Below are 55,011 nucleotides of genomic sequence, written 5' to 3'. Positions count from 1 at the left end.
GCTCGCCGCGTGAGAGTTGCATCGCCGACATCGGAAGTCCCGCGAGCGCTCGCTTGTGCCGGTCGCGCGCGGCGTCCAGCGGCTCGCGCGCGACGGTCTCACCGCCGCGCACGAGCTGGACGTGCAGCAGACGGTCCCTCAGCTCCTCCGGCACCGCGCCCGTGCCGACGACCTCGGCCTCGGCGACGCCGTCCTCGCCGGGCCTGCGCGCGGCCCATTTCGCGCCGCCCGCCGAGGTCTTGCCGCCCATCGACTTCTTGGCGACGGGGCGCAGGGGCGCGTCCCGGTCGTCCGACGCGGCGCGCGCGACGAGCTTGTAGACCATCGCGCAGGTGGGGTGGCCGCTGCCGGTCACCAGCTGGGTGCCGACCCCGTACGCGTCGACGGGCGCCGCCGCGAGCGAGGCGATCGCGTACTCGTCGAGGTCGCTGGTGACGACGATCCTCGTGCCGGTCGCGCCGAGTTCGTCGAGCTGGCTGCGGACCCGGTGGGCGAGGAGCAGCAGGTCGCCGGAGTCGATGCGCACGGCGCCCAGTTCAGGTCCTGCGATCTCCACGGCGCTGCGCACCGCCTCGGCGACGTCGTAGGTGTCGACGAGCAGGGTCGTACCGCTTCCGAGTGAGCCGACCTGTGCGGTGAAGGCGTCGCGCTCGCTGTCGTGCAGCAGCGTGAAGGAGTGCGCGCTCGTCCCGACGGTGGGGATGTCGTAGCGGAAGCCGGCCGCGAGATCGGACGTGGAGGCGAATCCGCCGAGGTAGGCGGCGCGCGAGGCGGCCACGGCCGACAGCTCGTGCGTGCGCCGGGCGCCCATCTCCATCAGCGGCCGCCCGCCCGCGGCGACGGCCATGCGGGACGCGGCGGCGGCGACCGCCGAGTCGTGGTTGAGGATCGAGAGGACGACGGTCTCCAGCAGCACGCACTCCGCGAAGCTGCCCTCCACCCGCATCACGGGCGAGCCGGGGAAGTAGACCTCGCCCTCGGGGTAGCCGAGGATGTCGCCGCCGAAGCGGTAGCCGGACAGCCAGTCGAGGGTGCGCTCGTCGACTATGTGCTGCTCGCGCAGGTACTGGAGCACCTGGTCGTCGAAGCGGAAGTTCTCCACCGCGTCCAGCACCCGGCCGGTGCCGGCGACGACCCCGTACCGTCTGCCCTCGGGCAGCCGCCGCGCGAACACCTCGAAGGCGCACCGCCGTTCGGCCGTCCCGGCCCGCAGTGCGGCCTGGAGCATGGTGAGTTCGTACTGATCGGTGAAGAGTGCCGTCGACGGCACGGCCACCGGCAGTCCCCTGTCGGCCACGGTCACGTGAACTCCCTTGCTTCGGCGTGCCCCCGGGGGAGGGGCGGGGCGGCTTCCGAGCGTACAACAGATCTCGTCAGTGTGACGATATCGCTCGTGGTCGTTTGGCCACGCGACGCCCCTGAGTGGCAGCATGGGACCCGTGAGTGTTGCCCCTACGGAGATCGAACGCCCCGAGCAGGCCGAGGCGCCCGTCGAGGTGCCCGAACCCGACGTGCCCTGGGCGACGATCGTGCACAACGACCCGGTCAACCTCATGAGCTACGTGACCTACGTCTTCCAGAGCTACTTCGGCTATCCGAAGGACAAGGCGAAGAAGCTGATGATGGACGTCCACCACAAGGGCCGGGCGGTCGTCTCCACCGGCAGCCGCGAAGAGATGGAGCGCGACGTGCAGGCGATGCACGGCTACGGCCTCTGGGCCACCCTTCAGCAGGACCGCTGATGGCGGGCCACTTCGAAGCCACCGGCGACGGAGGCGCGGCCATCGCCCTGGACGAGGTCGAGATCTCGATCCTGCGCAGCCTCGCCGTACAGCTGCTGGAGTTGATCGGCCCCGGCGACGAGCCCGCCGACGGCGAGGACCCGTTGACGGCCATCCTCTCCGAAGGGCCGAGCGAGCCGCCCTCCGATCCGGCACTGGCCAGGCTCTTCCCCGACGCCTACGGCGGCGGCCCGGACTCCGAGCCCGACGCGGAGGGCGCCGAGGAGCGCCGCGCCTCCGCGGAGTTCCGGCGCTTCACGGAGAACGATCTGCGCGCCCGCAAGCGCGAGGACGGGCTCGCGGTCGTGCGCGCCCTGGACTCCCTCACGCCCGATCCTTCGAAGGGCGCGGGCGGCACCTCCGGCGCGGTGCTCACGCTCAAGCCGGAGGAGTCCAAGCAGTGGCTCGGCGCGCTCAACGACCTGCGGCTGGCGATCGGCACGCGCCTCGAAGTCACCGACGACGATGACAGCAGCGAGCTGTACGCGCTCCCTGACGAGGACCCCCGCAAGCCCATGGTGATGGCCTATCTGTGGCTGGGCGGCCTCCAGGAGACCCTCGTCGAGACGCTGCTTCCCTAGGGTCCCCGGGCCGGGCCCCGGGCGGGCCCCCGCTCGGGCTCGTGGAGGAGTCTCCGCAAGAGCCGCGCCCCGTCGGCCCGTTGCGCCGCGTGCGCCCGGCCCGCCCGCCGCCGCGGTCCCCTGAACGGATGGCATCTGCCCGCCGGTGCCCGTCCTGTGCCCGGCCCTCCGCGTCCGCGCGGACATGATGTGGCTCCGTCCGAAGAACGCCCGGACGTCCTGAACACCCGTCATGTCCCGGTGCGCGCCCTCTGCCTGCGCCGGCACGGAGACGCCGAGAACGACAAGAAAGCAGGGCACCCATGGCCTCCGAGCAGGTCGACGACCGCGGCGCACCGCGCGGCACCACACAGGCACCGGCCGGCGGCGCCGCTCCGCCCGAGGAGGGTTACCGGCGCGGCCTCGGCAGCCGCCAGATCCAGATGATCGCCATCGGCGGCGCGATCGGCACGGGCCTCTTCCTCGGTGCGGGCAAGGCCATCACCAAGGCCGGCCCGAGCCTCATCCTCGCCTACGCCGTGGCCGGCACCGTCATCTACTTCATCATGCGGGCGCTGGGCGAACTGCTCATGTACCGCCCGGTCTCGGGCTCCTTCTCCGAGTACGCGCGGGAGTTCCTCGGGCCCTTCTTCGGCTTCGCGACGGGGTGGACGTACTGGCTCTTCTGGGTCGTCACCGGCATCACCGAGGTCACCGCGGCGGCGACGTACGTGCAGTTCTGGTGGCCCGCCGTGCCGCAGTGGGTCTCCGCGCTCGTCTTCACGCTCGTCCTGTACGGCGCGAACCTGATCTCGGTGAAGATCTTCGGGGAGCTGGAGTTCTGGTTCTCGATGATCAAGGTCACCGCGATCATCGGCATGATCCTCATCGGCGTCGGCGTCCTCACCCTCGGCTTCTCCGACGCCGGCGACACCGCCTCCGTGTCGCTGCTGTGGGCGGACGGCGGCTTCTTCCCGGAGGGCGTCGGCGGGACGCTGATGACCCTCCAGATCGTGATGTTCTCCTTCCTCGCCGTGGAGCTCGTGGGCGTCACTGCGGGCGAGTCCGTGAATCCGCAGCAGGCGCTGCCGAGGGCCGTCAACACCGTCCCGTGGCGCATCGCGCTGTTCTACATCGGCGCGCTGACGGTGATCCTCTCCGTGGTGTCCTGGACGGCGTTCGAGCCCGGCACCAGCCCGTTCGTGGCGGCCTTCGGGAAGATCGGCCTGCCGGCGGGCGCGGCGATCGTCAACTTCGTGGTGCTCACGGCGGCGCTCTCGTCCTGCAACTCGGGCATGTACTCCACGGGCCGCATGCTGCGCGACCTCGCGCTGAACCGGCAGGGCCCGAAGCTGTTCACCAGGCTCACCGGCAACGGGCTGCCGCTGCTGGGCACGAGCGTCTCGGCCGCGCTCATGACGGCCGGCGTCTGGATCAACTACCAGTGGCCGTCGAAGGCGTTCGACTACGTCGTCTCCTTCGCCACCATCTCCGGCATGTGGGCGTGGATCATGATCCTCGCCGCTCACATCCGCTACCGGCGGGCCGCCGACCGCGGGCGGCTGCCGCAGTCGGCGTTCAAGGCGCCGTGCGCCCCGTACGCGAGCTGGCTCTCGCTGGGCTTCATCGGCGCGGTGATCGTGCTGATGGGCTTCGACCCCGACTCGCGCGTATCGCTGTACGGGGCTCCCGTGTGGGCGGTGGGCCTCGTCGTCGCGTACTTCGTGATCAAGGCACGCGACCCGGAGACGTTTCTGCGCGAGGGGAGCGCGGCGATCGCGGGGAAGGGCACGGACGCGCCGAGGAGCAAGAGCAAGAGGGAGAGGAAGGGGAAGGGGAAGGGTCTCGACGGGCGGTGACCGGTGCGCGGACGACGCCCCCGGCGGCCGCCCGCGCGGGCCCGCATATCCTTCCCGTCATGCTGACCATCACCCAGGAGCTGCACGACAAGATCGTCGCCCACGCCCGCAAGGACCACCCGGACGAGGCGTGCGGCGTCATCGCGGGCCCCGCGGGTCAGGGCCGCCCGGAGCGCTTCATCCCGATGCTCAACGCCGCGCGCTCCCCGACGTTCTACGAGTTCGAGTCGGCCGATCTGCTGCGCCTGTACCGGGAGATGGACGACCGGGACGAGGAGCCCGTCGTCATCTACCACTCGCACACCGCCACCGAGGCGTACCCCTCGCGCACCGACATCAGCTACGCCAACGAGCCGGGCGCCCACTACGTGCTGGTCTCCACCGCCGAGTGCGGCAACGACGAAGGCCCCTTCTCGTTCCGGTCCTTCCGCATCGTGGACGGCGAGGTCACCGAGGAGGACGTCGAGATCGTGGACGGGCACGAGTCCGAGTGAGGCTCGCGGGCCCGGTTGCCGCAGGCCAGGCCGCGCCGAACGCCATGTGGGACGTTCGCGTCCGCATCATGGGACGTACATCCGGTCGCCGCCTGGGGAATCGTTACGATGAGCCCATGGTTGTCCACGACGTGAGTGCTTCTCCGAAGTCGCGGGGCGCGCTGCTCGTCGGGCGCCTGCACGTCGATCTGTGCCGTCTCGCCAGCGCACTGGGGACTCCCCGGCGCCGCGCGCACGCCCGCGCCTGACCGTGCCGCCGGCCCGCTCCGGCACTGCCCGCCGGCACGGCGACGGCGGACCGGCACCGCCGATCTCCCGTACGCGTGAGCGCGCCGCCCCGGAACCGCCCGCACACCGTCCTGCCCGCCTCCCACCCACAGGAGCTTCCATGGCCATCGAGGTCCGCATCCCGACCATCCTCCGCACCTACACCGACGGCGAGAAGTCCGTCTCGGGCGAGGGCGGCACGCTCAAGGAGCTCTTCGACGACCTGGAGAGCCGCCACGCGGGCATTCAGGACCGGCTCGTCGACGGCGGCGAGCTGCGCCGCTTCGTGAACGTCTACCTCAACGACGAGGACGTCCGCTTCCTCGACGGCATCAGCACCAAGCTCAGCGACGGCGACAACGTGACGATCCTCCCCGCGGTCGCCGGCGGAGCGGGCGCGCTCGCACGCAACGGAACGCGCTGATGCGCTACGACTCCCCGATCGACGCGGTCGGCGACACCCCGCTCGTCCGGCTCCCGCGGCTGTCACCGTCGGAGGAGGTGCGCATCTGGGCGAAGCTGGAGGACCGCAACCCGACGGGCTCCATCAAGGACCGCCCGGCCCTCTACATGATCGAACAGGCCGAGAAGGAAGGCCGGTTGACGCCCGGCTGCACCGTCCTGGAGCCGACCTCCGGCAACACCGGCATCTCGCTCGCGATGGCGGCACGCCTCAAGGGCTACCGCATCGTGTGCGTCATGCCGGAGAACACCAGTGAGGAGCGGCGCCAGTTGCTCGCCATGTGGGGAGCCGAGATCATCTCCTCGCCGGCGGCGGGCGGTTCGAACACGGCCGTGCGCGTAGCCAAGGAGATCGCCGCGCAGAACCCGGACTGGGTGATGCTCTACCAGTACGGCAACCCCGGCAACTCCGCCGCGCACTACGCCTCCACGGGCCCCGAGATCCTCGCCGACCTGCCGTCCGTCACGCACTTCGTGGCGGGCCTCGGCACCACGGGCACCCTGATGGGCGCGGGCCGCTATCTGCGCGAACAGCGCCCCGGCGTCCAGATCATCGCCGCCGAACCGCGCTACGACGACCTGGTCTACGGCCTGCGCAACCTCGACGAGGGCTTCGTGCCCGAGCTCTACGACGAGTCCGTGCTCACCGGCCGCTTCTCCGTCGGCTCCGAGGACGCGGTGCGCCGCACCCGCGAACTCCTCGCCGAGGAGGGCATCTTCGCGGGCGTGTCCTCGGGCGCCGCGCTGCACGCCGCGGCCGGGGTCGCGCGCAAGGCCCAACAGGCGGGCGAGAGCGCCGACATCGTCTTCGTCGTCGCCGACGGCGGCTGGAAGTACCTCTCCACCGGCATCTACACGGCCGAGACCACCGACGCCGCGGTCGAGGCGCTCCAGGGCCAACTCTGGGCCTGAGCCGCCGAGTTCACGCCGTAACCGACCGCGGTGCACCGATCGGTACGGCGCGGCGCGTACGCGATGGGTCCCGCGTCACTGGTCGTCCGTCACCTGCCGTCCGTCACCGGTCGTCGTCGCCGGAGAGATGACGCACCTGCGCCCACGTGTCCTGATCGATCTCTCCGGCCCGCTGCCCGAACTCGCCGAGCGCCACGTCCCACGCCTCGTCCGTGCACAGCGCCGTCACCCGGCCCGGCGCGTCCGCGACCGTCCCCGGAGGCAGCGCCAGCCTCGTGCGCGACGACTCCGGAAGCCGGTATTCGCCCTCGCGGTACGGGCGTTCCGCGCTGACCCGCGCGACACGGGCCCGGTCGATGCGTACCGCGAGCACCAGAACCAGCAGCGGCTCACGCGTCCACCAGATCTCACCGGGCCGCGGCCCCCGGTCCGGAAGCGGCACGTCCCGCCGCGGGCGGCGGCGGCTTCCGGAGCGCGAGAACGGGCGGCCGAGCCGCGCACCCCCGTCGACCAGCGCCGCCACAAGTGACAGCGCCACGACGGCGCCCAGCGCCAGCCACCACCAAGTGTCCACGCCCGCTTCGCCTCCAGGACCCTCGCAGACCTTCGCACGGCAGCGCGCCGCAGCACCGCACAGATTGCCGACCGTACCCCGCGCTGGTGATTCCGCCCACACCAGCACGCTCTTGAGTCCAAACGCGGCACCCAGCGGCTTACGCTCGAAAAACCCCACAGCCGCCAACGGAGGTTCCCCCTTCATGAAGCTCACCGTCGTCGGCTGCTCCGGGTCGTTCCCGTCGGCGGAGTCGGCATGTTCGAGCTATCTCGTCGAGGCCGACGGATACCGGCTCCTCCTCGACATGGGCAACGGCGCACTCGGCGAGCTCCAGCGCCACATCGGGCTCTACGACCTCGACGCCGTCGCGCTCAGCCACCTCCACCCGGACCACTGCATCGACATGTGCGGCTACTTCGTGGCGCGCTACTACCGCCACGAGGGCGGACGTTGCGAACCGATCCCGGTCTACGGGCCGCGCGGCACCGAGCGGCGGCTGACCGTCGCGTACGGGGACACCCCGTCCGAGTCCGCCATGAGCGAGGTCTTCGACTTCCGCGATCTGACGGCGGGCGGCACCTTCGAACTGGGCCCCTTCACCGTCCGTACGGAAGAGGTCTCGCATCCCGTGGAGTCCTTCGCGTTCCGCGTGACGCACCGGGAAAGCGGCAAGACGCTCGTCTACTCGGGTGACACGGGACCGTGCGGGCCGCTGAAGGAGCTCGCGCGCGGCGCCGGTCTCTTCCTGTGTGAGGCGTCCTTCACGGACGGCAAGGAAGCCATCCCCGACCTGCATCTCACCGGCCGCGAGGCCGGGGCGTGCGCGCAGGAGGCGGGCGTGGCCCGGCTGGTCCTCACGCACGTTCCGCCGTGGACCGACGCGAAGGTCAATCTGCGGGACGCCAAGGAGGTCTTCGAGGGCCCCGTGGAGCTGGCCAGGCCGGGCGCGGTCTACGAGCTGTAGCGGCGCCTACCTGGCCTGACTCCCTGCGTACGTACGGGCACCGTCGCGCCCGCCGCCCGCGGGTGCGGGCAGCGGGCGCGACGGTTTCCGGCGGCCTCGGACAGGTTCTTCAGGTACGGGCGCGCGTCCTGTCCTGGTCCTCGTCCCCGTCGTCGCGGCCGCGCTGCGAGCCCTGTGTCTGCGGGCTCTGCCGGTCCTGGCGGTGCTGCGGGCCGGGGGCGCTCTGCGTGTTCCGCTCGGCCTTCTCGATGGAGACGGGCTGCTCCTCCTTGTCCATGTCCTTGTCCGTGACGGTGTCCGCGACCGCCACCGGCACACCCTCGCCGATCTGGCCCTTGTTGGTCGCGGGTTCCGGCTCCCGGTCCCGCTCGCGCTCGCGCTCCTGCTCGTCCGGCTCCGGCGCCTCGCGGCCGGGCGTGGGCAGGTCGAACTTGACGATCGCGAAGCGGAAGACGGCGTAGTAGACCACCGCGAAGACCAGGCCCAGGAGCATCAGGCCCCACGGGTTGGTGGCGATGCCCAGGTTGAGCATGAAGTCGATCGCACCGGCCGAGAAGCCGAAGCCGTCCTTCATGCCCATCGCCCACGCCACGGCCATCGAGATGCCGGTCAGCACCGCGTGGATCGCGTACAGCAGCGGCGCGATGAACATGAACGAGAACTCGATGGGCTCCGTCACGCCCGTGATGAAGGCGGTGAGGGCGAGGGAGATCATCAGGCCGCCGACGACCTTGCGCCGCTCGGGCCGCGCGCAGTGGTACATCGCGAGGCACGCCGCCGGCAGCGCGAACATCATGATCGGGAAGAACCCCGTCATGAACTGGCCCGCGCTGGGGTCGCCCGCGAGGAAGCGCGCGATGTCACCGTGCTGCCCCTTGAACGATCCGGCCTGGAACCACGGGAACGAGTTGAGCAGGTGGTGCATGCCGATCGGGATCAGCGCCCGGTTGGCGACGCCGTACACACCGGCCCCCGCGGCTCCCGACCCGACGAGCCACGCGCCGAAGTCGTGCAGCCCCGTGCCCAGTACGGGCCAGATGTAGCCGAAGATCACGCCGATGATCAGGCCCGCGAACGCGGAGAGGATCGGCACGAGACGGCGGCCGCCGAAGAAGCCCAGCCAGTCCGGGAGCTTCTTGCGGTAGTAGCGCTGGTAGAGCAGGGCGACGACGATGCCGATCACCACGCCGCCGAGCACGCCGGCGTCCACCGGAGGTGCCGCGGTGCCCACCTTGCCGTCGATGACCTTCTCGACAGGGGGCAGGTTGCCGTCCTTGAAGGCCCCGAGCACGTTCTTGAAGACGAGATAGCCGACGACGGCCGCCAGGGCCGTCGATCCGTCGGACTTGCGGGCGAAGCCCACGGCGATGCCCACGGCGAACAGCAGCGGCATGTTGTCGATGAGCGCCGAGCCGCCCTTGGCGAGGAACTGGGCGATGCGGTTCAGGGCGTCCGGGAAGTTCGGGCGGCCGAGCATGTCGGGCTGGCCGAGCCGGACCATCAGTGCCGCTGCGGGCAGGGTGGCGATCGGGAGCATGAGGCTGCGGCCGATGCGCTGGGCGACAGCCATCGCCCCGGAGCGCCGGCCCGTCTTCTGGGCCTCGGTAGCCGTGGTCATGGGCTTCCTCCAGTGGTCTGCGGGAGGTCGGACCGTTCGGAGCAGACCCCGTAATGGTTTAGACCTCTTGTAGCACGCGTGCAGCAGTACGGAAAGCGCAGTTCGTTCCCGTAAGGGCGGATATGTACCCGTGTTGAGGAGTTCTGCTTCCCCGGCTTCACCGGTGGGCCCGCTCCGGCGAAGCCGGGGGCACCGCCCGGCCGGGTCCGCGGAGGCGAGGGCGGCCGGTTGGCCCATACTGGTGTAGACCTCGGTCTTCCCGGGGTGTACTGGCGCGGCAGGTGGGCGGCGCCGGAGAGCGGGAGAAAGACATGAGCAGCAAGGCCGAAAAGATCGTCGCCGGGCTCGGCGGACTCGACAACATCTCCGAGATCGAAGGCTGCATCACGCGTCTCCGCACCGAGGTCGCGGACCCCGGCCTCGTCGACGAGGCCGCACTGCGGGCCGCGGGCGCGCACGGCGTGGTGAAGATGGGCTCGGCCATACAGATCGTCATCGGCACCGATGCCGACCCCGTCGCGGGGGAGATCGAAGACATGATGTGACGCCCGTCCGGCGCCCGTTGAGGCCGCCGGGCCCTCGGCGTGCGCGGAAGGCACGCGGCGCACGGGCACCGGGAAGCGTGAACGCCCTTGCCCCGAACGGGCGTTCACGGTCCGGGCCCGTCGGTGCCGTCGGACCCGTCGGCGTCCCGCGCGGCCGCGGGCGGACGGCACCACTTCGATCAACACCCTTTAGGCTCGCCCCATGACTCGTATCGACGGCCGTACGGCTGACCAGTTGCGTCCCATCACCATCGACCGCGGCTGGAGCAAGCACGCCGAGGGATCCGTTCTGATCTGCTTCGGCGACACCCGGGTGCTGTGCACCGCCAGCGTCACCGAAGGGGTGCCGCGCTGGCGCAAGGGAACAGGCGAGGGGTGGGTCACCGCGGAGTACGCGATGCTGCCGCGCTCCACGAACACCCGCGGCGACCGCGAGTCCGTACGCGGCAAGATCGGCGGCCGCACACATGAGATCTCCCGGCTGATCGGGCGCTCCCTGCGGGCCGTCGTCGACTACAAGGCGCTCGGGGAGAACACCGTCGTACTCGACTGCGACGTCCTCCAGGCCGACGGCGGCACCCGCACGGCCGCGATCACCGGCGCGTACGTCGCGCTGGCCGACGCCGTCGGCTGGGCGCAGGAGAACAAGCTCATCAAGACCAAGGCGCGGCCGCTGACCGGCACGGTCGCGGCGGTCAGCGTCGGCATCGTCGACGGGGAGCGGCTGCTGGACCTGTGCTACGAGGAAGACGTGCGCGCCGAGACGGACATGAACGTCGTCTGCACCGGAGACGGGCGCTTCGTCGAAGTGCAGGGCACCGCCGAGGGGGAGCCGTTCGCGCGCGACGAACTCGACGGGCTGCTCGACCTGTCGGTCAAGGGCTGCGGCCAGCTCGACGCCGCGCAGCGGAAGGCGCTCGGCGACTGAGCCGGGCCGCACGGCCCCCTACCCGTCGGGCCTCCAGGGGCCGAGCTGCGAACTCGCAGCGTACGGCGACCAGTTGGGGCGGGGGAACTTTGCGTGTGCTTTACGCGTCATACGGGGTACGGGCCGCGCGGGTCATACCGCGCGGCCCGTCCACTGACAAAGGAAGCAGAGGTCCCTGTGCGTCGTTCACCCGTGCTCGCCGTCCTCGGCACCGCCGCGCTCGCCGCCACCGTACTGACAGGCTGCAGCGCCGTGGACAAGGCGGTCAGCTGTGCCAACACCGCCGTCACCGTCGCCGAGGCCGCCGACGATCTCCAGCGGGCCGTCTCGGGTGCGTCCGAGGACCCGGCGCAGGCGCAGGAGTCGATAGACCGCATCGAGAAGAACCTGAAGAAGATAGACGACAGCACGGGCGCCGCGGACGTCGACAAGGCGGTCGACCACATGAACACCGCCGTCGAGGACGCGGGCAAGGCCGTCGACGCCGGGCGCGAGCCGGACGTCCGTCCTGTGGGCAAGGCGGCGGACGAGCTGTCGAAGGTCTGCACGGGCTGACGGCAGGCGGAGCAAGGGGCGGCGAGCCGGATCACCGGCTCGCCGCTCTTCTTGGTGGGCGAGGGGCGGGGGAGCGGGAGGGGGGTAGGGCGGAGCGATGACAGATAACAGATGACGGAAATTGTCAGCCGGCCCCGCTCACGCTCCCGCGCCCACTCCGGCGCCGCGCCCCCCTCCGCCCCCTCCACGCACTCAGCCCGTGACCAGGTTGACCACCGTGTAGATCACAAGTCCCGCCAGGGAGCCCACGACTGTGCCGTTGAGGCGGATGAACTGGAGGTCCCGTCCGATGTGGGCCTCGATCTTCTTCGACGTGTGCTCCGCGTCCCAGCTCGCGACCGTCTCCGTGATCAGCGACGTGATCTCGTCGCGGTACGCGGTGACCACGTGCACCGCGGCGTCCTCGATCCAGCCGTCGATCTTGCCGCGCAGCCGCCCGTCCGCGGCGGCACGCTGACCCAGCGACAGCAGCGACGCCCTTGCCCGTACGCGCAGTTCGCTGCGCTCGTCCTCCGCCGCGGCGACGATCATCGAACGCACCGAGTTCCAGGACGAGGAGATCAGGTCCTGCACCTCGCCGCGGCCGAGCACGTCGCTCTTGAGCCGCTCCACCCGCTCCCGCGTCTGCGGATCCGACCGCAGGTCCGCCGCGAAGTCCGTCAGGAAACGGTCGATGGCGCCGCGCGCGGGATGCTCCGGCATGTCCCGCATCTCCGTCACGAAACGCAGCAACTCCCGGTAGACGCGGTCGCCGACGCGGCGGTCGACGAAGCGGGGCGTCCAGCCCGGAGCGCCGCCGGTGACGGCCTCCATCACCGAGTCGCTGTGCTGCTCCAGCCACTCGGCAGCCCGCGCGCACACCAGATCCACCACGCGCCGGTGGCCCTGGTCGGCCACGACCCTCTCCAGCATCGAGCCCAGCCCGGGGGCGATCTCCTGGGCGTCGGCCCGGCGCGTGATCGCCTCGCCCACCACGGCCTGCACATCGGAGTCGCGCAGCACGGCGAGAGCACCACGCAGCGCGGTGGAGAGCTCGGAGGTGACCCGGTCCGCGTGCTCCGGCTCGGCGAGCCAGGAGCCGAGCCGTCCCGCGATGCCCACCGCCCTGAGCCGGGAGCGCACGACGTCGCTGGAGAGGAAGTTCTCCCCGACGAACTCCCCGAGCGTGTAGCCGAGTTGATTCTTCTTGGTCGGGATGATGGCCGTGTGCGGGATGCGCAGCCCGAGCGGATGCCGGAAGAGCGCCGTCACCGCGAACCAGTCCGCGAGCGCACCCACCATTCCGGCCTCCGCGGCTGCCGCGATGTAGCCGCTCCAGGCGCCCGCGCCCTCGTGCTGCGCCCACTTGGCCAGTACGAAGACCGTCGCCATCAGCAGCAGCGCGCCCGTCGCGATCCTCTTCATCCGGCGGACGCCGCGGCTGCGCTCCTCGTCGGCCGCGGTGAACGTGCCGAGGGGGCCGGGGCTGGGGGGACGGCGCCCGCCGGCCGGGCCGGAGCCCCCCGTCCGTGACCCTGCCCCGTTGCCTGCGCCTGTGCCCGTACGCGCTTCCGTGCGCGCCCCGGATGAGCCCGAAGGGCCCGAAGTGCCGCCGCCCGCACGGCCGTTGGGGCCCGGGTCCGCCGACCGCGCCGCCGCCTTCCCGCCTGTGATTGCTCTCACTCCGCCGGCGTTTCCGGCCGCGGCCTCGCCCGCTTTTCCCTGATCCATCCACTCCACCGTTCGGCCAGTCCCCCCTACAGTGTCCCAAGGTGCCTGACAGGTGGAACGAAGCCCGGACATTCGGCGTCTGTCACTGCGGACGACCAAGCTGTCGCCCCCGGCCCGGCCGCCCCCAGGGCAAGGCCTCGCCGCGATCGTGGGATCATTTCACCGCGACCACTCGGAGCCTCGGCGGCTCCGCCTGCCCGAGGAGATACACCGAGCGTGACCAGAAACATGGGCTATGCCTTGCTGGCTGGTCTGGCGGCGATCGTCGTGCTTGTCTCGACCGCCGTCTTCATCGGCGTCGGCAGTGACGACGCCAGCCTGGACGACATCACGCAGGGCACCGGTGACTCCGCGTCCCCGGCCTCCTCGGGCAACTGGGTCGGAACCTGGTCGGCGTCGGCCGTGGCAGCGGAGCCCAACACCCGCAAGGGCTACGCCAGGATGTCGATACGCAACGTCGTCCACACCTCCGTGGGCGGATCCGGCGCCCGCATCACGCTCTCCAACCTCTACGGCACCAGGCCCCTCACCATCTCGCACGCGACGCTTGCCCTCGCCGCCGCGCCCAGCAACCCGACGGCCGCGTCCGGGACCATGCGCCGGCTGACCTTCGGCAACTCCCGTACGGTGACCATCCCTCCGGGACGCAAGGCCACCAGCGACTCCGTGCGGCTCAACGTCCCGCACGCCGCGGACCTCCTCGTCACCACCTACTCCCCGAAGGCGTCGGGGCCGGTCACCTACCACCCCTACGCGCGTCAGACCAGTTACGTCGCGCGGGGCGACAAGGCCGAGGAGACCTCGGGCACGGCCTTCACCCAGCAGAGCCCGTACTGGCGTTACCTCACCGCTGTCGACGTGTGGACCAACCAGACGCGCGGCGCCGTCGCCGTGCTCGGCGATTCCATCACCGACGGCATCACCTCCAGCCCCGGCGCCAACCGCCGCTGGACCGACTTCCTCGCGGAGCGGCTGCGCACCGAACGCGAAGCGCCCCGCTACAGCGTGCTCAACGGCGGCATCAGCGGGAACCGCGTCCTCGTCGACGGCCCCCGCTACTCGCCCAACAACGGCCCCAGCGGCCTGACCCGCATGCAGCGGGACGTGCTCTCCCGCTCCGGCGTCAAGGCCGTCGTCATCGAGATGGGCCTCAACGACATCATCAAGCCGCCCAGGCAGCGCGACCCGCGCCGGATCGTCGACGGTCTGCGGCAGATGGTGAAGTACGCGCACGCGCGCGGCCTGCGCGTCATCGGCGGCACCCTCACGCCCTTCGGCGGACACCGCGGCTACCAGCGGCAATTGGACGACATACGCCAGCAGGTCAACGAGGAGATCCGCTCCGGCAAGGTCTTCGACTCCGTCGTCGACTTCGACGCGGCACTGCGCGACCCCGCCAACCCCAACCGGCTGCGTCCCGCCTACGACTCGGGCGACCATCTCCACCCCAGCGACAACGGGTTCCGCGCGATGGCGGAGGCGCTCGACCTGAAGCTGCTGAAGGGCTCGTCGCCGGCCAGGACGTAGTAGGCCCGCCGGGCTCCCCGCTGCACGGCCGTGTGCTTCCGCCGCCGTTCAACTCGCCCCGTACATACGGGCGATGACGTCCTCGATGTCCGGCTCCCGCACCGAGAGATCGACCAGCGGATAGCCGTCCGCGATCCGCGAGACGATCGGAGCGGCGCTCGCCGACGCGGGGAAGGCGAGCCACTGGCGCGGACCCTCGGTGCGTACGGTCCGCGCCCCCTCGATCCCCTCGATCGGCGGCAGTTCGCGTTCGAGGTCGACCACGAGCGTCCGCTCGCTCTCGCCCACCTCGTGCAGCCCCGCCAGCGCGCCGTCGTACATCAGCCGCCCGTGGTCGATGACCATGACCCGCTTGCACAGCTGCTCGATGTCGGTGAGGTCGTGCGTCGTCAGCAGTACGGTCGTGCCCTCGGCCGCGTTGAGATCGCCGAGGAAGCGGCGCACCGTCGCCTTGCTGACGACGTCGAGCCCGATGGTCGGCTCGTCCAGGTACAGCACGTCCGGGTCGTGCAGCAGCGCCGCCGTGATGTCGCCGCGCATGCGCTGCCCCAACGACAGTTGCCGCACGGGGACTTCGAGCAGCCCGCCCAGGCCGAGGAGCTCCACGCACCGCTCCAGGTTGGCGCGGTAGCGGGACTCGGGGATGCGGTACATGCGGCGTACGAGGGCGTAGGAGTCGCGCAGCGGCAGGTCCCACCAGAGCGTCGTGCGCTGGCCGAAGACGACGCCTATGCGGCGCGCGAGCCTGGTGCGCTCACGTGACGGGTCGATGCCCGCGACGCGCAGCCGCCCGCGGCTGGGCGTCAGGATGCCGGTGAGCATCTTGATCGTGGTCGACTTCCCGGCGCCGTTCGGCCCGATGTAGCCGACCATCTCGCCGCGCGCGACGCCGAAGGAGATGCCGTCGACGGCACGCACCTCGTGCCGTTCGCGGCGCAGCCTTCCCGCCTTGCGGCGCACCTGGAAGACCTTCTCCAGGTCTTCCAGCACGATGAAGTCGTCGGTCATCTCTCCCGGTTCCCCTCCCGCTCGTCGTCCCGCACGTCGTCCCGCCCCGTCGTGCTCGTCCCGTCGTGCTCGTCCCGTCCCTGTGCGGCGCGCAAGCGCGGCCCTTCAGCTGCCCGTGCTCCGGTACGCCCGCAGCCCCGCCCGCCACGCCAGCCCGGCCAGGGCGCAGCAGGCCGCCGCCACCGCCGGCGCCGCGAAGTCCACCCAGCCCGGCAGCCCCAGCGGATCGTCGCGGCCCAGCAGATGCAGCGCGGGAAGCCAGTTGACGAAGGCGAGCGGAACCACGAACGTCACCCCGCGCACCAGGTCCTTCGCGAAGACCGTGGGCGGGTACTCCAGCAGCGTCGCGCCGCCGTAGGTGAAGGAGTTCTGCACCTCCGCGGCGTCCTGCGCGAGGAACTGGAACGCGCCGCCCACCACGAACACCGCGCCGAAGATCGCCGCACCGCTCGCCACCGCCGTCGCCAGCAGCAGCGGCGCCCAGAGCCCGCCCTCCAGCCGCAGGCCGCTCAGCGCCCAGCCCAGCACCAGCACGCTCTGGAAGATCCGCCCCAGCCGCCGCAGCGCGAACCGGTCGGCGGCGACCTGCGCCAGAGCCGGAACGGGGCGCACCAGCATCGTGTCCATCGTCCCGTCCCGTACGCGCGTGCCCACGCGGTCGAAGGACCCCAGGAGCAGATCGGCGAGGCCCAGGGACGTCGCGGACATGCCGTACAGCAGGGCCACCTCGTGGAGCGAGAAACCGGCGAGGGAGTCGACGTGGGAGAACATGATCATGATGGCGACGAAGTCGAGCACCGACGAGACGAAGCTGCCCGCGGCCATCAACACGAACGACGTCCGGTAGACCATCGTCGAGCGCACCCACATCGCGGCGATGAAGCAGTACCCGCGCACGCCCCAGCCCAGCCGCGCGAGGGCGCCCTCGGCTCCTGCCTCTGTCCCCGCCTCGGTCCCTGCCTCTGCCTCTGCCTTTGTTCCTGCGCCTGTTACTGCGGCTGCGCCTGCGCGCGAGCGCCCGCCCGGCCCCGCGGGACAGGCCGCCGCGGCTGCGTCTGCCCGTACGACGTCCGCGCCGGGCTCCGGTTCGAGCGGCGCCTCAGCCACCCTGGACCACCACCTTCCGCGTGGCCAGCGACTGGAGCGCCCTTCCGGCGGCCAGCAGCACCGCCGCCCACATCGCCTGGAAGGCGAAGGCCCTGAGCACCCCGGCCCCCTCGTACTCGCCGAGCAGCACGTCCGCCGGGACCTGCATCGTCGCCGCCCACGGCAGCAGGCGCACCACCTCGCCGAAGGCGCCCGGGAAGACGCTCAGCGGCAGCAGCATCCCCGAGAAGAAGATGCTCAGCAGAGTGCTCAGCATGTTCAGCCCCGTGCCGTCCAGCAGCCAGAACGCGCTCAGCGCGAAGAGATAGCGCAGCCCGAAGCCCGTGACGATGCCGAGCGTGACGGAGACGAGGAACGCGAGCCACACCAACGGCGAGGCGGGCAGGGCCAGTTCGAAGACGAGCGCGCCGAAGACCACCGGCGCGATCCCGCGGCCCAGCAGATGGAAGCCCGCCCGGCCGAGGTCGGCCGCCAGCCACCACAGCTGGAGATCGGCGGGCCGGTAGAGATCGACGGCGACGTCTCCCGTACGGATGCGCTCCTGGAGCTCCTCCTGGAAGCCGCCGCCGATGAGCGCCGCCGCGGCGAGCATCGCCTGGCCCGTCCACACGAAGGTCAGGGCCTGTGACTCGTCGTAGCCGCCCAGGTGCGGACGCTCGCTCCACAGCGCCGTGAAGGTGTAGGCGAGGATGAACCCGAAGACGGTGTTGGTGAAGACTCCAGCCGCTGTCGCGATCCGGTAGGTGGCGTATCGGCGGAAGCTGCCCCTGAAGACAGCGAAATAGACGCCTCGCAGGCGCATCCTTTTGAAGCCTTTCTCCGTCTATCCCAGTAGTGCTTCCTTGTTGCTTTCTCACGATTGGGAAACGAGGGAGCCTAGCTCACCCGGGAAGCGGGCAGCCAACGAATATTCGCGTGCGCGGTCGCAGGTCCGCGGCACGTACAGTGACGGGGCCGCGCTCGCGTACGACCGACCCCGGTGAGCAGGACGTTCGAGCCAGGCGCTGACGACCATTGGGCGTTATGACCGAATCGCCCGAATTCGGAACAGGGGTCCGAGGAGAGATGAGCGACGAGCCGAAAGCAGCGGCGTACGGCGGGAGGCCGAGGACGGGCCTGCGCCGGCTGATCCCCACCTGGCGGTGGACGCTGGGCGGCGCCATGATCGTGCTCGTCCTGGGCTGCGGCGTACTCGTGGCCGGCTACCTCCTGGTGAACATCCCCCCGGCGAACGCCGCGGCCTCCGCCCAGACCAACGTCTTCCTCTACTCCGACGGCTCCCAGATCGCCCGCGACGGCGAGGTCAACAGGGAGAACATCGACCTCGCCCAGGTCCCCAAGAGCGTGCAGGAGGCCGTACTGGCCGCCGAGGACCGGGAGTTCTACCAGGAGTCCGCGATCGACCCCAAGGCCATGCTCCGCGCGGGCTGGAACATGGTCACCGGCGGCGGAAAGCAGTCCGGCTCCACGATCACGCAGCAGTACGTCAAGAACTACTACCTCAACCAGGACCAGACGCTCACCCGCAAGGCCAAGGAATTCTTCATCGCGCTGAAGCTGGACAACGAGGTGAGCAAGAGCGACATCCTCGAGGGATACCTCAACACCAGCTATTTCGGCCGCAACGCCTACGGCATCCAGGCCGCCTCCCAGGCCTACTACGGCAAGGACGTCGGCGAACTCAGCACCGCACAGGGCGCCTACCTCGCCGCCCTCGTCAACTCGCCCAACGCCTACGACACCGAGGCACACCCCGAGAACCGCGAACGTGCCGTCGCCCGCTGGCACTACGTGCTCGACGGCATGGTCAAGAAGAGCTGGATAAGCCAGGCCGAACGCGACGAGATGAAGTTCCCCCGGCCCGGCCGCGCCAAGCCGGCCACCGGCATGTCCGGGCAGCGCGGCTACCTCGTCGAAGCCGTCAAGAACTACCTGATCAGCAACGAGATCATCGACGAACGCCGCCTCGCCGCCGGCGGCTTCCGCATCACCACCACCCTCGACCCCAAGCGGCAGACGGCGATGCGCGAAGCCGTCGAGAAGCGGCTGATGTCCAAGCTCGACAAGGACCGAAAAGCCGACAAGTACGTGCGCGCGGGCGGCACTTCGGTCGACCCGAAGACGGGGAAGATCGTCGCCATGTACGGCGGCATCGACTACACCAAGCAGTACGTCAACAACGCCACCCGCCGCGACTACCAGGTCGGCTCCACCTTCAAGCCGTTCATCTTCACCTCCGCCCTGGCCAACGACGCCAAGACGCAGGACGGCCGGATCATCAACGCCCGCACCGTCTACGACGGCACCAACAAGCGCGAAGTGATCAGCGACGGCCAGGGCACCGACTACGCCCCGGAGAACGAGGACAAGAAGTCCTACGGCCAGATCCCCGTCTCCCAGGCCATGAACAAGTCCGTCAACTCCGTCTTCGCGCAGATGGGCGTCGACGTCGGCCCCAAGAAGGTCAAGCAGACCGCCGTCGACCTCGGCCTCCCCGAGAAGACCCCCAACATGCCCGACGACGGCTCCATCGCCCTCGGCGTCGCCACCGCCTCCACAACCGACATGGCCGAGGCGTACGCCACGCTCGCCAACCACGGGAAGCGCGGCCATTACAGCCTCGTTGAGAAGGCCACGCACGGCGGCGAGGTCATCGACCTGCCCGAGCGCGACGTCTCCGAAGAGGTCGAGCGCAGCGCCGCCGACTCCACAACGGCCGTACTGCGCAAGGTCGTTCAGGGCGGCACCGGTACCGCCGCACAGAGCGCCGGACGCCCCGCCGCCGGCAAGACCGGCACCGCCGAGGAGGACAAGGCCGCCTGGTTCGCGGGCTACACCCCCGAACTCGCCACCGTGGTCAGCGTGATGGGGCAGAACTCGCAGACCGGCGTGCAGAAGCCCCTCTACGGAGCCGCAGGGCAGAAGCGCATCAACGGCGGCGGCTTCCCCGCCGAGATCTGGGGCGACTACACGAAGGCCGCACTCAAGGGCGAGCCCGTACGCGACTTCGACCTCGAGACGGGAGGCGACGCCGACATCCCCGGCACCACGCCCCCGGACAGCGACATCCCGAGCACGCCGCCCACCGACGGCGGCCCCGGCACCACCGAACCGCCGACCACGGGCCCCACCACACCGCCGACCGACCCGGGCACGCCCACCCTTCCGCCCACGGATCCGCCCACGGATCCGGGCACACCACCGACGGGCGGCGAGATCGGCGGCGACACGAACGGACAGGACGGCGGTGCGAACAACGGCACGTCGGGCGACCCCGGAGGGGGCTGGCAGGGCGGCAACACCACGGGCCAACCGGCCTCCGCGGCCCGCCTGAACGAACCGGACGAGTGGGAGACCGTCGACTGACGGGACCGGCTGGGTGGTTGGATGACAGCGCCCAGAGACGCGGGCTCAGAGACACGAGCCCGGAGACCCGAGCTCGCAGACACCGACTCAGGGATAAGAGCCCGGAGGCTCAGAGATACGAGCTCGCAGGTGCGAGTTCAAAGGCGCGAGTTCAAAGGCGCGAGTTCACAGGTGCGGGCTCACAGGCGTGGGCTCACAGATACAGCCCCGTCGAGTCCTCCGAGCCCTGAAGCCGCTCCGAGGCCACCGCGTGCAGATCCCGCTCCCGCATCAGCACATACGCGACGCCCCGCACCTCGACCTCCGCCCGGTCCTCCGGGTCGAAGAGCACACGGTCACCCGGCTCGACCGTACGGACGTTCTGGCCCACCGCCACGACCTCCGCCCACGCCAGCCTGCGCCCCACCGCCGCCGTCGCGGGAATCACGATCCCGCCCGAGGAGCGCCGCTCGCCCTCCTCGATGTCCGTACGGACCAGCACACGGTCGTGCAGCATCCGGATGGGCAGCTTGTCGTGGCGCGCCATGCCCGAGCCCGCGCCGACTCCAGCGCCGGGGGCCGCATGACCGGTAGAGGTTTCGGAACTCACGGCTAGACCGTATATCAGGGCCTCAGCGGCGATGGCGCCGCGCCGAAAGCGCGAACAGCCCGCCCACGACGGCCACCGCGACGACGGCCACCGGAATCAGCCGCTCCAGACGGGGCGAGCCGTCCTCGTCGACGAACTGCGACCGTACGTCCGCCACCGCGCGGTTGGCGGCCACATACGCCCGGCCCGCCGTACGGTCGACCGCCGCGGCGGCCTTCGCCTTCGCGTCGCCCGCGATCGTCCTGGGGTGCACGCGCACGGCGATCTCATCGAGCGTCGCGGCGAGTTCGCGCCGCTTGCTGATGATGTCCGCCTCGATGTCCGCGGGAGTCCTGGCTTCCGGCACCGCGCTGCCTCCGTCGATCGATCCGTCGCTCATCACGCCGTCACACGTCTGACGCCGTCACACGCCGCTGTACGTCGCCGTACGTCGCCGTACGTCGCCGTACGGCGTCGTACGTCACCCACCGGGCCAACCGCTCCCCGGTCCGGGCCAGTCGGCCGCCCGGGAGGCGGCACGGCCACACGCACCCTCCGCGTTCCCCGGACCGGCCGCGCCGAACTCGCCCCGCACAGACCGGCGCCGCGGAACCGGGCGAGACGCACGCACGCCCGCAGCGAGCCTGCCGCACAGTCTGTCAGCTCCTCACGCGTGCCGCTCAGCGGCACCCCCGGCGAGAAGCGCTGCGGCTACCCTCGGAACGACGACAGCTACATCGAGGAGCACAGATGAGTGAGCGACTCCAGCCCGGCGACAGCGCCCCCGACTTCTCCCTGCCGGACGCGGACGGCAAGCAGGTCTCGCTCGCCGACCACAAGGGCCGCAAGGTCATCGTCTACTTCTACCCCGCCGCGATGACGCCCGGCTGCACCAAGCAGGCCTGCGACTTCACCGACAACCTCGACCTGCTCTCCGGCGCGGGCTACGACGTCGTCGGCGTCTCACCGGACAAGCCGGAGAAGCTCGCCAAGTTCCGGGAGAAGGAGAACCTGGGGGTCACCCTGGTCGGCGACCCGTCCAAGGAGGTCATGCAGGCGTACGGCGCTTTCGGCGAGAAGAAGCTGTACGGGAAGACCGTCACCGGCGTGATCCGCTCCACCGTGATCGTCGACGCGGACGGCAAGGTGGAGCGCGCGTTCTACAACGTCAAGGCGACGGGACACGTCGCCAAGCTGATCAAGGACCTCGAACTGGAGGAGAACGCCTAGCAGTCCGCCCCGTTTCGGCAGGGGCGCCCGCGCCCGCGGCCGTCCGACGCCCCTGCCCGAACGGCGTAACCCCCGCTGGTCCTCCTCGTTTATCTGTACGAGCCCGCGACGGATGTCCGGGCGGAGCCCGGCGGGGTACGGCGAGACGGGGGCAGTGGCGCGTGGGGGAGAGATACACGAGGGAGCAGCTGGCGGCGGCGGTCGCTGCGGCCTCCAACTGGGCGGACGTGATGCGCACGTTGGGCCTGCGCATCAGCGGAGGCCGCCGCCGTGCGTTGCAGCGCGCCGTCTCGGCTCACGGGCTGGATGCCCGACACTTCACGCGTCGCAGCCCGTGGACCAAATACTCGGACGAGCAGATCGCACAGGCAGTGGCCTCCTCGACGAGGCTCCGTGAAGTGGTCGGCAAGCGGGCGCCAGGCCCTCGACCGGGACGCTGTCGCACATACGGCGACGCATCGCGGCTGCTGGCCTGGACGTGAGCCACTTCCCGGGGCTGAACCGGTCCGAGCCCGAGCTGCCCTTCTCGCCCAGGGCGAGTTGAGGGCGGCGGCAGCATCCGTCCGGAGCGTCCGGGCCCTGGCGCAGGTCCTCGGGGTGCCGGACGACGGCCGTTCCCGGGCAGCGCTGCGCCGGATGCTCCGCGAGGCCGGAGTCGACGTCTCGCACTTCTCTCACACGCGCATCGCCATCCCCGAAGCGGATCTCCGTGAGGCTGTGGCTCGCAGCGTCTCGTACGCGGGTGTGGTGCGGGAGCTGGGCCTTCAGGTGAACGAGTCGAACCGTATGAAGGTCGACAGGCGTGCCGTCCGGTTCGGCCTGGACACGGGCCCCTCCGTCGGGGTACGGCGAGCCCGCCGCGGGCCGCCACCGCCGGGCGGATCGCCCCGGAGGTCCTCCGCATCAGGCCGGACGGCCTGCCCCGCGTCCGTCACGAGCGGCTGCGCAGGGCGCTGGAGGAGACCGGAGTGCCGTACGTCTGCGACCGCTGCGCCAACTCAGGCTTCTGGGAAGGGGAGGCGCTGACCTTGCAGATCGACCACATCAACGGCGACTGGCGTGACAACAGGCGGGAGAACCTTCGCTACCTCTGCCCCAACTGCCACGCGCTCACCGGCACGTGGTGCGGCCGCGACCGGCGACGGGGCTCACCGTCGCCAGGCAGGACATCACAGTAGGATGTGCACGGCGCGCGAGTGCTGGAATTGGCGAGACAGGCCGGGTTTAGGTCCCGGTGCCCTAGGGCGTGAGGGTTCGAGTCCCTCCTCGCGCACATCCGAGCCTCACCCCGGAAACCGGGGTGGGGTTCGTCCGTTCCGTACCGCTTACCCCAGCAGTTCGCGGATCTCCGCGGCCAGCGCGCGGAACGCGCGGCCGCGGTGGCTGATCGCGTTCTTCTCCTCGGGGGTGAGCTCCGCGCACGTACGGGTGTCGCCGTCCGGCTGGAGGATCGGGTCGTAGCCGAAGCCGCCCGTGCCGGACGGGGTGTGCCGGAGCGTGCCGCGCAGTTGACCCTCGGTGACGCGTTCGGTTCCGTCGGGGAGGGCGAGGGCCGCCGCGCAGGCGAAGTGGGCCGCGCGGTGGGCGGGGTCGATGTCGGTGAGCTGGGCGAGCAGCAGGTCGAGGTTGGCCTTGTCGTCGCCGTGCCGGCCGGCCCAGCGGGCGGAGAAGATGCCGGGGGCGCCGCCGAGGACGTCGACGCAGAGGCCGGAGTCGTCCGCTATCGCGGGTACGCCGGTGGCCTGCGCGAGTGTGCGTGCCTTGAGGAGGGCGTTCTCGGCGAAGGTCACGCCGGTCTCTTTGACGTCGGGGATGTCGGGGTAGGCGTCGGCGCCGACGAGTTCCATGTCGAGGTCTGCTTCGGCGAGGATGGCCCGGAGCTCGGTGACCTTGTGCGGGTTGCGTGTGGCGAGGACCAGGCGGCGGCCGGGCCGGGTCGGGGCGCTGCTGCTCATGGGCTCGATTATCCATCGGCGGGCCGCTGCCTCGACGGGCGGTGGCGGGCGGCGGCGCCCGCGGCGCTGCGCGGGAGGCGGCTGCTCTCGGCGAAGCCACGCGAAAGCGCAGACGGCACCGGTTGCAAGGATTCCGCGGAGGGCGTGGGCCTCCCCGGAGGGCCGGGGGCTATTCTCGTACGGACAGGCCGAGTTGCGGGCAGACGCCGGGAGGTGGCAGGGCGCGTGATCGATTCAGGTGTGGGTGCCGCCTGCCGCATGCAGATCTCCGCGTTGCTCTTCTCCCTTGTGGGCTTTCTCCTCGCGGGTGCGGGCCTGACCACCGCGCTGACCGCTGCGGCGACCTCCGCCGCGGTGTCGCTGATGTGCTGCGCGGTCGTGGGTGCGGCCGTCGCCGTCGCGCTGCCGCAGGTGCGGCGGGGCCGGGTCCGTACGGCGCTTCGGGACCGTGAGCTGCGTACGGCGTTTCTGCCGCAGCGTGATCCGGACGCCGCGGGGCGTCCGCGTCCGCGAGCGCCGGGCCGTCTCGCCGCGACGGCCGCGTAGCGCTCGTTCCGCTTCTGCCTCGTCCGGGTCCCGGATCGTCCGATGCCGGGGGAGAGAGCTCCGGGTTCTCTGAGCGATCCGAGCTTCGGAGCGATCCGAGCTTCCGAGTTCTCGGGGCTTCCCGGCTCTCTGGACCTGCCCGGCTCTCTGAGTCCTCTGAGTCATCTGGGCCCTCTGAGTCTTCTGAGCTTGCGAACTTGCGTCTGCGCGGCTCGTCACGCCGATTTCCTCCGCACCGGCGGACGCCGCCGGTGTTTCCGATCCGGCACGACGAGACCCGTGGAGGCCTCAACATGTCTTTTTTCGCGGCTTTTGTGGCGCAGCTATCCGATGCTCTCAGTCCGCTGTTCGGCGCTTCGGCGACGGCTGCGGCGATCGTCGCGTTCACGTTGTGCGTGCGGCTCGCGCTGCATCCGCTGGCGCGCGCGGCGGTACGGGGCGAGCGCGTACGGGCGCGGCTCGCTCCGCAGCTCGCGGAGCTGAAGCGCAAGCACGGGGACGATTCGCAGCGGCTGCGGCAGGAGTTGGAGAAGCTTCAGGCCCAGGAGGGCGCCTCGCCGGTGGCGGGGTGTCTGCCGACGCTGCTTCAACTGCCGGTGTTCTTCGCGATGTACCGCCTGTTCAGGAGCGACGGCGCTCTGCTCGGCCATACGTTTCTGGGTGCGCCGCTCGGCGGGCGCTGGTTCGGGGCGCTGGAGGCCGGCGGCGTCCTCGGGGGGCCGGGGCTGGTGTATGCGGGGCTGTTCGCGCTGGTGGGTGCGGTGGCGACGTGGACGTATGTGCGTACGCGCAGGCTCATGGCCGCCGCCTCCGCGCGCGGCGGTCCGGCGCCCGGGACGCCGGGCGGTGCGGCGATGGCGCGGATGATGCCGCTGCTGTCGTTCGGGACGCTGGTCACTGTGGCGGTGGTGCCGCTGGCGGTCGCGCTGTACGTGGTGACGAGCACGACGTGGACGGCGGTGGAGCGTGCCGCGCTCCGGGCGGGGCGTCCGGACGCGGCGGCTGAGCCCGGCGGCGCTTCGGCGGAGTCCGGCGCCGCCCCGGCGGGGTCGGGTGCGGCTTCGAAGTCCCGTGGGGCTTCGAAGTCCGGTGCCACTCCGAAGTCCGGTGCGGCTCCGGCGGAGTCCGCGTCCCCGGCGCGATCCGGTGTCCCGGACCGGTCACGCTCCCGGGGTCGATCGCAGACCCGGCAGCGGGGCCGGTCCGGGGACGGGCCCCAGACCCAGATCCAGGACCGGGCCCGGACCCGGCCTCAGCGGCGGTCCAATACGTGAACACCGGGTTGTGGATCTGAACTGCCTCTTGGAGGATCGGCCATTCCGATCGAGACATGTCGGTGGCCGGTCCTCGAAGCGACCCGGTCGCCGAGCCCGGCCTGGGGAGTGGAGTAGGACGTGAAGTTGCTGCGCGTCGGACCGGTCGGAGCGGAGCGCCCGGCTCTGCTGGACGAGGCCGGGGTCCTGCGGGACCTCTCGGGAGTCGTCCCGGACATCGACGGGGCCCTGCTCGCCGACGACGCGGCTCTGGCGCGTGTGCGCGACGCGGCGGCGGCACCGGCGGAGCTGCCCGCGCTGGACGCGGACGGGTTGCGTACGGGTGCGCCGCTGGCCGGCATCGGCAAGGTGGTCTGCATCGGGCTCAACTACCACGATCACGCGCGGGAGACCGGCGGCGCGATTCCGCAGGAGCCGATCCTTTTCATGAAGGCCCCGGACACGGTGGTCGGCCCGTACGACACGGTGCTGGTGCCGCGGGGCAGCGTGAAGACGGACTGGGAGGTCGAGTTGGCGGTCGTGATCGGCCGCACGGCCCGCTATCTGTCCTCGGACGAGGAGGCGCTCGCGGCGGTCGCCGGGTATGCGGTGGCCAACGACGTCTCCGAGCGGGCCTTCCAGTTGGAGCGCGGCGGCCAGTGGGACAAGGGGAAGAACTGCGAGACGTTCAACCCGCTGGGCCCGTGGCTGGTGACGGCGGACGAGGCCGGTGATCCGCAGGCGCTGGGACTGCGGCTGTGGGTGAACGGCGAACTGAGGCAGGACGGCACCACGGCGGAGCAGATCTTCCCAGTCGCCGAAGTGGTGCGGTACCTCAGCCAGTTCATGACGCTGCGCCCCGGCGACGTCATCAATACGGGTACGCCGGCGGGCGTCGCCATGGGCTTCCCGGAGCCGAAGCCGTATCTGCGCGCCGGTGACGTCGTGGAGCTGGAGATCGACGGACTGGGCAGGCAGCGGCAGGAGTTGCGCGACGCGTAGCCGGGCTGCCGCCCGGCCCTGTCACGGCGCGGCGCGCGCCGCCGCGTGCGTATTGCGCGCCTCGGGCGTGCACTTCGGCTTCCGGTGGGTGTACGCCGGGTGGGGGTGCAGGTGGGGGCTCGGGCGTTGCGGCGCGCTGCGCGCTGAACGTGGCTTGTGCGGCGTGGGGTTCGTTCGGGTCTCTGGTGGGTTGAGGTTCCGGGGGTGCGCGTTGGTGGGCGGGCCCGGTGCGCCGTCCGCGGCTTGCGCCGCGTGCGGCTTTCCGGGCAGGTCCGTTGGCGGGACGCGGCGTTCGGGGTCCTACACCCCGCCGCCTGGTTCGCGTACCGCTCCCCCTACGCCAAGTCCGTCGTCACCACGCGGGATTCGGCGGCCGAGAGGCGGGCCGCCTCCAGGATGCGGATCGTCGATACCGCCTCCTGTGCCGTGACCGGAGGGGGTGTGCCCTCGCGGAGGGCCTTGGCGATGCCCGCGTAGTAGGCGGGGTAGGCGCCGTCCAGGGTGGGGACCGGGCGGCGGGCGTCGAGGTCGCCGAGGGTTCCCCAGGCGATCTCCGGTTCCACGCCCCACCGTTGGCCGGGTGAGGGGCGGGCGCCCTCGCGCAGGGCGGCCTCCTGGGGGTCGAGCCCGGCCTTCACATAGGCCGCCTCGCTGCCCAGCACCCGGAAGCGCGGGCCGAGTTGGGCGGCGACGGCGCTCATCCACAGATGGGAGCGGACGCCGCCGGCGTGAGTGAGGGCGATGAAGGCGTCGTCGTCGGTCCGGGCGCCGGGCCGGCGCACGTCGGTCTCCGCGTAGACGGCGACGGCCGGTCCGAAGAGTGTGAGCGCCTGGTCGACGAGGTGGCTGCCCAAGTCGTAGAGCAGACCGCCTACTTCGGCCGGGTCCCCGGACTCGCGCCAGCCGCCCTTGAGTTCGGGACGCCAGCGTTCGTAGCGGGACTCGAAGCGCCGGATCTCGTCGCCGAGCGCACCGTCGGCGACCAGCGACTGGACGGTACGGAAGTCGTTGTCCCAGCGCCTGTTGTGGAACGCGGAGAGCATCAGCCCGCGTTCGGCGGCGAGCGAGGCGAGCTGCTGGGCCTCGGCGGCCGTCCCCGCGAGCGGCTTGTCCACGACGACGGGGAGCCCGGCTTCGAGGGCGCTGCGGGCGAGTGTGACGTGGGTGCGGTTCGGGGACGCGATGACGACGAGGTCGAGTGCGTCGGCGCGTGCGAGGAGTTCGTCGGTGGTGGCGAGCGTACGCATGTCGCTGCCGTGCTCCGCGTGCACTTGTGCCCGGCGCTCGGGGTTCGCGGTGACGACGGTGTCGAGCGTGAGGCCCTCGGTGGTGGAGATGAGGGGTGCGTGGAATACGGAACCGGCCAGGCCGTATCCGATGAGGCCGACGCGGAGGGGAGGAGGGGCGGCTTCTTCCGTACGGTCCATGTGCCCTACTTTCGCAACGCGGTTGCGAAAGCGCAAACCGCCCGGACAATAGCCCCATGAGCAGTCAACCCGCCCTCAGCAGCGATCCCGCCCTCGCCGGCGACAACGGGCTCGCCGTGCCGTACGGCAGGAACGCCGCCCGCGTCCTCGGCCTGCTGCGCCTCGCAGGGCAGGACGGTGCGAGCCGCAGCGAGCTGGCTCTGCGCACCGGGCTCACCCCGCAGGCGGTCAGCAAGATCACCGCGAGGCTGCGGTCGCACGGCCTGGTCACCGAGGCCGGACGCCGCGCCTCGACTGGCGGCAAGCCGAGCACGGTGCTGCGGCTGGCGCCCGGGGCGCGTCACGCCGTGGGGATACAGCTGGACCGGGACCAGCTGACGGCGGTGCTCGTCGACCTCTCCGGAAGTGTCGTGGCGGGCCGTACCGCTCCGCTGGACATGGGCTCCGATGCGGAAGCGTTGCTGGACGCCGTCGAGTCGGCCGTATACGGCCTGATCGGCGCGGGGCTCCCGGCCCTCGGCGCGGGTACGGGTGCCGCCGCCCCCGACGGGGCCACCGGCGGAGAGCTGTGGCAGCAGGCGTCGCAGGGCGAGGTGTGGACGGGCAGGCACCCGGAGCCGGGCGCGGGCGGCGGCGTACCGGTGGTTGAGCACCCGCCCCTCGATGCGGAGGCGCGGCGAGCCGTCGCGGAAGAGGGCGAGCTCTGGCGGGACGAGGGGCGCGAACCCGGCGGAGAGGGGCGCGAGCCCGGACCGGAACCGGAACCCGCGGCCGAACCGGGGCCCGTACAGGAAGAACAGGAAGAACAGGAAGAACAGGGAGAGGCCGAACCCGAACCCGGGTCCGTACGAGAAGAAGCCGCGGCCGAAGCGGGTGCCGAAGCCCGGCCTGCCCCGGCACCCGCTGCCGAAATGGAAGTCGAGGAGGAAGCCGGTGGGCCGTCCGGCGTGGGCGGACGGTGGGGAAGCGTGGTCGGCGTCGGCGTCGCGGCGCCGGGTCCGCTGGATCACGTCCGCGGCGTACTGGGCAACGTGACCGGTTTCCCGGGTTGGGCGGGCTTCCCTCTGCGGGACGCGCTGGCCAGGCGCCTGGGCATGCCCGTCGTCGTCGACAAGGACACCAACGCCGCGGCGCTGGGCCTCGCGCTGCGCGGCAAGGAGTCCCTCGCCTACGTCCACCTCGGCACGGGTCTCGGTGCCGGACTCGTGCTGGACGGGCGCATCCACCGGGGCAGGCGGAACGGCGCGGGTGAATTCGGCCATCAGGTCCTCCAGTTGGACGGGCCGCCGTGCCGCTGCGGCAGGAACGGCTGTCTGGAGGCGCTGTGCCTGGACGCGGTGCGCCGCGGCAGGGCGGATGAGGCGGCGCGCGTGCTCGGCGTCGGTGCTGCCAACCTCGTCAGCCTTCTCGACGTCGACCGCGTACTGCTCGGCGGGCGTACGGTGCTGGCCGATCCCGACACGTATGCCGACGGGGTCGCGGCACAGCTCCGCACGGTCGCCGCCCGGCACCGCAGCGCGCCCGCATCCGGCGCCCCCTCCGGTGGCCCGTCCGGCACGGGCGCCGCCGCCGCAGGCCGCGCCGGCACCCGCTCCGGGACCGGCGGTGTACGCGTCGAAGTCGTCCCGGAGGGCGCCCGTACCGTCGCGGACGGCGCCGCGCAGCTCGTCCTCGCGCCCCTCTTCGGGAGCGCCCCCGGAGCTCCGGCCTCCGCCGGTTAGGCTGAACGTGGCGGTCGCCGGCACCGGCGGGCCGCTCCGTTCCTCTCCCGTCCCCCCCGAGGCCGATCCGACCCCCGGCAGGAGCCGTCACGTGGCAGAGCGAAAGCCGATCGAGTCCTGGCTCACCGACATGGACGGTGTGCTGATGCATGAGGGCGTGCCCGTCCCCGGCGCGGACGCCTTCATCAAGCGCCTCAAGGAGTCCGGCCGCCCCTTCCTCGTACTCACGAACAACTCGATGTATACGCCGCGCGATCTGCACGCCCGTCTCGGACGCATCGGGCTGGACGTGCCCACCGAGAACATCTGGACGTCGGCGCTGGCCACCGCCCAGTTCCTGGACGACCAGCGCCCCGGCGGCACCGCGTACGTCATCGGCGAGGCCGGTCTGACGACGGCGCTGCACGACATCGGGTACGTCCTCTCGGACGCCGAGCCGGACTACGTGGTGCTGGGCGAGACCCGTACGTACAGCTTCGAGGCCCTGACCAAGGCGATCCGCCTCATCAACGCGGGGGCCCGCTTCATCGCCACCAACCCCGACGAGACCGGTCCTTCGGCAGAGGGCGCGCTGCCCGCCACGGGATCGGTCGCGGCTCTGATCACCAAGGCGACGCGCAGGGAGCCGTACTTCGTGGGCAAGCCCAACCCGCTGATGATGCGTGCCGGGCTGAACGCGATCGGTGCGCACTCGGAGACGTCCGCGATGATCGGCGACCGGATGGACACGGACGTACGGGCGGGGATGGAGGCGGGTCTGGAGACGTTCCTGGTGCTGACGGGGCTGACCAAGCCAAACGAGGTCGACCTCTATCCCTACCGGGCCTCCAGCGTCGTCGACTCCATCGCGGATCTCGTCGACCGCATCTGACGGCGCCGCGCCCCGAGGTGCCCGAGTACGTGCGTGGTACGGCACAGTAACGGCCGGTTGAGACTGCGGCGGCCGGTGTGGACGCTGTGACACGATGGCCGTCCGGTTCCGGGCGCCTGCCGGAGGGGGCAGGCCCACCGAGGGGGAAGTGAATGTACGGCAGGGGCAGTTACGTTCTCCGGGGCGGCCCAGGCGGTCGCGGCGAGAGCGGGGGACACCGTGGACCCGTCCGCTCCGGGGCCGCCGCAAGCTGTGCGCTGACGCTCGCGGCGGTGCTGCTCGGCGGATGCTCGTCGGACTCCGGTACGGACGACGACGGCGGCAGCGGCGGGGGAGGCGGCGGCATCGCACAGCGGCCCAAGTCGGTCACGCCGTACTGGGTCGACCCGGACAGCAACGCGGCCCGGCAGGCGGCGTCTTACGCCAAGGACGGCAAGGACCGGCAGGCGGCGCTGATGCGGAAGATCGCCCGCCAGCCCGTCGCCGAGTGGATCGGCACCGACGACCCTGCGGGCCAGGCGCGGAAGGTCACGACCGCCGCCGCGAAGGCCGACCGCGACGCGCTGCTCGTCCTCTACAACCTGCCCCACCGGGACTGCGGCCAGTACAGCAAGGGCGGCGCCGCCGACGCCGGCGCCTACCGCGACTGGGTGGCCGACGTCATGAAGGGCATCGGCAAACGCCCCGCGACGGTGATCGTGGAGCCCGACGCCATTCCGCACGTGCTGATGAAGGGCTGCACCCCGGCCAAGTACACCGACGAGCGCTACCAGTTGCTCAACGAGACGGTCGGCAGGCTTCAGAGCCTTCCGGACGTACGGGTCTATCTCGACGCCGGCAACCCCGACTGGGTGCGCGACCCGGGCGCGCTGGTCGAGCCGATGAAGCGTGCGGGTATCGAGACCGCCGACGGCTTCTCGCTGAACGTCTCCAACTACCAGACGACGGCGTCGAACACGGCGTACGGCAAGAAGTTTTCCCCGATGGTCGGCAACAAGCCGTTCGTCATCGACACCAGCCGGAACGGCAACGGCCCCGTCGAGGGCGCCGGCGCCGACGAGGAGGCGTGGTGCAACCCGAAGGGCCGGGCGCTGGGGGAGCCGCCGACGACGAAGACGAGCGACCAGATCGTCGACGGCTATCTGTGGATCAAGCGGCCAGGCGAGTCGGACGGCGAGTGCAAGGGCGGCCCGAAGGCGGGCCAGTGGTGGCCGCAGTACGCGCTGAGCCTGGCCGGTAACTGAGGCCTGCCGGCCGGGAGTCCGGCGCCACGGCGCGCGGGGCTCGCACCCGACGCCGCGGTCCGCGGGCTGCCGCCCGCACCCGACCGCGCGATCCTGCGCCCTGCCCTCCGCGTCCGTGCACCCTCCGCGGCCTGCGGCCGCGCCCCGCGTCCCGCCGACCGGTTGCGGTCGGCGGGGCGGGGTGGGGGTTTCCGGGGCGTCGCGGCTCGCGGCTCGCGGCCCGCGCACGCGGCCGCACGGCCGCCCGCGCGGGCCCGACTGCCCGGCTACGGCGAAAGCGGCGTCGTCGTGGGGGACTTGGCGGTCGCCGAGCGCGGGACCTTGATCCACACGGACTTCGACGGCTTGCCCTTGCCGTCGACCGCCGTGACCATCCACCAGCCGGGCGGCACCAGCGACGGGTCCTCGGGCAGCTTCACGGTCACGCCGTCCGCCGTCTTCTTGAACTTCAGCGCGACGGAGGACTGCTCGACGTTCGTGACGTGCGTGAACGAACTCGGCCTGATCAGCCGCATCTTCTCGATCGAGCCGGCGTCCTTGCTCCGGAAGGAGGCCGTGCCGCCCAGCCGTACGGTCTTCTCGCCCCCGCCGGTGTTCGCGAGCTCGGGCCGCTTGCCCTTGGTGTGCAGATACGGCGGCGTGTAGATGTCGATCTGCTGCTCGAACTTGCCGGGCTTGGTGTTGGCCTTGTCGGAGAAGAGCGAGTCGGAGCCGAACGTCATCACGCGGCCGTCGGGCAGCAGCATCGCGCCCGAGTGGTAGTTGCGTCCGACGAGCGGGTCGGCGACGGGCTTCTTCGTGTCGTCGGCCGGGTTGTAGATCTCGGCTTTGAGGATGTTGCTGTCGCTGCGTCCGCGGTAGTCGCCGGAGCCGTTGGTGGTGAGCACCTTGTCGTTCGGCAGGATGACGCTGCTGGGGTAGCGGGCCTTCGCGTACAGGTCGGGCCCGTCGTGGAAGCTGGGCGCGGGCTCCTTGAGGTCCACGATGCGCGTCTTCTCGCTGGCCTTCTTCGACTCGCCGACGCCGCCGCCCCCGAGCACCATGAACTTGCGGCTCTGGGTGGGCGGCAGCGGCACCGACATCGCCGTCTCCAGCTTGTCCGGGTCGCTCATGCCGGGGATCTTGCGGAAGCCGTTGGTCTCCAGGTCCCACAGGCCGGGCGTGCGGCCCTTGTCCGCGGGGCCGTAGCCGGCGTTGGCGCCGGAGTAGAAGATCTTGTTGTCGTCGGTGAGATGCAGCGCCGGGTAGGTGGGGAAGAAGCGCTTGCGGGGCAGGTACTCCCACTTCTTCGTGCGCGGGTCGTAGATCTCGTTCTTGCCGGGGACGACCTGGCCGATGTCGTCGAGCCCGGAGACCGAGAGGACCTTGCCGTCTTCGAGCGTGGTCAGCGTCGGGTACCAGCGGGCCTCGTGCATGAAGTCCGTCTTGATGTAGCGCTCGGCGACCGGGTCGAACTCGTAGCTGTCCTTGATGCCTTGGAAGTCCTTCTTGTCGAAGGAGAGCTTCTGGGCGATGCCGTAGATGTTCTTGCGCTCGGCGCCGCGCAGCCCGCTGACGCGGTAGTTGTCCTCGGTGCCGGTCTGGTACCGCTTGCCGCGCTTGGCCGCCTCCACGTACACGCGGGCGACGCTGGCGGTGACCTTCACCTGGCCCGTGACCGGGTCCGGCCTCTTCTTGGCGCGCGGCACCAGGACGCTGTCCTTGGCCTCGAACGTCTTGCCGTTGTGGCGGCCGGTGAAGTGGGTGCCGGCCTTGATGGTCTTGGCGCGGTCCGGGTTCTCGTTGTGGACGATCATCAGGCCGCCGGCCTTCTTCACGTCGCCGCCGAGCTTCTCGTATCTCCGGGTGCCGCCGGCCACGAGCAGCTTGCCGTCGGGCAGTTGGGTGTGCCCGGCGCAGAACAGGTCGTTGGGGGTGGGGATGTTCTTGAAGGTGTTCTTGACCGGGTCCCACAGGACGGTACGGAACGTCTTGGCCTTGAACTGCTTGGCGTCGTTGCCCGAACCGGCCACGAGCAGCACTTTCCCCGTGTGCAGCAGCGCCGCGTGAATGGTGTTGATCCGGTACTTCTCGGGGACGTCGACGGTCTTCCAGTGGCCGTTGGCCGCCTTGTACTCGGGCTGGTTGATCTTGTAGTCGTGGTACTTCTCCGAGGCGATGCCGTAGAGCGCGGGGCCGTTGAACCCCGCGATCACCAGCACCACGGTCGCGCCTATCGCTGTGCGGCGCGTACGCCGGCTCGGTCGGAACTTCATCTGTCACGTCCCCCAGGGGCACTCTTCAGTGGTACGGGTTGCTGCTGCGTCTCCGGCAACCGGCCGCCGCCGTACGGGGATTCACCGCCGTGCGCGGAGTCACCGCCGTACGCCGGTCCACCGCCGTACGCGGACCCGTCGCCGTACGCGGGCGCACCGGCGTACGCGCCCTCGCCCTCGCCCTCGGCATCGGCCCCGGCCTCCGGCCCGGACGGCAACGGTCCGCCCTGCCGGTGCCGATGCCGGCGCTGTTTCCGCCGCTTCTTCTCCGCCCGTACGGTGACGCGCCAGCCGACGATCGGTGCGGCCGTGATCAGCAGCGCCAGCGCGGCCCACGTGAGCATCGCCGGGTGGTCGTGGCCCAGGTAGAAGGAGCCGCCGAGCGAGCCGCCGAAGATGAGGATGAAGAAGAGGTGGACGCGGAAGGTGCCGAAGAGGGTGTCCGGGCTCGCGGAGTTGCCCTTGGGGGTGACCACGAACTTGCTCTTGCGGCGCAGCACGGTGTCGAAGAGGGAACGGGCGTAGATCGGCGCGGAGAGCGCGGACATCAGCATCCCGGCGAGGCCGCCGGAGCCCTCCGGTTCGTGGGGGGAGACGTTGTGCCTCCGGTTCCAGACGTACAGGCCGATCTGGAGCGCGGTGGCGTTGCCGTACAGCGCCATCCAGATGGTCGGGTCGATCTGCACACCCGAGGCGCCTAGGCCCAGGAACAGCGCACAACTCAGGGCCGCCAGGATCCAGTTGAGCGCCGCGATCGGGTAGAAGATCATCAGCATCGTGTAGTTGAAGAGCTTGCCGGGCGGCAGCGTGAACACGCCCCGCCAGTACTGCTTCAGGATCGTCTCGTACGTACCGCGCGACCAGCGCAGCTGCTGGGTGAAGAAGTCCGTCCAGGCGTTGGGCCCTTCGCCGACGGCCAGGACGTCCGGGGTGTAGACGGAGCGCCACTTGCGGCCGGTCTCGGGGTTGCGGTGCCGGTGCATCTCGAAGCCGGTGGCCATGTCCTCCGTGATGGAGTCGTACAGGCCGCCGATCCCCTTGATGGCCTTGATGCGTACGGCGTTGCTGGTGCCGACGAACATGGGCGCGCCGTAGCGGTTCCCCGCCCGCTGGATGAGGGCGTGGAAGAGGAACTGCTGGCTCTCGGCGGCCTTGGTGACGAAGTTGTCGTAGTTGCCGTAGACCTGCGGGCCGATCACGAAGCCGACGTCGGGGTCGCGGAAGTAACCGAGCATCCGCTCCAGGTAGTTGGGCAGCGGCACGTGGTCGGTGTCGACGGACGCGAAGTAGTCGTAGTGCCCGCCGTGCGCCGCGAGCCACGCGTTGTAGTTGCCGTGCTTGGTCTTCGCCCGGTGCGGGCCCTTCTTCTTGTTCCAGCGGGGCACGCCCTTGCGCGTGAAGTGGTGCACGCCCAGGCGGCGGCAGACCTCTTTGACCTCGGGGTCGTCGCCCTCGTCGAGGAGCCAGACGTGCAGCAGGCCGCGGTGGCGTATCTTCACGGCGGCTTCGAGCGTCTTCGTCACCATCTCCAGCGGTTCCTTGCCGGGAACGAAGGAGGTGAGGAAGGCGACGCGGGTGCCGGACTCCGGCACGACGGGGATCGGGTCACGCGCGACGAGCGTGGCGTGCGCGTTGGACAGGACGTTGAGCGTGCGGAAGAGCTCGATGAGGCCGATGGAGACGAGCATCACGATGTCGAGCTTGAGCACGAGGTCGGAGACGGCGCCGTCGTCGCGCTGCGTCCAGTGCCTCGGCTGCATGAGCCACACCAGCAGGCCGGCGGAGAGCAGCGGCGCCAGGCAGAGCAGGGTGGCGGCGCGTATTCGGTGCGGCTCGTCCGACAGCAGGCTGCGGTAGGCGACGCGGTAGGGCTTGTCCGGGTCCGGCTGTCTGAGCGGGCCGGCGAGGCGGCTGTAGTGCTCGTAGTCGTAGCGCGGCAGCTCCTTGGGCGTCCACCGCCGCCCGCGGCCGAGCGTGCTCCTGGCCTTCTGTCTGATGTGCGCGGGTATGCGCAGCTGAGTCGTCCGTGTCGGGTCGTCGTCGGCGGCCTGCACGTGTTCCGGCTGTCGATCGCCGGACCTGGTCGAGGTCATGGGTCATTCCCCCTGAACGCAGCAGGCTGCGTGTGGTCGTACTTCCCGCGTCCTTTCCCGCGGCCCCCGGCGCGGCAGGCGTCGGCTGCTTCGTACAGAGACTGCGTGTGGGCGACGCCCGGTTCCATGGAGAGGACACGGTTTGCCGTCCGGCGGAGCTTCGGGGCGGCCGGCCCTGGGCCGTGCCGTACCGCTCGCCGGCCGTCGATTCGCTGAGCTGCACGGCGGTCGGAGACGTCGGTAGGTTCTCCGACTCCAGGCCCGAACGCAAGGGCGAAAAGGGGCACTTCGTCCGCTTAGCGGAGTGATTTCCGGGTTCTCTGTGACGGAGGTGTCATCGAAATGGACACGTTGTGTGTGGTCTGTGAGTAAATTCGCGGCCCGTGCCGCGTCGCCGGTCAGCCCGCCGGATCGGCGAAGACGATCGTGAACTCCTCCGTGCCGGGGGTCACTTGGTCCTCCGCGCCGCCGTGCACCGCGAAGGCCATGAGCCGCTCGCCCTCGGTCGCCAGCTCCCTCTCCTCGTCCGCCGTCAGCTTGCGCCGGAACGGGGTGACGGTGAGGGTCACCGCCCGCTTCCGCGGCTGCTCCACCTTCCACATGCCGCGCACCCGGCCGTCCAGCAGTACGGTGCCGGGCACTTGGCCGTTGCGGCTCGCGATGAGCTTTCGGCTGGCGTCGCTGATCACGCGCGTACGGTCCGCGTGGGAGAGCGTGAGGTTGTCGTACTCGGCGACGAAGCGCGCCGGCAGCGGCAGTTCTGGATCCGGCAGCGGGGCGTCGGGCAGGTCGAACAGCTCACGCCCGCTCTCGCTGCGGAAGACCCGCAGCTGCGGCCGGAGCCGCTCCATGACCTCGCCCAGCCGGGTCAGCCCCGACCAGGCCTGCGCGTCCATGACGGACGCCGGCCCGAACGCGCCCAGGTAGCGCAGCAGTACGGACTCGACGCCCGGCTCCGTCGAGACGGGACGCCCCAGCCACGACTCGATGGTGGCGTACGTCGGCTGCCCCGAGCGTCCCCACAGCCCGCGCGGCGGGATCTGCACCACGTCGCACAGGGCACGCGCCGCCCGGGACAGGGCCTCGGGCTCATGGCCGGGCCAGCGTTCGCCGAGCAGCCGGCCGAGGTCGCGCGCCGTGCGGGGCTCCTGGCGCAGCAGTGCCAGCGCGGCGTCGGCCACGTCCCACGGGTCGAGGCCCTCCAGCCGTCTGCGGTAGTTGCTGCGCAGAATGGCCTCGTACAGCCCGCGGGTCAGGGGGCGCAGCTGAAGGCAGTCCGCGGCGCTCACCAGGTGCACGGTGCCGCGCATGACGCTGACGCGTACCGCCTGCCGCTCACGCAGCAGCGCGGACAGCTCCTCGGCGCGGAAGTCCGAGAGCCGCGACCACAGCCCGACGTAGGGCGGCTTGGGCGCCTGCGCCTGCATGCCCACGAGATGCTCGACCGCCTCCAGGGCCGTCATCCCCGCCCGCTCGGCGAGCAGTTGACGGGAGACGAGTGCGCGGCCGAGGGCCCTGTCGGTGAGGGTGGCGGGGTGCATGTGGGGAGTCTGTCGGACGGGATGCGGGTGCGCCACGCGACCGGCCGTACGGCGGACGGGGTCCGGCCCGGCCGCTGCGAGTGCGGCCGGGCCGTGGCCCCTCCCTCCGGGGCCGTCCGGGAATTCGGGTCCCGTGGTTCCCCGTGGGGTTCTCCGGGGCCGTGCAGCTTGTTGAAGTGCTGCGGTGCTGCGGGTGAAGCGGGTGCCGCAGACGGCCCTCGGGCTCAGAACTTCACGTCGGAGCAGGAGTAGAAGGCGTTCGCCGTGTCGGCGATCGTCCACACGCCGAGGATCAGGTGGCGGCCCGACTTGCCCTCGGGGAGCTTGCCCTTGCCCGTCCACTCGGCCGGGGGCTGCTCGCCGTTCATGTCCACCTTCAGGAAGGGCTTCGACTCCAGGTCGGCGCGGGTGAGCTTCTTGCTCGGGTCCCAGCCGTCCTTGGTGATGTAGAACTTGAAGTCCGTCGTCGAATGCCTCGCCGTCATCGACCACTTGAAGGTGTGGTCCGCGCCGGCCTTCAGCTCAGTGGCGGGCCAGTCGCCGCCGCGCGGGTCGTCGAGCTGCTTGAAGCTCTCGTTGCCGCCGGAACAGATGGAGCCGTCCTCGGGGCCCGCCTCGGGGAAGCCCTTGGGCCCCTCGACGCTCTGTGGCTCGTTCTCGATGGGCCCGCAGCCGGTGACCTTGCCGTCCGCGCAGTTGGCCTGGCGGCTGACGGGGTCGGTACTGAAGCCGTGTCCCTGTGCCGGGCCGCCTGCGAAGAACATGGCGGCACCGCCAAGTCCCAGTCCTACGACGGCCGTTGTGATCTTCTTGCGCATGTCTCTCCAGATGATCGTGGGGGGCGGAGTGCGCACGTGACGTTCAACGGTCTAGACCAGACGGCGAATGTAGCGCGACCATCCGGCCATGTCCAGACCAATTCTCGGCACGGGGGCGGGAGATGGGGCCGCAGGGCGGGTGAGCGGCCATGGAGCGCGCCGGTCGCCCGGCCGGGGATCGGTCACCACGGCACCGGACCCTGGTCGTTGTAGAAGCCGCCGCTGCGCGCGCTGCCGGGCGACGAAGCGAGCTCGACGATGATGCGGGCTCCCTCGGTCACGGTGCGGGTGCCGCGGTGCCGGGTCAGATCTGTCGCGGTGTAGCCGGGAGTTGCGGAGTGGATCCGGATATGGGCCAGCTCCGGGTCCCCGGCGAAGGCTTGGGCGTACTGAACCGTGAGCATGTTCACGGCTGCCTTGGAGCTGGTGTAGGCCACACGTCGGCCGGCGTCGCCGCCGAAGTCGGTGCCGTCGCTGGTCAGCGTCAGCGATGCGGTGGTGCTGGAGACGTTGACGATCCGCGGGGAGCCGGACCGGCGCAGCAAGGGCAGCATGGTGTGGATGGCGGTGACGACGCCGAAGACGTTGACCTCGAACACCTCGCGCATCCCAGCGGCGGTCAGCGTCGCGGCCGGTTCCTCCAGAACCGTACCGGCGTTGTTGACGAGCACGTCCAGCCGCCCGTAGTCGCTGTGCAGTCGCCCGGCCACCGCCTCGACGGTGCCCGGGTCCGTGACGTCGAGCGTCACCGGAGTCACCGTGGCGCCGCCGGCCCGCAGTTCGGCTGCTGCGGCTGCCCCGCGACCGGGATCCCGGCTGCCGAGCAGCACTCTCATTCCGCGCTGCGCGAGCTGACGGGCGGTCTCCTTGCCGAGTCCCTTGTTGGCGCCCGTGATCAGCGCTACCGGTGCGTCCGTCATCGACATCTCTCCTCGCGTGAGCGCGCGGCGTCCAGATCAGATTGATGATACAAGCTGTATCACGTGCTACGGGTTGTATCGTGTGCGCGTGAGCGAGGATCGGGAGAGAGCGTCCGGAACCGGATTGCGCGCGGCGGGGGTTGCGCGTACGAGAGCCGCGATCCTGGCCGCGGCGCGGGAACGTCTCATCGCGGACGGATATCACCGGCTGAGCCTGGAACGGGTCGCGGTCGACGCCAGCGTCACCCGGGTCACGATCTACCGCCAGTTCGAGTCCAAACTCGGGCTGCTCGACGCGGTCGCCGGGGATCTGGCCCGGCGCGCCGACCTCGTCGCCGGAATCCGGACCGCCGGGGACATGGCCGATCCCGCCGCCGCCTGCCGGGCGATGGTTGCCGAGCTGTGCCGCTTCTGGAGCACCGATCCCGATCTGTTCCGCAGGCTGATCAGCCTCGCCGCTGTCGACCCGGAAGCCCACCGCGTGCTCAGCAGCCGGGAGCAGTGGCGCTACGAACAGGTCGCGGTGTTCGTGCGCCGGCTGGCCGCCGGCGGTCGCCTGCGTGAGGGCGTGGACACCGACCGGGCCGTCGCCGCGATCGGAGCCGTCACCGGCTTCCCGGCCTGCGACGAGATGGCGACTCGGCTGCGGTGCGGCCTCGACCAGCTCGATCCGCTGCTCGTCACGCTTCTCGCCGGCGTCGCCGACCTCGGCTGAGCGATGCGCGACGGCTGATCCATGCGCGGCAGACACGAACAGGGCCCTGGGCGGCGGAGAACCGCTGCCCAGGGCCCCAATGTTGGTGTTCGTACAATGCCGAACCCGGTACGCCGTCAGGGACTCGAACCCCGGACCCGCTGATTAAGAGTCAGCTGCTCTAACCAACTGAGCTAACGGCGCCCGTCGGCCTTCGCAGACCGACGAAGGAAATACTACCCCCTCCGGGAGGGTGCTCATGACCCTGATCAGATGGCGAGCGAGAGCATCACCGGAGCCGCCTTGCGGCTGAGCGTCTCCGCCGCGTGACGGAGCCGGTGCGCGTGCTCGACGGGCAGCGACAGCGCGAGAGATCCCACCGACGACCCGGCCGTGACGGGCACCGCCGCGCACACCGTGCCCACCGCGTACTCCTGGAGATCCAGCACGGGGACGGTAGGCGGCTGCCGGTCGAGCGTGTTCAGCAGCAGCTTCTCGTCGGTGATGGTGCGGGAGGTCAGACGTGCCGTCCGGTGCCGCGCGAGGTGGTCCATGCGGCCGTTGTGGTCGAGCTGCCCCAGCAGGCACTTGCCGATCGCCGTCGCGTGCAGCGCGGAGCGGAAGTCGACCCACTCGTTCACGGCAGGCGTCGCCGGGCTGTCCGCGTAACCCGTGACCTCCAGCTCGCCGTCCTTGTAGCGGCTGAGATAGATCGCGGCGCCGACGGTGTCGCGCAGATCGGCGAGGGTGCGCTGGAGCCGTTCGTCCAGGGCCCGTTCGCGGTCGCCGCCGGAGCCGAGCAGCACCAGGGACTCCCCGACGACGTACGAGCCGTCCGGAAGCCGCTCCGCGTAGGCCTCGCGGCAGAGCATCGCCAGCAGATGCGCCAGATGGCCCGGAGGCAGGCCCGTCTCGCGGGAGATGTCCGCCTCCGTGACGCCGTCGCGATGCGCCGCGATCGCCTCGAGCACACGCAGCGCGTACCGCACTGAGTGGAACGGTGCGGTGTGCTCCGGCTTCAGCGCCACGACGGGCCTCCCTGGAGGTGTGACCGTTTGCGTAGTGACCGTCGCGTCCGGTCACGTCCGCTACTCACGATAGCCGCCAACGGGCCTGCCGGAGGGGGCCGTTGCGCCTATTTGGCATATGCGACCTCGCGCTGCGGACGCACCGCACGCGACGCCGTACCCGCGCCGGAGCCGCACTCCGCACACGCGTGAGGGGCCGCTCCCCGGCGAACCGGGTGCGGCCCCTCACGTCGGAAGACCGGAGAGAACCGGAAGCCGCCGCGCGTCACAGCACGGCGCTGAGGAACTCCCTCGTCCGCTCGTGCTCCGGGTCGCTGAAGATCTTCTCCGGCGAACCCGACTCGATGACCCGGCCCGCGTCGAACATCAGCACGTCGTCGGAGATGTCACGCGCGAAGTTCATCTCGTGCGTGACGCACAGCATGGTGATGTCCGTGGTGTGCGCGATGTCCCGCAGGACGTCCAGCACACCCGCCACCAGCTCCGGGTCGAGGGCCGAGGTGACCTCGTCCAGCAGCAGCACCTGCGGACGCATCGCCAGCGCGCGGGCGATGGCCACGCGCTGCTGCTGACCGCCGGAGAGCTGGCTCGGGTACTTGTCGATGTGGTCGGTCAGGCCGACCAGTTCGAGCAGCTCCCGTGCCCGCTGCTCCGCCTCGTCGCTGGACATGCCCAGGACGTGGACGGGCGCCTCGGTGATGTTCCGCAGCACCTTCATGTTGGGGAAGAGGTTGAACTGCTGGAAGACCATGCCGATCTTCTTGCGCACCTCGCGGGAGTGGCGCTCGCTCGCGGGCACCAGCTTCCCGTTCTTCTCCTCGTGGGTGAGGTACTCGCCCGCGACCTTGATCGTGCCTTCCTCCGGCTTCACCAGGGTCATCAGCAGCCGCAGGATCGTGGTCTTCCCGGATCCCGACGGGCCGATGAGGGTGACGTGCTTGCCGGACGAGACGTCGAAACACAGGTTGTCGAGTACGACGTTGCTTCCGAACCGCTTGGTGACGTCCTTGAACTGGATCAGCTCACTGCCGTCCACAGCCGGATTCTTGTTTTCCTTCGAAGTGCTGCTCTCAGTGGACAAGTCGACGCTCCAGAGCTCTCATCAGCAGGGATGCCGGGTATGCGATCAGGATGAACACGATGCCGATGACCGTGATCGGCTCGGTCGGCTGGAAGGTCTCGGCACTGAACTGACGAGCCTGGCCCAGCATTTCGAGAGCACCGATGGTCGCGATCATCGGTGAGTCCTTGAGCATCGCGATGACGTAGTTGCCCAGTGCGGGCACCACGCGCCTGATCGCCTGCGGAAGGATCACCGCGCTCCAGGTGCGGCCGCGCGGCAGGCTGAGCGCCGTGCACGCCTCCCACTGCCCGACGGGCACGCCGTCGATGCCGGCGCGGTAGACCTCCGCCGTGTACGTCGAGTAGTGCAGACCCAGGCCGATGACGCCGGTCACCAGCGCGGAGAAGGTGACGTTCCACTCGGGCAGCACGAAGTAGAGGAAGAACAGCTGCACGAGCAGCGGGGTGTTGCGGATGAACTCCGTGACGGCGGTCACGGGCCAGCTCACGATCTTCAGGCTCGACCGCTGGGCCAGTGCCCAGACCAGACCCAGCGCGAAGGCGATGAGCGACCCCAGCACCAGCGCTTCGAGCGTGAGCACGACGCCGTCCCAGAGGCGCGGCATGAAATCGCCGACTGCGGACCAGTCCCAAGTCATGAGGCACCTCCGGCGGTGGGCACGTCACGGGAGGCGCCCGCCTGGCGCGGCACGGTGGCCCGGCGCCCCGCGCCGGTGTCCTTGCCGGCCGGAGCCTGGCCGATGCCCGCTTTGGCGTGGCGTTCCAGTACGCGCATCCCGCGCGTCATGACGAAGGCGAGTACGAAGTACATCACCAGGATGATCGTGTAGACGGGGGCGCTCTGCCCGGTCGCGTTGCGTACCAGCGAGGCGCCGAACGCGATGTCCGCGACACCCATGATCGAGACGAGGGCGGTGCCCTTGAGCAACTCGATCAGCAGGTTGTTCGCCGGCGGGATCATCTCGGGCCACGCCTGCGGCAGCACGATCTTGGTGAGCCGCTGCCACGGGCTGAAGCTGAGCGCGATGCCCGCCTCCTGCTGGGCCGGTGCCACGGCTGCCAGCGCGCCGCGCACGATCTCCGATCCGTACGCGCCGTACGACAGGCCCAGGGCCAGCACGGCCGCCCACATCGGGACGAGCTGCCAGCCGAACGCGACCGGCAGGACGAAGAAGATCCAGAACATCAGCACAAGAGCCGAGGTGCCGCGGAAGATCTCCATATAGGCGCCGGAGAGGAAGCGCACGGTACGCAGCCGGTGGGTACGGGCGACCCCGACCACGAACGCCACGGCGGCGCCCAGCATGGCGCTGAAGACGGTCAGCTGGACCGTCAGCCAGACGCCCTTCAGCAGGAGCTCCCACAGACCCCAGGTAAGGTCCGTCATTTGCAGCGCTCCTTCGCGGTCTTGGACGTCATCTCCTGCTCGACGAACCCGAAGGGCTTCATGACGCGGAAGAGCTCGCCGCTCTTCTTCATCTTGTGGAGCTCTTCGTTGAAGGCGTCGCGGAGATTGCTCTCGTTCTTGCGGAACGCGAAGGCGCCCGTGCCGAGGTCGGGCTTGCCGTCCAGAGTCGGCACGAAGTCGTCGGTGTACTCCGTCTTTCCGCTCTTGGACTGCTTGACCACGTTCCGGACGGTGATCGCGGTGCCCGCGAAGACGTCCGCGCGGCCTCCCTGGACCTCCAGCAGACCCGCCAGCTGGTCGGGGAGCAGCTTGATGGAGCTCTTCTTGACCCCGGCGTCCACCGCGTAGTCGATCTCCGCGTAGCCGACGCCGGTGGCGAGCTTGGCGCCCTTCTCGGCGATGTCCTTGTAGCTGTGCAGGCCCTTGGGGTTGCCCTTGCGCACGATGAAGGCATCCCGCATCTCGTACTCGGGGTCGGCGAAGATCACCTGCTGGCACCGCTCGGGGTTGATGTACATGCCGGCAGCGACCACGTCGAACTGCTGGGAGTTGAGGCCCGGAATGAGCGAGTTGAACTCGGTGGGCAGCGGCTGCACGTTCTCGACGCCGAGGCGCTTGAAGATGATCCGCGCGATGGCGGGGGAGGAACCGGTCAGCTCACCGTTCTTGTCGATGTAGCTGTACGGCTGCTCCCCGGCGATGCCGAGCCTGACGTTGCCTTGTGCCTTCAATCTCTCCAGCAGATCGCCCCCGTTTCCGGTTTTGGCACCGGCCACACGGCTGCACGCCGTGGTGGTGCCCAGTGTTCCGAGCGCCGTCAGCGATGCCGCTCCCGCGAGCACCGAACGGCGTCCCAGACTTCTGCCGGTATTCCCGGCATTTCCGGTGTTGTTGCCTCGTGGTGGAGCCATGGGCGCGCAGCTACCCAGGCACTTGGAAGATATGCGGATTGTTTTCAGCACTTGACCTGCCCGTTGTGGGCTTGACCGCTGCGCCACCATTGACACGTACGAACACCACGCACGACGCGGAGGCACGATGGCGGATCGGTTCATTGAAGTGTCGTTGGACAAGCGGGGAGTGAGCTGCACGGCGAAGCTGCTCGACGACCGCGCGCCGATCACCTGCGAAGCCGTGTGGAACGCGCTGCCGCTGGGCGGCGACGTCTACCACGCGAAGTACGCACGCAACGAGATCTATGCGCTGATCCCTCCGTTCGCCCCGGAGGAGCCGCCGCTGGAGAATCCGACGATCACCCCCATCCCGGGCGACCTGTGCTATTTCACCTTCACCGACACGCAGTTGAGCACGGCGTCGTACGGCTATGAGGCGGCGGCCGAGCAGCGGGGCGGTCAGGCCGCCCACGCCACCCGGTCGACCGTCGTGGACCTCGCGCTCTTCTACGAGCGCAACAACCTCCTGATCAACGGCGACGCCGGGTGGGTGCCCGGCATCGTCTGGGGCTCGGTCGTCGAGGGTCTCGACGCCATGGCCGAGGCCTGCCAGGACCTGTGGAGGGCGGGCGCCCTCGGCGAGACCCTCAACTTCCGCAGGGTCCAGGGGAGCTGAGGGCTCCCCGGGCCCTGGACGCCCGGGTCCTCACTCCCCGGCCAGGGCGGGGGCCGGCACGTCCGCGGCCCCCGCCTCGTACAGGGCGTGCGAGGCACGCAGCACGAGATCGTCCCGGTGGCGTGCGGCCACGAGCTGTACGCCCACCGGCAGCCCCTCGCCGTCCACGCCGCAGGGCACCGACGCGGCGGGCTGCTGCGTCATGTTGAAGGGGTAGGTGAAGGGCGTCCACTGCGTCCACCGCCGGTAGCCGGAGCCCTCCGGCACCTCCAGGCCGGCCCCGAAGGCGGGCCCCGGGATTGTCGGGGTCACCAGCAGGTCGTACGTCTGGTGGAAGACGCCCATCTGCTTGCCCAGCGCCATGCGGACGTCGACGCCGGCCAGATAGTCGAGTGCGCTGCGGGCCGCGCCGTCCTCGGAGATCTCCCGCAGACCGGGGTCCATCGCCTCGCGCTGCTCGTCCGTGAAGAACTGCGTCACGCGGGCCGCTCCCGCGAACCACAGCGAGTGGAACGCCTCGATCGGGTCCTCGAACCCGGGGTCGGTCTCCTCGACGATTGCGCCCTGCTCCTCCAGCCGCTCGACCGCGCGCCGCACCCCGGCGGCGACCGCCGGATCGACCTCGACGCGTCCGCCGAAGTCCGGCGAGTACGCGACACGCAGCCCGCGCACCCCGTCCCGCACCGACTCGCGGAAGCTGCCGTGCGGCGGCGCCAGCTGGGACCAGTCGCGGGCGTCCGGCTGCGAGATGACGTCCATCAGCAGTGCCGCGTCCGCCGCGTCCCGGGTCATCGGGCCCACGTGCGCGAGCGTGCCGAAGGCGCTCGCGGGATAGATCGGCACCCGGCCGTACGTCGGCTTGAGGGCGAAGATCCCGCAGAACGCCGCCGGGATGCGCACCGATCCGCCGGCGTCGGTGCCGAGCGTCAGCGGTCCCGCGCCCAGCGCCACCGCGGCCGAACTGCCGCCGCTGGAGCCGCCCGCGGTGCGCGAGGTGTCGTACGGGTTGCGGGTGACGCCGTGCCGGGGGCTGTCCGTCACGCCCTTCCAGCCGAACTCCGGCGTCGTGGTCTTGCCGATGAACACCGCACCGGCCGCGCGCATGCGGGCCACGGAGGGCGCGTCCTCCTCCCACGGGCCCTCGGTGGAGGAGGACCACGAGCCGCGGAGCGTGGGCTTGCCGCGCAGCAGCAGGATGTCCTTCACCGTCACCGGCACACCGTCGAGCGGGCCCTGGGGCTCGCCGCGGCGCCAGCGCTCCGCCGACTCGCGAGCCTGCGCGAGCGCGTCGTCGCCGTCGATGCGTACGAAGGCGTTCACGTGGGGCTGCACTTTCTCGGCCTGTTCGAGCGCGGCGCGGGTGGCTTCGACGGGGGAGAAGTCTCCGTCGCCGAACCCGGCGATGAGCCGGCCGGCGGTGAGGCTGCTGAGATCCGACATGGGAGCCTTTCGGGTCGTGGCCGGGTGGCCGGTGTGGCGCCGACGGCGGGTGCCGGGAGCTCCCGCGGGCCGCGGCGAAGGCGGCAGCGGCAGCGGAGGCGGTGACCGTCGGACGTATCGGGGGACGTACCGAGGACGTACGTACCGGGGGCGGATCGGAGACGTGCCGGACGTGCCCGAGAAGGGACGGCTCGGCCGGGCCGCGGGCAGGACGCCGGCCGGCGGCCCGGGCGCCCGCCCGGCGGGCTCAACTCGAAGGCACGTACCCGAGGTCCTTGTCGACCACGTTCAGCAGGGGCTCCCCGGCCTCCCAGCGGTCGAAGTTGTCGAGGAACTGCTCGGCCAGATCGTCCCGCCAGCCGATCGTGTCACCGCTCATGTGCGGCGAGACCACCAGCCCCGGCACGTCCCACAGCGGGCTGTCCGCGGGGAGCGGCTCCCGGGCGAAGACGTCCAGGGCGGCGCCCGCGATCCGGTGGCTGCCGAGCGCCTCGACCAGGTCGCCCTCGATCACGTGCTGGCCGCGGCCGACGTTGATGAAGTGCGCGTCCGGCCGCATACGCGCGAAGGCCGCAGCGTCGAAGAGACCGCGCGTCTCGTCCGTCAGCGGCGCGACGCACACGACCCAGTCCGCCTCGCCGAGCAGTGAGGCCAGAGCCGCGTTGCCGTGGACACGTCCGAAGTCCGGATCGCCGGCCCGCTCGGTGCGGCCCACGAGGTCGACGATGACGCCCAGCGCCTGCAACGTCCGCCCGACAGTTCTTCCAATTGGTCCGGACCCGACGACAACGGCTCGGGAGCCGCCGACCCTTTTCGTCTCGCGGTGACTCCACTGACGTTGCCGCTGCAATTCCCAGCTGCCGCGGAAATCCTTGGCCATGGCTAGAACCAGACCCGCCACGTATTCGGCGATGGGTTGGTCGAAGACCCCTCTCGCGTTCGTGACGAGTGTCTCAGGCGAGGCCGCCAGTTCCGGCAGCAGACGGTCGACTCCGGCGCTCGGGGTGTGCACCCAGCGGGGGCGCCGGCCGCCCCCCGGCCACGCGTGCCGCACGGCGTCAGAGAGGAAGTCCCACACGAGCAGCACGTCGGCCGCCGGCAGCTTCTCGACCAGGGTTTTCTCGTCTGCGTGCTCGATGCGGGCGCGCCCCGCGAGCCGGTCGAGCCGGGGCAGCGGATCGTCGTCGAGGACAAGGAGGACGGGCTCGGTCATCGGCAGGAAACCACTTCGAAACGAGGGGACGGTCAACTGGGCGGGATGGCTCAACTTGGCAGCGCGGAGCCGGCTCGGATGCAAGGATTGACCACGGTAGGTAGCGCGAACTACCGTCGTCAATGAAGGCATCTGTCCCGGCGTTCCGGCTAATGACCGGCTTTCATTTTTCTTTCCTTTCTGGCCGTAGGCCACCCCTCCGTTCTTTGGGGCTCACCCATGGATGTCTCCTTCCTCGGCGGACCGCAGCCACAACGCGGTGTCGGAATCGTCGCCCCCTTCGACTTCGCACTCGATCGGGAGCTGTGGCGTTGGGTGCCGGACGATGTGTCACTGCACCTCACACGAACCCCTTTTGTGCCGGTCGAGGTGAGCCTCGACCAGGCTCGCCTCGTCAGTGAGCACGAGACCCTGCGCGAGGGCGTGCAGGCTCTGTGCGCCGTGGCCCCCGAAGTGGTGGCCTACGCGTGCACGTCCGGCAGCTTCGTCGGAGGCGCGGTCGGCGAGCGGTCCATGACCGCGGCCATGGAGGAGGCCGGCGAGGCCCCTTCCCTGACCACATCCGGTGCGCTGCTCGCGGCACTTCAGGAGATCGGGGCGCGGCGGGTGGCCGTCGTCACCCCGTACACGAAGTCGGTCACCGACTCGCTGGAGGACTTCCTCGGCGAGGCGGGAATCGCGGTCACCGGCCGCAGCTATCTCGGGCTGACCCGGGAGATCTGGCGGGTGCCCTACCGGGACGTCGTGGACATGGCACGCGACGCCGTCGCCGGGGACACCCCGGACGCCCTCTTCATCAGTTGCACCAACCTGCCGACGTACGACGTCATCCCGCAGCTGGAGGCGGAGTTGCGGATGCCGGTGCTCTCGGCGAACCAGGTCACGCTCTGGGACGCGCTGCGCCGTATCGGCAAGGCAGCCGTCGGCCCGTACCAGGCGCTGGTCGACCCGGTGGCCCGTCGCGGCCCCGCGGCGATGAACTCCTCGCCGATGCTGCCGGTCAGCAGGCCCGAGGAGCCGGCCGAGTCGGTCGAGCCCGTCGAGCCGGCGGAGCAGCCCGCCGCTCTTCCTGTCGAGCCTGAGGCGGCGCTCGCCAGCGCGGGAACCGAGATCGTCGAACCGCTGGACGGGTACGAGCAGGGCTTCCCCTCAGGGGGCACGGAGGAGTGGGGCGGCGGCAACCAGCCGCCTGTGTGACCCCTGCCCGTGTGAGATGCGGCACCCCGCCCGCGCGGGGTGCACCCCGACAACCAGGCGCCGGACGCAGTGTCCGGCGCCCGTCCGTGCCCGCCGCCTCCCTCCCGTACCTCCGCGTGTGACGGACGCGGAGACCCGTACGGGAGGGAGGTGAGCGACACTCGGCAGCACGTGCGCCGGACATCCAGGACGGCGCCGTCCGCACGCGGACCTGCCACCCGTGACGGACCTCGGCCCGCGGACCTGTCACCGGTCACCGGCCGGTCAGGGCGCGGGCCGGCGGCCGCCCCCGATCACCCCGATCATCCCGATCATCCACCGACGCTTCAGGAGGCGTAGATGGCGAACGCGGCAGCACAGTCGCAGGCGGTTGGATTCCTCTACCCGGGCTTCTCGGCCGAGGACGACTACCCGCGGCTTGAGCGAATCCTCTCGGACGCCGGTGCGGACGTCCGGCTGCCGCTCGTGCACACCGACATCGGCGAGGACGCCCACCGTGCCGACGCGCTGCTGGAGATGGGCTCCGCGAAGCGGCTCGCCGCGAAGGTCGAAGAGGTCAAGGAGCACGGCGTCCAGGCCGTCGTGTGGGCGTGCACCAGCGCCAGCTTCGTCTTCGGCTGGGACGGCGCGCACGAGCAGGTCCGCGAGCTGTCCGCCACGGCCGGGCTGCCCGCGTCCAGCACCTCCTTCGCGTTCGCCCACGCCGTACGGGCGCTGGGAGCCGAGCGCGTCGCCATCGCCGCCACCTATCCCGAGGACGTCGGCGAGCTCTTCACCGCCTTCCTCAAGGCAGCCGGCACCGAGGTCGTCTCGATGCGCGGCAGCGGCATCATCACCGCCGCCGAGGTCGGCACGTGGGGCAAGGACGAGGTCCTGGCCCTGGCCCGCGGCGGCGACGACCCCGAGGCGCAGGCCGTGCTGCTGCCCGACACCGCCCTGCACACGGCCGCCTGGATCGAGGAGATCGAGCAGGAGCTGGGCAAGCCGGTTCTCACCGCGAACCAGGTCACCGCGTGGGAGGGCCTGCGGCTGCTGGACGTCTCCGTGCGCTGTCCGGCGCTCGGCACGCTGTTCGCGTCCTGACCGTCCCCCGGTCCCGGCCCGGCCCGGCCCGGAGACGAAGCCCCAAGACGAGGCCTCAAGACGAGGCCGGGGAAGAGAAAGGCGCCGTCCGCCGTTGACGAGTCCTGGACGTACGTACGACCAGCGAGCGGAGGGCGGCACCCGTGCACGAGGGCAACGCCACAGGCAACGGGCCGAGCGAGGCGGGCACCGGCACCGAAGACGGATCCGGTGCCCGCGCGCACATCACCGGCGGGACCGGCGACGCCGGCGGGATCCGGGGCGAGGCGAGGGGCAGCGCCCCCGTCCCGCTCTCGGCCCTGGACCTCGCGAACGTCGGTGCCGGATACAGCTCCCGTGACGCCCTGCGGGCCACCGTCGAGGCCGCGCGCCTCGCGGAGCGGCGGGGCTTCACCCGGTACTGGGTCGCGGAGCACCACTCCATGCCCGGCGTCGCCAGCTCCTCGCCCGCCGTGATCCTCTCCCATCTCGCCGCCCGCACCGACCGCATCCGGCTCGGCTCGGGCGGCGTGATGCTGCCCAACCACGCGCCGCTCGTCATCGCGGAGCAGTTCGGCACCCTGGAGGCGCTCGCCCCCGGCCGTATCGACCTCGGACTGGGCCGCGCGCCCGGCACCGACGGAGCGACGGCCGCCGCGCTGCGCCGCAGGGTCCCGCACAGCCCCTCGGACGTGGGGGCGGGACCGTGGGAAGAGGCGGAGGAATTCCCGCAGCAGCTCGCGGAGTTGACCCGCTTCCTCGACGACGGATTCCCCGAGGGCCACCGCTACTCCCGCATCCACGCGGTGCCGGGCCCGGTGCAGGGCGAGGTCTCCCGCCCGCCCGTCTGGCTGCTCGGGTCGTCCGGGTTCAGCGCGGAACTCGCGGGCCGTCTGGGCCTGCCGTTCGCGTTCGCACACCACTTCTCGGCCCGCAACACCCTTCCCGCGCTGGACCTCTACCGCGAGAGCTTCCGGCCGTCGGCCGTACTGGACGAGCCGTACGCCCTCATCGGCGCCGCCGCCCTGGCCGCTGACGACGAGGAGGCCGCGCGCCGCCAGGTGCTCACCGGGGCGCTCGCGATGCTGCGGCTGCGCTCGGGGCGGCCCGGCCTCGTCCCCTCGCCGGAGGAGGCGGAGGCGTACGCCTTCAGCCCGGTCGAGCGCGACTTCGTGGACGGCTGGCTGGCCAACGTCACCCACGGCACCCCCGACGCCGTACGCGACGGCCTCGACGCCCTGGTCAAGCGGACCGGTGCCGACGAGCTGATGCTCACGGCGAACGTCCACACCCCCTCGGCACGCGTCCGCTCCTTCGAACTCATCGCGGACGCCTACGAGTTGCCGTGACGCCGGGCGGCGGCTCTCCCGCCTTCCGCCGCGTCCGCCGACGAGATCCGTCCGCCGACGAGACCCGTCCGGCGACGCCGGTGAGCCGGTGACCCGGCGGCTCAGTAACCGCCGCCGCCGGCACCGTCCTCAGTCGTGATCTTCTTTCCGGACGGGGCGACCACGTACCAGACACCCTCGTCGCCCTGGCCTCGACGTCGCCCGCCTTGGCGTCCGCGGCGAAGGTGTAGAGCGGCTGACCGTTCACGGTGATCTGCCGTCCGCCGCCGTCGGCCTTGATCGTGGAGACCTTTCCGCTGATCCCCTCGACCTCGGGGCTGGCGCTCCTGGTCTTCACGGCGGGCCACTCCGCGGTGCAGTCGCCGGTGCACGCGCTCTGACGGGCGTTCGGCTCGTCCTTGTCGTAGACGTAGCCGGTCATTCCCTTGCCGTCGACGACGATCTCGCCCTGCGGGCTGTCCGCCGTGGCGAGTTCGGCGGGGACGCGCCGCCGCTCGGTTCAACGGCCGGTGCCACCGGGCGGTGAAGTACCGGGAGGAGCGGAGGCAGGGGGGCTCCCGTGAGGCGGGAGTACGGTGCAGAAGACGCCCTCGGCCGTCCCGTTGAACGATTCGTCGCGCCATCCGTAGTGAGGGGTGTGGCCGAGAGAATCGAGTGCTCATGAACGCCCGCAACCCTCGCAACGCGCGCAGGAAGCTGCTCGTCGCCGTGATCGTGCTGGCCGTCGTCGGCCTGGCCGGCGTGCTGGCCGGGCCTCCGCTCTACGCGTCCTGGGCCGACTCCAAGGCAGAGGATCAGCCCGAACTCGCCGACGACGGCGGCGGCTCCGGGCCGTTCGAGGCGGGCGAGCTCGACGGCTCGTGGAAGGTGGGCGGCTCGTCCTTCGCGGGGTACCGCGTCGAGGAGGTGCTGCGCGGCGACGACGTGACCGTGACCGGACGCACGGACCGGGTGCGCGGCTCGCTGCGGCTGAAGGGCGGCGAACTGCGTTCGGCGCGCTTCACCGTCGACGTCGCCGGCATCAAGACGCCGGAGCCCACGAGGGACGTCTACTTCCGCAAGAACGCCCTGGAGACCGACCGGTTCCCGAAGGCGACGTTCGTACTGACCGAGCCGGTCGCCGTCGGCGCTCTCGCCGACGGCCGTGCGCACGACGTCCGGCTCAGGGGCGACCTCACCGTCCACGGCGTACGCCGCGCGGTCTCCTTCACCGCCCGCGCGCAGGCGGGCCCCGACCGGGCCAAGGTCGTCGGCGGCATCCCCGTCACCTTCGAGGACTTCGGCGTGCGCGCTCCCAGCCTCGGCTTCGTGAAGGTCGAGAAGCACGGCTCGGTGGAGTTCTCCCTGGCGGCCGCGCAGCGATGAGGAGACCGCGGGCGGAGTCGTCGCCCGGCGCGCCGTCCCCGTCGGCGCGCCGCTCGGAGCATCTGCGCCTGCTGCACGAGCTGCACGGCCGCGACCTGCTGCGCTACGTGCACCGCCACACCGGCGACGTCCAGCTCGCCGAGGACATAGTCCAGGAGACCCTCGCCAGGGTCTGGAAGAACCCGCGCGTGCTCGAAGGCACCGCCGAGGCCGTACGGCCCTGGCTGTTCACGGTGGCCCGCAACCTCGTCATCGACGACCGGCGCCGGGCCCGCCGGCTGCACGAGCGGTCCGTCGGCGAACTGCCGGAGAAGGCGTCGGAGGACGACACCGCGTCGGCGCTGGACCGGATGCTGATCTGCGAGGCCCTGGAATCGCTCAGCCCGGACCACCGCACCGTGGTGGTCGACGCGTACTACCTGGGCCGTACGGTCACGGACATCGCCGCGCGCCTCCAGATCCCGGAGGGAACCGTGAAGTCGCGGCTGCACTACGGCTTGCGCGCCCTGCGCCTGGCACTTCAGGAGAGGGGGGTGACGCGATGAGAGCCGACCGCTACCGCGACTGGGACTCGGCCTACGTCCTCGGCGCGCTCTCCGTCGAGGAACGTCTCCAATTCGAGCGGCACTTGGAGAACTGCGACGTGTGCGCGCGCTCCGTCAACGATCTCGCGGGCGTGCCCGGCATCCTCGGCAGGATCGACGCCGAGGACGCCCTGGCCGTACGCGACCGCCGCGAAGAGACGGAGGAGGCAGCCGGTTTCGACGACGCGCGCGTGCTGCGGGGACTCGCACGCCGCGAACGCACCCTGCGCCACCGCCGGTTCGCCGGGTTCGCCGCCGCGTGCGCGATGTGCCTCGGTCTGGGCGCGGGGGCCGCCGCCGCCGTGCTCGGCGACTCCGGTCCCGGCACGGGCGGCGGCGCGCGTCCCGAGACGGTCGCCATGGAGCCGGTCGGTGCCTCGGGGATGCGGGCCGACGTCAGTGTCGCCGCAAAGCCGTGGGGGACGCGCCTGGAATGGTCGTGCAGCTACCGGGACTCGTACCCCGGCGGACCGGAGCCGCGCGGCTCCTACGAGCTCGTCGTCACCGACAAGCAGGGCGCTCAGACAGTCGTCGCCACGTGGAAGGCCGCGGGCCCCTCGGCCCGGCACCTTGCCGCGTCGTCACGCCAACAGGCCGACGACATCCGCTCGGTGGACATCCGGAGAGCCGGATCGGACCGTCCGCTCGCCCGTACGTCGCTCTGAGCGGGCGCCGGCGGCCTGTTCACCGTGTTCAGCGCAGCAGCGCCGCGATGCAGTCGGCCGGCATGGGCTTGGCGTAGTGCCAGCCCTGCCCGGTGTCGCAGCCGATGCGGCGGAGCCGGTCCGCCTGCTCCGGGCCCTCCACGCACTCGGCCGTCACCGTCAGGCCCAGCTGGTGTGCGAGGCGCACCAGGGCCGAGACGATCGTCTCGTCCGCCGGGTTCGGGTGCGGCGCCGCGCTGAAGCCCCGTACGAAGCTGCCGTCCAGCTTCAGCGCACGCACCGGGAGACGGCTCAGATACGCGAGGTTCGAGTAGCCGGTGCCGAAGTCGTCGATCGCGATGCGCACGCCCATCTCGCTGAGGGCGTGCAGCGCCTGGAGCGGGCGTCCGGCGGATCCCATCACCGCCGACTCCGTCAGCTCCAACTGCAAGAGCCCCGACGGCAGTCCGGTCTCCTTCAGGACGCGGCGCACGTCCGCCACCAGGTCCGAGTCCCACACCTGCCGCACGGCGACGTTCACGCTCACGTACACCGGCGGCCCGGGGTGTGCCAGCATCCAGCTCCGCGCCTGGCGGCACGACTCCTCCAGGACCCAGCGGCCCAGCGGCACGATCGCGCCGTTCTCCTCGGCGAGCCCGATGAAACGGTTCGGTCCGAGCTTGCCGAACTGCGGGTGCTGCCAGCGCACCAG

General features: G+C 70.9%; 55 protein-coding genes, 2 tRNA genes and 3 pseudogenes (2 of these 60 running past the window's edge). 32 read left to right on the top strand and 28 right to left on the bottom strand.

Annotated elements, in window-relative coordinates:
- On the bottom strand, positions 1-1,303 hold the 5' portion of the coding sequence (locus QQM67_RS20895; RefSeq protein WP_314175499.1) for a nicotinate phosphoribosyltransferase. Its footprint begins 26 nt before the window's first position; the window shows 1,303 of its 1,329 coding nt (coding positions 1-1,303); it begins with the start codon at positions 1,301-1,303; its stop codon lies off the left edge, out of view.
- 127 nt (positions 1,304-1,430) lie between these two features.
- On the opposite strand from QQM67_RS20895, the gene clpS reads away from it, so the two are divergent.
- From clpS to QQM67_RS20860, 7 genes are all read left to right on the top strand, one after another.
- Positions 1,431-1,742 (top strand): ATP-dependent Clp protease adapter ClpS, encoded by a 312-nt coding sequence (gene clpS / locus QQM67_RS20890; protein WP_314175498.1) that lies wholly within the window; start codon positions 1,431-1,433, stop codon positions 1,740-1,742.
- Positions 1,742-2,362 (top strand): DUF2017 domain-containing protein, encoded by a 621-nt coding sequence (locus QQM67_RS20885; protein WP_314175497.1) that lies wholly within the window; start codon positions 1,742-1,744, stop codon positions 2,360-2,362. Before clpS ends, QQM67_RS20885 begins: the two co-directional genes overlap by 1 nt.
- A 302-nt stretch (positions 2,363-2,664) precedes the next feature.
- Entirely contained in the window at positions 2,665-4,200 is a 1,536-nt protein-coding gene (locus QQM67_RS20880; RefSeq protein WP_314175496.1) for an amino acid permease, read from the top strand.
- Positions 4,201-4,259: 59 nt separating this feature from the next.
- Positions 4,260-4,694: a M67 family metallopeptidase gene (locus tag QQM67_RS20875; protein WP_314175495.1), complete on the top strand. Its 435-nt coding sequence runs from the start codon at positions 4,260-4,262 to the stop codon at positions 4,692-4,694.
- A gap of 116 nt (positions 4,695-4,810) precedes the next feature.
- Entirely contained in the window at positions 4,811-4,942 is a 132-nt protein-coding gene (locus QQM67_RS20870) for a putative leader peptide (RefSeq protein WP_314175494.1), read from the top strand.
- A gap of 140 nt (positions 4,943-5,082) precedes the next feature.
- Entirely contained in the window at positions 5,083-5,385 is a 303-nt protein-coding gene (locus QQM67_RS20865) for a MoaD/ThiS family protein (protein WP_314175493.1), read from the top strand.
- Positions 5,385-6,335 carry a PLP-dependent cysteine synthase family protein gene (locus tag QQM67_RS20860; RefSeq protein WP_314175491.1) on the top strand — a complete coding sequence of 317 codons (951 nt, stop codon included), beginning with the start codon at positions 5,385-5,387 and terminating at the stop codon, positions 6,333-6,335. The genes QQM67_RS20865 and QQM67_RS20860 overlap by 1 nt, the downstream gene beginning before the upstream one ends.
- Positions 6,336-6,438: 103 nt before the next feature.
- On the opposite strand, the gene QQM67_RS20855 is transcribed toward QQM67_RS20860, so the two are convergent.
- Positions 6,439-6,909 (bottom strand): type II toxin-antitoxin system PemK/MazF family toxin, encoded by a 471-nt coding sequence (locus tag QQM67_RS20855; protein ID WP_314175490.1) that lies wholly within the window; start codon positions 6,907-6,909, stop codon positions 6,439-6,441.
- Positions 6,910-7,093: 184 nt separating this feature from the next.
- On the opposite strand from QQM67_RS20855, the gene QQM67_RS20850 reads away from it, so the two are divergent.
- Positions 7,094-7,855, top strand: a complete 762-nt coding sequence (locus QQM67_RS20850; protein WP_314175489.1) for an MBL fold metallo-hydrolase — start codon at positions 7,094-7,096, stop codon at positions 7,853-7,855.
- A gap of 394 nt (positions 7,856-8,249) precedes the next feature.
- Here the strand turns inward: QQM67_RS20850 and QQM67_RS20845 are convergent.
- A pseudogene (locus tag QQM67_RS20845) lies at positions 8,250-9,473 on the bottom strand (PTS transporter subunit EIIC); the annotation flags it as partial.
- Between the two features lie 311 nt (positions 9,474-9,784).
- Here QQM67_RS20845 and QQM67_RS20840 point away from each other — a divergent pair.
- The 3 genes from QQM67_RS20840 (at position 9,785) to QQM67_RS20830 (ending at position 11,501) form a co-directional block, all read left to right on the top strand.
- Positions 9,785-10,018: a PTS glucose/sucrose transporter subunit IIB gene (locus QQM67_RS20840; RefSeq protein ID WP_314175488.1), complete on the top strand. Its 234-nt coding sequence runs from the start codon at positions 9,785-9,787 to the stop codon at positions 10,016-10,018.
- A gap of 202 nt (positions 10,019-10,220) precedes the next feature.
- Entirely contained in the window at positions 10,221-10,946 is a 726-nt protein-coding gene (gene rph, locus QQM67_RS20835; protein WP_314175487.1) for a ribonuclease PH, read from the top strand.
- A gap of 177 nt (positions 10,947-11,123) precedes the next feature.
- Complete coding sequence (locus tag QQM67_RS20830; RefSeq protein WP_314175486.1) at positions 11,124-11,501, top strand: hypothetical protein; 378 nt, start codon at positions 11,124-11,126, stop codon at positions 11,499-11,501.
- Positions 11,502-11,693: 192 nt separating this feature from the next.
- Here the strand turns inward: QQM67_RS20830 and QQM67_RS20825 are convergent, their stop codons facing one another.
- The gene (locus tag QQM67_RS20825; RefSeq protein WP_314175485.1) at positions 11,694-13,211 is read right to left on the bottom strand and encodes a DUF445 domain-containing protein; all 1,518 of its coding nucleotides are present in this window, start codon (positions 13,209-13,211) and stop codon (positions 11,694-11,696) included.
- A gap of 228 nt (positions 13,212-13,439) precedes the next feature.
- On the opposite strand from QQM67_RS20825, the gene QQM67_RS20820 reads away from it, so the two are divergent.
- Positions 13,440-14,738: an SGNH/GDSL hydrolase family protein gene (locus QQM67_RS20820; protein WP_314175639.1), complete on the top strand. Its 1,299-nt coding sequence runs from the start codon at positions 13,440-13,442 to the stop codon at positions 14,736-14,738.
- Between the two features lie 48 nt (positions 14,739-14,786).
- Here QQM67_RS20820 and QQM67_RS20815 read toward each other — a convergent pair whose 3' ends face one another.
- The 3 genes from QQM67_RS20815 to QQM67_RS20805 all read right to left on the bottom strand — a co-directional run bounded on the left by QQM67_RS20815 (position 14,787) and on the right by QQM67_RS20805 (position 17,655).
- The gene (locus QQM67_RS20815) at positions 14,787-15,746 is read right to left on the bottom strand and encodes an ABC transporter ATP-binding protein (protein ID WP_314175484.1); all 960 of its coding nucleotides are present in this window, start codon (positions 15,744-15,746) and stop codon (positions 14,787-14,789) included.
- A gap of 105 nt (positions 15,747-15,851) precedes the next feature.
- Positions 15,852-16,616, bottom strand: coding sequence for an ABC transporter permease (locus QQM67_RS20810; protein WP_314175638.1), 765 nt, complete (start codon positions 16,614-16,616; stop codon positions 15,852-15,854).
- Positions 16,617-16,845: 229 nt separating this feature from the next.
- On the bottom strand, positions 16,846-17,655 hold the full coding sequence (locus tag QQM67_RS20805; protein ID WP_314175483.1) for an ABC transporter permease: 810 nt from the start codon (positions 17,653-17,655) through the stop codon (positions 16,846-16,848).
- A 263-nt stretch (positions 17,656-17,918) separates the two neighbouring features.
- Between QQM67_RS20805 and QQM67_RS20800 the strand changes: the two genes are divergently transcribed.
- Positions 17,919-20,219, top strand: coding sequence for a transglycosylase domain-containing protein (locus QQM67_RS20800; protein WP_314175482.1), 2,301 nt, complete (start codon positions 17,919-17,921; stop codon positions 20,217-20,219).
- Positions 20,220-20,412: 193 nt separating this feature from the next.
- Here the strand turns inward: QQM67_RS20800 and QQM67_RS20795 are convergent, their stop codons facing one another.
- Positions 20,413-20,745, bottom strand: coding sequence for a GroES family chaperonin (locus tag QQM67_RS20795; RefSeq protein WP_169133793.1), 333 nt, complete (start codon positions 20,743-20,745; stop codon positions 20,413-20,415).
- A gap of 85 nt (positions 20,746-20,830) precedes the next feature.
- Entirely contained in the window at positions 20,831-21,154 is a 324-nt protein-coding gene (locus QQM67_RS20790) for a DUF3618 domain-containing protein (protein WP_314175637.1), read from the bottom strand.
- A gap of 383 nt (positions 21,155-21,537) precedes the next feature.
- Here QQM67_RS20790 and bcp point away from each other — a divergent pair, with 383 nt between their 5' ends.
- A complete protein-coding gene (gene bcp / locus QQM67_RS20785) occupies positions 21,538-22,017 on the top strand; it encodes a thioredoxin-dependent thiol peroxidase (RefSeq protein ID WP_314175481.1) in 480 nt (159 codons plus the stop codon).
- Between the two features lie 161 nt (positions 22,018-22,178).
- A complete protein-coding gene (locus QQM67_RS20780) occupies positions 22,179-22,499 on the top strand; it encodes a hypothetical protein (RefSeq protein ID WP_314175480.1) in 321 nt (106 codons plus the stop codon).
- A gap of 449 nt (positions 22,500-22,948) precedes the next feature.
- Here QQM67_RS20780 and QQM67_RS20775 read toward each other — a convergent pair whose 3' ends face one another.
- Positions 22,949-23,083: a hypothetical protein gene (locus tag QQM67_RS20775; protein ID WP_314175650.1), complete on the bottom strand. Its 135-nt coding sequence runs from the start codon at positions 23,081-23,083 to the stop codon at positions 22,949-22,951.
- On the opposite strand from QQM67_RS20775, the gene QQM67_RS20770 reads away from it, so the two are divergent.
- Positions 23,046-23,195 carry an HNH endonuclease gene (locus tag QQM67_RS20770; protein ID WP_314175636.1) on the top strand — a complete coding sequence of 50 codons (150 nt, stop codon included), beginning with the start codon at positions 23,046-23,048 and terminating at the stop codon, positions 23,193-23,195. The genes QQM67_RS20775 and QQM67_RS20770 overlap by 38 nt on opposite strands.
- 12 nt (positions 23,196-23,207) lie before the next feature.
- Positions 23,208-23,290: transfer RNA gene (locus QQM67_RS20765), tRNA-Leu, on the top strand.
- A gap of 52 nt (positions 23,291-23,342) precedes the next feature.
- Here QQM67_RS20765 and rdgB read toward each other — a convergent pair.
- A complete protein-coding gene (gene rdgB / locus QQM67_RS20760) occupies positions 23,343-23,972 on the bottom strand; it encodes an RdgB/HAM1 family non-canonical purine NTP pyrophosphatase (protein ID WP_314175478.1) in 630 nt (209 codons plus the stop codon).
- A gap of 258 nt (positions 23,973-24,230) precedes the next feature.
- On the opposite strand from rdgB, the gene QQM67_RS20755 reads away from it, so the two are divergent.
- From QQM67_RS20755 to QQM67_RS20745, 3 genes are all read left to right on the top strand, one after another.
- Positions 24,231-24,518, top strand: a complete 288-nt coding sequence (locus QQM67_RS20755; RefSeq protein WP_314175635.1) for a DUF6412 domain-containing protein — start codon at positions 24,231-24,233, stop codon at positions 24,516-24,518.
- Between the two features lie 314 nt (positions 24,519-24,832).
- Positions 24,833-25,792, top strand: a complete 960-nt coding sequence (locus tag QQM67_RS20750) for a YidC/Oxa1 family membrane protein insertase (protein ID WP_314175477.1) — start codon at positions 24,833-24,835, stop codon at positions 25,790-25,792.
- A 120-nt stretch (positions 25,793-25,912) separates the two neighbouring features.
- On the top strand, positions 25,913-26,773 hold the full coding sequence (locus tag QQM67_RS20745; RefSeq protein ID WP_314175476.1) for a fumarylacetoacetate hydrolase family protein: 861 nt from the start codon (positions 25,913-25,915) through the stop codon (positions 26,771-26,773).
- A gap of 335 nt (positions 26,774-27,108) precedes the next feature.
- Here QQM67_RS20745 and QQM67_RS20740 read toward each other — a convergent pair whose 3' ends face one another.
- Complete coding sequence (locus QQM67_RS20740) at positions 27,109-28,200, bottom strand: Gfo/Idh/MocA family oxidoreductase (protein WP_314175474.1); 1,092 nt, start codon at positions 28,198-28,200, stop codon at positions 27,109-27,111.
- Positions 28,201-28,256: 56 nt separating this feature from the next.
- Here QQM67_RS20740 and QQM67_RS30705 point away from each other — a divergent pair.
- From QQM67_RS30705 to QQM67_RS20725, 4 genes and pseudogenes are all read left to right on the top strand, one after another.
- A pseudogene (locus tag QQM67_RS30705) lies at positions 28,257-28,412 on the top strand (hypothetical protein); the annotation flags it as partial.
- A 282-nt stretch (positions 28,413-28,694) separates the two neighbouring features.
- Positions 28,695-29,921 carry an ROK family protein gene (locus QQM67_RS20735; RefSeq protein ID WP_399067297.1) on the top strand — a complete coding sequence of 409 codons (1,227 nt, stop codon included), beginning with the start codon at positions 28,695-28,697 and terminating at the stop codon, positions 29,919-29,921.
- A gap of 91 nt (positions 29,922-30,012) precedes the next feature.
- Positions 30,013-30,792, top strand: coding sequence for an HAD-IIA family hydrolase (locus QQM67_RS20730; RefSeq protein ID WP_314175472.1), 780 nt, complete (start codon positions 30,013-30,015; stop codon positions 30,790-30,792).
- 152 nt (positions 30,793-30,944) lie between these two features.
- Positions 30,945-32,036 (top strand): glycoside hydrolase family 6 protein, encoded by a 1,092-nt coding sequence (locus QQM67_RS20725; RefSeq protein WP_314175470.1) that lies wholly within the window; start codon positions 30,945-30,947, stop codon positions 32,034-32,036.
- A 266-nt stretch (positions 32,037-32,302) separates the two neighbouring features.
- Here QQM67_RS20725 and QQM67_RS20720 read toward each other — a convergent pair whose 3' ends face one another.
- From QQM67_RS20720 to QQM67_RS20700, 5 genes are all read right to left on the bottom strand, one after another.
- Positions 32,303-34,291 carry a radical copper oxidase GlxA gene (locus QQM67_RS20720; protein ID WP_314175469.1) on the bottom strand — a complete coding sequence of 663 codons (1,989 nt, stop codon included), beginning with the start codon at positions 34,289-34,291 and terminating at the stop codon, positions 32,303-32,305.
- The gene (locus tag QQM67_RS20715) at positions 34,288-36,384 is read right to left on the bottom strand and encodes a glycosyltransferase family 2 protein (RefSeq protein ID WP_314175468.1); all 2,097 of its coding nucleotides are present in this window, start codon (positions 36,382-36,384) and stop codon (positions 34,288-34,290) included. The genes QQM67_RS20720 and QQM67_RS20715 overlap by 4 nt, the downstream gene beginning before the upstream one ends.
- Positions 36,385-36,782: 398 nt before the next feature.
- On the bottom strand, positions 36,783-37,925 hold the full coding sequence (locus QQM67_RS20710) for a winged helix DNA-binding domain-containing protein (protein WP_314175467.1): 1,143 nt from the start codon (positions 37,923-37,925) through the stop codon (positions 36,783-36,785).
- 224 nt (positions 37,926-38,149) lie between these two features.
- Complete coding sequence (locus QQM67_RS20705; protein WP_314175466.1) at positions 38,150-38,743, bottom strand: lytic polysaccharide monooxygenase auxiliary activity family 9 protein; 594 nt, start codon at positions 38,741-38,743, stop codon at positions 38,150-38,152.
- Between the two features lie 182 nt (positions 38,744-38,925).
- Positions 38,926-39,663 (bottom strand): SDR family NAD(P)-dependent oxidoreductase, encoded by a 738-nt coding sequence (locus QQM67_RS20700; RefSeq protein WP_314175465.1) that lies wholly within the window; start codon positions 39,661-39,663, stop codon positions 38,926-38,928.
- Between the two features lie 88 nt (positions 39,664-39,751).
- Between QQM67_RS20700 and QQM67_RS20695 the strand changes: the two genes are divergently transcribed.
- The gene (locus QQM67_RS20695; RefSeq protein ID WP_314175464.1) at positions 39,752-40,378 is read left to right on the top strand and encodes a TetR/AcrR family transcriptional regulator; all 627 of its coding nucleotides are present in this window, start codon (positions 39,752-39,754) and stop codon (positions 40,376-40,378) included.
- Between the two features lie 109 nt (positions 40,379-40,487).
- On the opposite strand, the gene QQM67_RS20690 is transcribed toward QQM67_RS20695, so the two are convergent.
- The 6 genes from QQM67_RS20690 to ehuB all read right to left on the bottom strand — a co-directional run bounded on the left by QQM67_RS20690 (position 40,488) and on the right by ehuB (position 44,787).
- A tRNA-Lys gene (locus QQM67_RS20690) sits at positions 40,488-40,561 on the bottom strand.
- Positions 40,562-40,626: 65 nt separating this feature from the next.
- Positions 40,627-41,385, bottom strand: coding sequence for an IclR family transcriptional regulator (locus tag QQM67_RS20685; RefSeq protein ID WP_314175463.1), 759 nt, complete (start codon positions 41,383-41,385; stop codon positions 40,627-40,629).
- 265 nt (positions 41,386-41,650) lie between these two features.
- On the bottom strand, positions 41,651-42,421 hold the full coding sequence (ehuA, locus tag QQM67_RS20680; RefSeq protein WP_399067237.1) for an ectoine/hydroxyectoine ABC transporter ATP-binding protein EhuA: 771 nt from the start codon (positions 42,419-42,421) through the stop codon (positions 41,651-41,653).
- 34 nt (positions 42,422-42,455) lie between these two features.
- Positions 42,456-43,106: an ectoine/hydroxyectoine ABC transporter permease subunit EhuD gene (gene ehuD, locus QQM67_RS20675; RefSeq protein ID WP_314175460.1), complete on the bottom strand. Its 651-nt coding sequence runs from the start codon at positions 43,104-43,106 to the stop codon at positions 42,456-42,458.
- Positions 43,103-43,855: an ectoine/hydroxyectoine ABC transporter permease subunit EhuC gene (gene ehuC, locus QQM67_RS20670; RefSeq protein ID WP_314175459.1), complete on the bottom strand. Its 753-nt coding sequence runs from the start codon at positions 43,853-43,855 to the stop codon at positions 43,103-43,105. Before ehuC ends, ehuD begins: the two co-directional genes overlap by 4 nt.
- A complete protein-coding gene (gene ehuB, locus QQM67_RS20665) occupies positions 43,852-44,787 on the bottom strand; it encodes an ectoine/hydroxyectoine ABC transporter substrate-binding protein EhuB (protein ID WP_314175458.1) in 936 nt (311 codons plus the stop codon). Before ehuB ends, ehuC begins: the two co-directional genes overlap by 4 nt.
- Positions 44,788-44,914: 127 nt before the next feature.
- Here ehuB and QQM67_RS20660 point away from each other — a divergent pair, with 127 nt between their 5' ends.
- A complete protein-coding gene (locus QQM67_RS20660; RefSeq protein ID WP_314175457.1) occupies positions 44,915-45,445 on the top strand; it encodes a DUF3830 family protein in 531 nt (176 codons plus the stop codon).
- A gap of 30 nt (positions 45,446-45,475) precedes the next feature.
- On the opposite strand, the gene QQM67_RS20655 is transcribed toward QQM67_RS20660, so the two are convergent.
- Positions 45,476-46,885 (bottom strand): amidase, encoded by a 1,410-nt coding sequence (locus QQM67_RS20655; RefSeq protein WP_314175456.1) that lies wholly within the window; start codon positions 46,883-46,885, stop codon positions 45,476-45,478.
- Positions 46,886-47,132: 247 nt separating this feature from the next.
- Positions 47,133-48,098: a D-2-hydroxyacid dehydrogenase gene (locus QQM67_RS20650; protein WP_314175455.1), complete on the bottom strand. Its 966-nt coding sequence runs from the start codon at positions 48,096-48,098 to the stop codon at positions 47,133-47,135.
- A gap of 219 nt (positions 48,099-48,317) precedes the next feature.
- Here QQM67_RS20650 and QQM67_RS20645 point away from each other — a divergent pair, with 219 nt between their 5' ends.
- From QQM67_RS20645 to QQM67_RS20635, 3 genes are all read left to right on the top strand, one after another.
- On the top strand, positions 48,318-49,295 hold the full coding sequence (locus QQM67_RS20645; RefSeq protein WP_314175454.1) for a maleate cis-trans isomerase family protein: 978 nt from the start codon (positions 48,318-48,320) through the stop codon (positions 49,293-49,295).
- A gap of 339 nt (positions 49,296-49,634) precedes the next feature.
- Positions 49,635-50,378: a maleate cis-trans isomerase family protein gene (locus tag QQM67_RS20640; protein ID WP_314175453.1), complete on the top strand. Its 744-nt coding sequence runs from the start codon at positions 49,635-49,637 to the stop codon at positions 50,376-50,378.
- Between the two features lie 224 nt (positions 50,379-50,602).
- Positions 50,603-51,706: an LLM class flavin-dependent oxidoreductase gene (locus tag QQM67_RS20635; protein ID WP_314175634.1), complete on the top strand. Its 1,104-nt coding sequence runs from the start codon at positions 50,603-50,605 to the stop codon at positions 51,704-51,706.
- Here QQM67_RS20635 and QQM67_RS20630 read toward each other — a convergent pair.
- Positions 51,678-52,043 carry a COG4315 family predicted lipoprotein gene (locus QQM67_RS20630; RefSeq protein WP_314175633.1) on the bottom strand — a complete coding sequence of 122 codons (366 nt, stop codon included), beginning with the start codon at positions 52,041-52,043 and terminating at the stop codon, positions 51,678-51,680. The two genes, QQM67_RS20635 and QQM67_RS20630, sit on opposite strands and share 29 nt — an antisense overlap.
- 6 nt (positions 52,044-52,049) lie before the next feature.
- Positions 52,050-52,160: pseudogene (locus tag QQM67_RS20625) on the bottom strand (SCO0930 family lipoprotein); the annotation flags it as partial.
- 206 nt (positions 52,161-52,366) lie between these two features.
- Here QQM67_RS20625 and QQM67_RS20620 point away from each other — a divergent pair.
- Genes QQM67_RS20620 through QQM67_RS20610 form a run of 3 tightly spaced genes read left to right on the top strand, consistent with a single transcriptional unit; the run spans position 52,367 to position 54,320 of the window.
- Positions 52,367-53,071, top strand: coding sequence for a YceI family protein (locus QQM67_RS20620; RefSeq protein ID WP_314175452.1), 705 nt, complete (start codon positions 52,367-52,369; stop codon positions 53,069-53,071).
- Complete coding sequence (locus tag QQM67_RS20615) at positions 53,068-53,616, top strand: sigma-70 family RNA polymerase sigma factor (protein ID WP_314175451.1); 549 nt, start codon at positions 53,068-53,070, stop codon at positions 53,614-53,616. Before QQM67_RS20620 ends, QQM67_RS20615 begins: the two co-directional genes overlap by 4 nt.
- Entirely contained in the window at positions 53,613-54,320 is a 708-nt protein-coding gene (locus QQM67_RS20610; RefSeq protein WP_314175450.1) for an anti-sigma factor family protein, read from the top strand. Before QQM67_RS20615 ends, QQM67_RS20610 begins: the two co-directional genes overlap by 4 nt.
- A 28-nt stretch (positions 54,321-54,348) precedes the next feature.
- Here the strand turns inward: QQM67_RS20610 and QQM67_RS20605 are convergent, their stop codons facing one another.
- Positions 54,349-55,011, bottom strand: partial view of a sensor domain-containing protein gene (locus QQM67_RS20605; RefSeq protein ID WP_399067233.1) — the 3' end only. The gene runs 1,041 nt beyond the window's last position; 663 of the gene's 1,704 nt are visible here — the last part of the coding sequence; the start codon falls outside the window, past its right edge; it ends in the stop codon at positions 54,349-54,351.

It is taken from the genome of Streptomyces winkii, from assembly GCF_032248595.1.
GTDB lineage: Bacteria > Actinomycetota > Actinomycetes > Streptomycetales > Streptomycetaceae > Streptomyces > Streptomyces winkii.
Note: the sequence above shows the minus strand (reverse complement) of the source record. Positions and strands in the feature narration are given on the sequence as shown.

Coding starts and splice junctions, on each gene's coding strand:
- QQM67_RS20740 (WP_314175474.1), bottom strand. CDS start 28,200: ATGGACCGTACGGAAGAAGCCGCCCCTCCTCCCCTCCGCGTCGGCCTC.
- QQM67_RS20615 (WP_314175451.1), top strand. CDS start 53,068: ATGAGGAGACCGCGGGCGGAGTCGTCGCCCGGCGCGCCGTCCCCGTCG.
- bcp (WP_314175481.1), top strand. CDS start 21,538: ATGAGTGAGCGACTCCAGCCCGGCGACAGCGCCCCCGACTTCTCCCTG.
- QQM67_RS20640 (WP_314175453.1), top strand. CDS start 49,635: ATGGCGAACGCGGCAGCACAGTCGCAGGCGGTTGGATTCCTCTACCCG.
- QQM67_RS20755 (WP_314175635.1), top strand. CDS start 24,231: ATGCAGATCTCCGCGTTGCTCTTCTCCCTTGTGGGCTTTCTCCTCGCG.
- QQM67_RS20850 (WP_314175489.1), top strand. CDS start 7,094: ATGAAGCTCACCGTCGTCGGCTGCTCCGGGTCGTTCCCGTCGGCGGAG.
- QQM67_RS20645 (WP_314175454.1), top strand. CDS start 48,318: ATGGATGTCTCCTTCCTCGGCGGACCGCAGCCACAACGCGGTGTCGGA.
- QQM67_RS20840 (WP_314175488.1), top strand. CDS start 9,785: ATGAGCAGCAAGGCCGAAAAGATCGTCGCCGGGCTCGGCGGACTCGAC.
- QQM67_RS20710 (WP_314175467.1), bottom strand. CDS start 37,925: ATGCACCCCGCCACCCTCACCGACAGGGCCCTCGGCCGCGCACTCGTC.
- QQM67_RS20660 (WP_314175457.1), top strand. CDS start 44,915: ATGGCGGATCGGTTCATTGAAGTGTCGTTGGACAAGCGGGGAGTGAGC.
- QQM67_RS20610 (WP_314175450.1), top strand. CDS start 53,613: ATGAGAGCCGACCGCTACCGCGACTGGGACTCGGCCTACGTCCTCGGC.
- ehuC (WP_314175459.1), bottom strand. CDS start 43,855: ATGACGGACCTTACCTGGGGTCTGTGGGAGCTCCTGCTGAAGGGCGTC.
- QQM67_RS20865 (WP_314175493.1), top strand. CDS start 5,083: ATGGCCATCGAGGTCCGCATCCCGACCATCCTCCGCACCTACACCGAC.
- QQM67_RS20805 (WP_314175483.1), bottom strand. CDS start 17,655: ATGCGCCTGCGAGGCGTCTATTTCGCTGTCTTCAGGGGCAGCTTCCGC.
- QQM67_RS20655 (WP_314175456.1), bottom strand. CDS start 46,885: ATGTCGGATCTCAGCAGCCTCACCGCCGGCCGGCTCATCGCCGGGTTC.
- QQM67_RS20650 (WP_314175455.1), bottom strand. CDS start 48,098: ATGACCGAGCCCGTCCTCCTTGTCCTCGACGACGATCCGCTGCCCCGG.
- QQM67_RS20860 (WP_314175491.1), top strand. CDS start 5,385: ATGCGCTACGACTCCCCGATCGACGCGGTCGGCGACACCCCGCTCGTC.
- QQM67_RS20715 (WP_314175468.1), bottom strand. CDS start 36,384: ATGACCTCGACCAGGTCCGGCGATCGACAGCCGGAACACGTGCAGGCC.
- QQM67_RS20620 (WP_314175452.1), top strand. CDS start 52,367: ATGAACGCCCGCAACCCTCGCAACGCGCGCAGGAAGCTGCTCGTCGCC.
- QQM67_RS20820 (WP_314175639.1), top strand. CDS start 13,440: ATGGGCTATGCCTTGCTGGCTGGTCTGGCGGCGATCGTCGTGCTTGTC.
- QQM67_RS20815 (WP_314175484.1), bottom strand. CDS start 15,746: ATGACCGACGACTTCATCGTGCTGGAAGACCTGGAGAAGGTCTTCCAG.
- QQM67_RS20800 (WP_314175482.1), top strand. CDS start 17,919: ATGAGCGACGAGCCGAAAGCAGCGGCGTACGGCGGGAGGCCGAGGACG.
- QQM67_RS20825 (WP_314175485.1), bottom strand. CDS start 13,211: ATGGATCAGGGAAAAGCGGGCGAGGCCGCGGCCGGAAACGCCGGCGGA.
- QQM67_RS20705 (WP_314175466.1), bottom strand. CDS start 38,743: ATGCGCAAGAAGATCACAACGGCCGTCGTAGGACTGGGACTTGGCGGT.
- QQM67_RS20885 (WP_314175497.1), top strand. CDS start 1,742: ATGGCGGGCCACTTCGAAGCCACCGGCGACGGAGGCGCGGCCATCGCC.
- QQM67_RS20700 (WP_314175465.1), bottom strand. CDS start 39,663: ATGACGGACGCACCGGTAGCGCTGATCACGGGCGCCAACAAGGGACTC.
- QQM67_RS20875 (WP_314175495.1), top strand. CDS start 4,260: ATGCTGACCATCACCCAGGAGCTGCACGACAAGATCGTCGCCCACGCC.
- QQM67_RS20795 (WP_169133793.1), bottom strand. CDS start 20,745: ATGGCGCGCCACGACAAGCTGCCCATCCGGATGCTGCACGACCGTGTG.
- QQM67_RS20725 (WP_314175470.1), top strand. CDS start 30,945: ATGTACGGCAGGGGCAGTTACGTTCTCCGGGGCGGCCCAGGCGGTCGC.
- rph (WP_314175487.1), top strand. CDS start 10,221: ATGACTCGTATCGACGGCCGTACGGCTGACCAGTTGCGTCCCATCACC.
- ehuB (WP_314175458.1), bottom strand. CDS start 44,787: ATGGCTCCACCACGAGGCAACAACACCGGAAATGCCGGGAATACCGGC.
- ehuD (WP_314175460.1), bottom strand. CDS start 43,106: ATGACTTGGGACTGGTCCGCAGTCGGCGATTTCATGCCGCGCCTCTGG.
- QQM67_RS20870 (WP_314175494.1), top strand. CDS start 4,811: ATGGTTGTCCACGACGTGAGTGCTTCTCCGAAGTCGCGGGGCGCGCTG.
- QQM67_RS20810 (WP_314175638.1), bottom strand. CDS start 16,616: ATGTGGGTGCGCTCGACGATGGTCTACCGGACGTCGTTCGTGTTGATG.
- QQM67_RS20880 (WP_314175496.1), top strand. CDS start 2,665: ATGGCCTCCGAGCAGGTCGACGACCGCGGCGCACCGCGCGGCACCACA.
- clpS (WP_314175498.1), top strand. CDS start 1,431: ATGGGACCCGTGAGTGTTGCCCCTACGGAGATCGAACGCCCCGAGCAG.
- rdgB (WP_314175478.1), bottom strand. CDS start 23,972: ATGAGCAGCAGCGCCCCGACCCGGCCCGGCCGCCGCCTGGTCCTCGCC.
- QQM67_RS20720 (WP_314175469.1), bottom strand. CDS start 34,291: ATGAAGTTCCGACCGAGCCGGCGTACGCGCCGCACAGCGATAGGCGCG.